This window comes from Actinomadura sp. NPDC048955, assembly GCF_040649435.1.
GTDB lineage: Bacteria > Actinomycetota > Actinomycetes > Streptosporangiales > Streptosporangiaceae > Spirillospora > Spirillospora luteofluorescens.
On the sequence record NZ_JBEZJI010000036.1, the window covers coordinates 1 to 56,406 of the forward strand.

General features: G+C 72.9%; 51 protein-coding genes (1 of these 51 only partly in view). 26 read left to right on the forward strand and 25 right to left on the reverse strand.

Features of this window, described 5'->3' with window-relative positions:
* Window positions 1-116: 116 nt before the first annotated feature.
* Complete coding sequence (locus tag AB0C84_RS28845; protein WP_361072537.1) at window positions 117-2,276, reverse strand: MMPL family transporter; 2,160 nt, start codon at window positions 2,274-2,276, stop codon at window positions 117-119.
* A 155-nt stretch (window positions 2,277-2,431) separates the two neighbouring features.
* Here AB0C84_RS28845 and AB0C84_RS28850 point away from each other — a divergent pair, with 155 nt between their 5' ends.
* The 3 genes from AB0C84_RS28850 (at window position 2,432) to AB0C84_RS28860 (ending at window position 5,651) form a co-directional block, all read left to right on the forward strand.
* On the forward strand, window positions 2,432-3,580 hold the full coding sequence (locus AB0C84_RS28850) for a cystathionine gamma-synthase (RefSeq protein ID WP_258941123.1): 1,149 nt from the start codon (window positions 2,432-2,434) through the stop codon (window positions 3,578-3,580).
* 185 nt (window positions 3,581-3,765) lie between these two features.
* Window positions 3,766-4,755 (forward strand): alpha/beta hydrolase, encoded by a 990-nt coding sequence (locus tag AB0C84_RS28855; RefSeq protein ID WP_361072540.1) that lies wholly within the window; start codon window positions 3,766-3,768, stop codon window positions 4,753-4,755.
* A 335-nt stretch (window positions 4,756-5,090) separates the two neighbouring features.
* The gene (locus AB0C84_RS28860; protein WP_361072543.1) at window positions 5,091-5,651 is read left to right on the forward strand and encodes a hypothetical protein; all 561 of its coding nucleotides are present in this window, start codon (window positions 5,091-5,093) and stop codon (window positions 5,649-5,651) included.
* Window positions 5,652-5,667: 16 nt separating this feature from the next.
* Here the strand turns inward: AB0C84_RS28860 and AB0C84_RS28865 are convergent, their stop codons facing one another.
* On the reverse strand, window positions 5,668-7,731 hold the full coding sequence (locus AB0C84_RS28865) for a hypothetical protein (protein WP_361072546.1): 2,064 nt from the start codon (window positions 7,729-7,731) through the stop codon (window positions 5,668-5,670).
* 37 nt (window positions 7,732-7,768) lie between these two features.
* On the reverse strand, window positions 7,769-9,160 hold the full coding sequence (locus AB0C84_RS28870; RefSeq protein ID WP_361072682.1) for a sigma 54-interacting transcriptional regulator: 1,392 nt from the start codon (window positions 9,158-9,160) through the stop codon (window positions 7,769-7,771).
* A gap of 215 nt (window positions 9,161-9,375) precedes the next feature.
* On the opposite strand from AB0C84_RS28870, the gene AB0C84_RS28875 reads away from it, so the two are divergent.
* From AB0C84_RS28875 to ilvA, 3 genes are read left to right on the forward strand one after another with little or no spacing between them, the layout of a single operon-like run.
* On the forward strand, window positions 9,376-10,554 hold the full coding sequence (locus AB0C84_RS28875) for an FIST N-terminal domain-containing protein (protein ID WP_179843978.1): 1,179 nt from the start codon (window positions 9,376-9,378) through the stop codon (window positions 10,552-10,554).
* A 5-nt stretch (window positions 10,555-10,559) separates the two neighbouring features.
* A complete protein-coding gene (locus AB0C84_RS28880) occupies window positions 10,560-11,495 on the forward strand; it encodes an ROK family protein (protein ID WP_361072685.1) in 936 nt (311 codons plus the stop codon).
* Between the two features lie 23 nt (window positions 11,496-11,518).
* Complete coding sequence (gene ilvA, locus AB0C84_RS28885; protein WP_361072549.1) at window positions 11,519-12,808, forward strand: threonine ammonia-lyase; 1,290 nt, start codon at window positions 11,519-11,521, stop codon at window positions 12,806-12,808.
* Between the two features lie 269 nt (window positions 12,809-13,077).
* Here ilvA and AB0C84_RS28890 read toward each other — a convergent pair whose 3' ends face one another.
* The 6 genes from AB0C84_RS28890 to hppD form a co-directional block, all read right to left on the reverse strand.
* Complete coding sequence (locus tag AB0C84_RS28890; RefSeq protein ID WP_361072552.1) at window positions 13,078-14,499, reverse strand: M1 family metallopeptidase; 1,422 nt, start codon at window positions 14,497-14,499, stop codon at window positions 13,078-13,080.
* Window positions 14,500-14,636: 137 nt separating this feature from the next.
* Window positions 14,637-16,112: a M1 family metallopeptidase gene (locus AB0C84_RS28895; RefSeq protein ID WP_361072555.1), complete on the reverse strand. Its 1,476-nt coding sequence runs from the start codon at window positions 16,110-16,112 to the stop codon at window positions 14,637-14,639.
* A gap of 103 nt (window positions 16,113-16,215) precedes the next feature.
* Window positions 16,216-17,829, reverse strand: coding sequence for a M1 family metallopeptidase (locus AB0C84_RS28900; protein ID WP_361072688.1), 1,614 nt, complete (start codon window positions 17,827-17,829; stop codon window positions 16,216-16,218).
* 81 nt (window positions 17,830-17,910) lie between these two features.
* Complete coding sequence (locus AB0C84_RS28905) at window positions 17,911-18,954, reverse strand: RDD family protein (protein WP_361072558.1); 1,044 nt, start codon at window positions 18,952-18,954, stop codon at window positions 17,911-17,913.
* Between the two features lie 97 nt (window positions 18,955-19,051).
* Window positions 19,052-19,846 (reverse strand): RDD family protein, encoded by a 795-nt coding sequence (locus AB0C84_RS28910; RefSeq protein ID WP_361072561.1) that lies wholly within the window; start codon window positions 19,844-19,846, stop codon window positions 19,052-19,054.
* A gap of 161 nt (window positions 19,847-20,007) precedes the next feature.
* The gene (gene hppD, locus AB0C84_RS28915) at window positions 20,008-21,099 is read right to left on the reverse strand and encodes a 4-hydroxyphenylpyruvate dioxygenase (protein WP_258941133.1); all 1,092 of its coding nucleotides are present in this window, start codon (window positions 21,097-21,099) and stop codon (window positions 20,008-20,010) included.
* A gap of 128 nt (window positions 21,100-21,227) precedes the next feature.
* Here hppD and AB0C84_RS28920 point away from each other — a divergent pair, with 128 nt between their 5' ends.
* Window positions 21,228-21,734 (forward strand): Lrp/AsnC family transcriptional regulator, encoded by a 507-nt coding sequence (locus tag AB0C84_RS28920; protein ID WP_361072564.1) that lies wholly within the window; start codon window positions 21,228-21,230, stop codon window positions 21,732-21,734.
* Window positions 21,735-21,805: 71 nt separating this feature from the next.
* Here AB0C84_RS28920 and greA read toward each other — a convergent pair whose 3' ends face one another.
* Window positions 21,806-22,306, reverse strand: coding sequence for a transcription elongation factor GreA (greA, locus tag AB0C84_RS28925; protein ID WP_179843970.1), 501 nt, complete (start codon window positions 22,304-22,306; stop codon window positions 21,806-21,808).
* A 209-nt stretch (window positions 22,307-22,515) separates the two neighbouring features.
* Window positions 22,516-22,899, reverse strand: a complete 384-nt coding sequence (locus tag AB0C84_RS28930; RefSeq protein ID WP_361072567.1) for a DUF4307 domain-containing protein — start codon at window positions 22,897-22,899, stop codon at window positions 22,516-22,518.
* A gap of 201 nt (window positions 22,900-23,100) precedes the next feature.
* Between AB0C84_RS28930 and mca the strand changes: the two genes are divergently transcribed.
* The 3 genes from mca to AB0C84_RS28945 are packed head-to-tail and all read left to right on the forward strand — an operon-like array spanning window position 23,101 to window position 24,818.
* Window positions 23,101-23,964, forward strand: coding sequence for a mycothiol conjugate amidase Mca (gene mca, locus AB0C84_RS28935; protein WP_179849354.1), 864 nt, complete (start codon window positions 23,101-23,103; stop codon window positions 23,962-23,964).
* Window positions 23,964-24,206, forward strand: coding sequence for a hypothetical protein (locus AB0C84_RS28940; protein WP_258941135.1), 243 nt, complete (start codon window positions 23,964-23,966; stop codon window positions 24,204-24,206). Before mca ends, AB0C84_RS28940 begins: the two co-directional genes overlap by 1 nt.
* Before the next feature lie 54 nt (window positions 24,207-24,260).
* Window positions 24,261-24,818, forward strand: a complete 558-nt coding sequence (locus AB0C84_RS28945; protein ID WP_258941136.1) for a tetratricopeptide repeat protein — start codon at window positions 24,261-24,263, stop codon at window positions 24,816-24,818.
* 22 nt (window positions 24,819-24,840) lie between these two features.
* On the opposite strand, the gene AB0C84_RS28950 is transcribed toward AB0C84_RS28945, so the two are convergent.
* Window positions 24,841-25,317 carry a pyridoxamine 5'-phosphate oxidase family protein gene (locus AB0C84_RS28950; RefSeq protein WP_361072571.1) on the reverse strand — a complete coding sequence of 159 codons (477 nt, stop codon included), beginning with the start codon at window positions 25,315-25,317 and terminating at the stop codon, window positions 24,841-24,843.
* A 79-nt stretch (window positions 25,318-25,396) separates the two neighbouring features.
* Between AB0C84_RS28950 and AB0C84_RS28955 the strand changes: the two genes are divergently transcribed.
* The 4 genes from AB0C84_RS28955 to AB0C84_RS28970 all read left to right on the forward strand — a co-directional run bounded on the left by AB0C84_RS28955 (window position 25,397) and on the right by AB0C84_RS28970 (window position 31,130).
* Window positions 25,397-26,332, forward strand: coding sequence for a ribonuclease Z (locus AB0C84_RS28955; protein WP_361072574.1), 936 nt, complete (start codon window positions 25,397-25,399; stop codon window positions 26,330-26,332).
* A gap of 24 nt (window positions 26,333-26,356) precedes the next feature.
* Window positions 26,357-27,730 carry an NAD(P)/FAD-dependent oxidoreductase gene (locus tag AB0C84_RS28960; protein ID WP_361072577.1) on the forward strand — a complete coding sequence of 458 codons (1,374 nt, stop codon included), beginning with the start codon at window positions 26,357-26,359 and terminating at the stop codon, window positions 27,728-27,730.
* A 31-nt stretch (window positions 27,731-27,761) separates the two neighbouring features.
* Window positions 27,762-29,747, forward strand: coding sequence for a thioredoxin domain-containing protein (locus AB0C84_RS28965; protein ID WP_361072580.1), 1,986 nt, complete (start codon window positions 27,762-27,764; stop codon window positions 29,745-29,747).
* 210 nt (window positions 29,748-29,957) lie between these two features.
* The gene (locus AB0C84_RS28970) at window positions 29,958-31,130 is read left to right on the forward strand and encodes a C40 family peptidase (RefSeq protein ID WP_361072583.1); all 1,173 of its coding nucleotides are present in this window, start codon (window positions 29,958-29,960) and stop codon (window positions 31,128-31,130) included.
* A gap of 22 nt (window positions 31,131-31,152) precedes the next feature.
* Here the strand turns inward: AB0C84_RS28970 and AB0C84_RS28975 are convergent, their stop codons facing one another.
* Complete coding sequence (locus AB0C84_RS28975) at window positions 31,153-31,794, reverse strand: TetR family transcriptional regulator (RefSeq protein WP_361072586.1); 642 nt, start codon at window positions 31,792-31,794, stop codon at window positions 31,153-31,155.
* Window positions 31,775-33,313 (reverse strand): MFS transporter, encoded by a 1,539-nt coding sequence (locus AB0C84_RS28980; RefSeq protein ID WP_361072589.1) that lies wholly within the window; start codon window positions 33,311-33,313, stop codon window positions 31,775-31,777. Before AB0C84_RS28980 ends, AB0C84_RS28975 begins: the two co-directional genes overlap by 20 nt.
* 116 nt (window positions 33,314-33,429) lie before the next feature.
* Between AB0C84_RS28980 and AB0C84_RS28985 the strand changes: the two genes are divergently transcribed.
* The 5 genes from AB0C84_RS28985 (at window position 33,430) to AB0C84_RS29005 (ending at window position 38,545) form a co-directional block, all read left to right on the forward strand.
* Window positions 33,430-33,951 (forward strand): hypothetical protein, encoded by a 522-nt coding sequence (locus AB0C84_RS28985; RefSeq protein WP_361072592.1) that lies wholly within the window; start codon window positions 33,430-33,432, stop codon window positions 33,949-33,951.
* A 116-nt stretch (window positions 33,952-34,067) separates the two neighbouring features.
* The gene (locus tag AB0C84_RS28990) at window positions 34,068-34,625 is read left to right on the forward strand and encodes a hypothetical protein (RefSeq protein ID WP_179843958.1); all 558 of its coding nucleotides are present in this window, start codon (window positions 34,068-34,070) and stop codon (window positions 34,623-34,625) included.
* A 92-nt stretch (window positions 34,626-34,717) separates the two neighbouring features.
* Window positions 34,718-35,605, forward strand: a complete 888-nt coding sequence (locus AB0C84_RS28995; RefSeq protein ID WP_361072594.1) for an isoprenyl transferase — start codon at window positions 34,718-34,720, stop codon at window positions 35,603-35,605.
* Window positions 35,606-35,809: 204 nt separating this feature from the next.
* The gene (locus AB0C84_RS29000; protein WP_179849353.1) at window positions 35,810-37,096 is read left to right on the forward strand and encodes a PhoH family protein; all 1,287 of its coding nucleotides are present in this window, start codon (window positions 35,810-35,812) and stop codon (window positions 37,094-37,096) included.
* Between the two features lie 507 nt (window positions 37,097-37,603).
* A complete protein-coding gene (locus AB0C84_RS29005; RefSeq protein WP_361072597.1) occupies window positions 37,604-38,545 on the forward strand; it encodes a lytic transglycosylase domain-containing protein in 942 nt (313 codons plus the stop codon).
* 75 nt (window positions 38,546-38,620) lie between these two features.
* On the opposite strand, the gene AB0C84_RS29010 is transcribed toward AB0C84_RS29005, so the two are convergent.
* From AB0C84_RS29010 to AB0C84_RS29025, 4 genes are all read right to left on the reverse strand, one after another.
* Window positions 38,621-40,021: a class II fumarate hydratase gene (locus AB0C84_RS29010; protein WP_361072600.1), complete on the reverse strand. Its 1,401-nt coding sequence runs from the start codon at window positions 40,019-40,021 to the stop codon at window positions 38,621-38,623.
* Window positions 40,022-40,119: 98 nt separating this feature from the next.
* Window positions 40,120-41,382 (reverse strand): serine/threonine-protein kinase, encoded by a 1,263-nt coding sequence (locus tag AB0C84_RS29015; RefSeq protein ID WP_179843955.1) that lies wholly within the window; start codon window positions 41,380-41,382, stop codon window positions 40,120-40,122.
* Between the two features lie 151 nt (window positions 41,383-41,533).
* Window positions 41,534-43,174, reverse strand: a complete 1,641-nt coding sequence (locus AB0C84_RS29020) for a fumarate hydratase (protein WP_258941147.1) — start codon at window positions 43,172-43,174, stop codon at window positions 41,534-41,536.
* A gap of 1 nt (window position 43,175) precedes the next feature.
* On the reverse strand, window positions 43,176-44,117 hold the full coding sequence (locus AB0C84_RS29025; protein ID WP_361072603.1) for a DMT family transporter: 942 nt from the start codon (window positions 44,115-44,117) through the stop codon (window positions 43,176-43,178).
* A gap of 113 nt (window positions 44,118-44,230) precedes the next feature.
* Here AB0C84_RS29025 and AB0C84_RS29030 point away from each other — a divergent pair, with 113 nt between their 5' ends.
* Window positions 44,231-45,652 (forward strand): PLP-dependent aminotransferase family protein, encoded by a 1,422-nt coding sequence (locus AB0C84_RS29030; protein WP_361072606.1) that lies wholly within the window; start codon window positions 44,231-44,233, stop codon window positions 45,650-45,652.
* A gap of 29 nt (window positions 45,653-45,681) precedes the next feature.
* The gene (locus AB0C84_RS29035) at window positions 45,682-45,915 is read left to right on the forward strand and encodes a hypothetical protein (protein ID WP_361072609.1); all 234 of its coding nucleotides are present in this window, start codon (window positions 45,682-45,684) and stop codon (window positions 45,913-45,915) included.
* A 280-nt stretch (window positions 45,916-46,195) separates the two neighbouring features.
* Here the strand turns inward: AB0C84_RS29035 and AB0C84_RS29040 are convergent, their stop codons facing one another.
* From AB0C84_RS29040 to AB0C84_RS29050, 3 genes are all read right to left on the reverse strand, one after another.
* Entirely contained in the window at window positions 46,196-47,461 is a 1,266-nt protein-coding gene (locus AB0C84_RS29040; RefSeq protein ID WP_361072612.1) for an MFS transporter, read from the reverse strand.
* 103 nt (window positions 47,462-47,564) lie between these two features.
* Complete coding sequence (locus AB0C84_RS29045) at window positions 47,565-48,377, reverse strand: ABC transporter permease (RefSeq protein ID WP_361072615.1); 813 nt, start codon at window positions 48,375-48,377, stop codon at window positions 47,565-47,567.
* Entirely contained in the window at window positions 48,374-49,327 is a 954-nt protein-coding gene (locus AB0C84_RS29050) for an ABC transporter ATP-binding protein (RefSeq protein ID WP_338740196.1), read from the reverse strand. Before AB0C84_RS29050 ends, AB0C84_RS29045 begins: the two co-directional genes overlap by 4 nt.
* Window positions 49,328-49,410: 83 nt before the next feature.
* Here AB0C84_RS29050 and AB0C84_RS29055 point away from each other — a divergent pair, with 83 nt between their 5' ends.
* Window positions 49,411-50,022 (forward strand): DUF1707 domain-containing protein, encoded by a 612-nt coding sequence (locus AB0C84_RS29055; protein WP_361072618.1) that lies wholly within the window; start codon window positions 49,411-49,413, stop codon window positions 50,020-50,022.
* A gap of 11 nt (window positions 50,023-50,033) precedes the next feature.
* On the opposite strand, the gene glpX is transcribed toward AB0C84_RS29055, so the two are convergent.
* Entirely contained in the window at window positions 50,034-51,068 is a 1,035-nt protein-coding gene (glpX, locus tag AB0C84_RS29060; RefSeq protein WP_338740200.1) for a class II fructose-bisphosphatase, read from the reverse strand.
* Window positions 51,069-51,286: 218 nt separating this feature from the next.
* On the opposite strand from glpX, the gene AB0C84_RS29065 reads away from it, so the two are divergent.
* Window positions 51,287-51,952 (forward strand): TetR/AcrR family transcriptional regulator, encoded by a 666-nt coding sequence (locus AB0C84_RS29065; RefSeq protein ID WP_179843946.1) that lies wholly within the window; start codon window positions 51,287-51,289, stop codon window positions 51,950-51,952.
* Between the two features lie 20 nt (window positions 51,953-51,972).
* The gene (locus AB0C84_RS29070; protein ID WP_361072621.1) at window positions 51,973-52,653 is read left to right on the forward strand and encodes a DUF4245 domain-containing protein; all 681 of its coding nucleotides are present in this window, start codon (window positions 51,973-51,975) and stop codon (window positions 52,651-52,653) included.
* 3 nt (window positions 52,654-52,656) lie between these two features.
* Here AB0C84_RS29070 and AB0C84_RS29075 read toward each other — a convergent pair whose 3' ends face one another.
* Window positions 52,657-52,893: an exodeoxyribonuclease VII small subunit gene (locus tag AB0C84_RS29075; RefSeq protein WP_179843944.1), complete on the reverse strand. Its 237-nt coding sequence runs from the start codon at window positions 52,891-52,893 to the stop codon at window positions 52,657-52,659.
* A 57-nt stretch (window positions 52,894-52,950) separates the two neighbouring features.
* A complete protein-coding gene (xseA, locus tag AB0C84_RS29080) occupies window positions 52,951-54,159 on the reverse strand; it encodes an exodeoxyribonuclease VII large subunit (RefSeq protein ID WP_338740204.1) in 1,209 nt (402 codons plus the stop codon).
* Window positions 54,160-54,305: 146 nt separating this feature from the next.
* Between xseA and AB0C84_RS29085 the strand changes: the two genes are divergently transcribed.
* Complete coding sequence (locus tag AB0C84_RS29085; protein ID WP_308206494.1) at window positions 54,306-54,731, forward strand: MarR family transcriptional regulator; 426 nt, start codon at window positions 54,306-54,308, stop codon at window positions 54,729-54,731.
* 16 nt (window positions 54,732-54,747) lie between these two features.
* Entirely contained in the window at window positions 54,748-55,971 is a 1,224-nt protein-coding gene (locus AB0C84_RS29090; protein ID WP_179843942.1) for an MFS transporter, read from the forward strand.
* 61 nt (window positions 55,972-56,032) lie between these two features.
* On the opposite strand, the gene AB0C84_RS29095 is transcribed toward AB0C84_RS29090, so the two are convergent.
* Window positions 56,033-56,406 carry the 3' end of a hypothetical protein gene (locus AB0C84_RS29095; RefSeq protein ID WP_361072626.1) on the reverse strand. Its footprint extends 511 nt past the window's final position, so only the last 374 of its 885 coding nucleotides appear in the window; its start codon lies beyond the right edge, outside the window; it ends in the stop codon at window positions 56,033-56,035.

Genomic DNA, 56,406 nt, shown 5'->3' on the forward strand with positions numbered 1-56,406 from the left:
CCCCTTTATGCACACTCTTTCCCTCCCCGACGCTCTTCCGATCTGTTGCGGGGCCCGGCCGGTGGGCGGCGTTATGGGCCGGCCCCCGCAACCCGACGTCTCGGGGGGCGCCGCGGCTAGCCGCGGTACCCGGACGGGGCGAAGTCCTCCCGCGTGTCGTTCGGCCGCGGCTGCTTCTTCGGCTCGTCGCCGTGGCCCGGCCACCAGGCCCGGTGGCCCAGCATCGCGGTGAGGCCCGGCACCAGGAAGGTGGACATCACGAAGGCCGACAGCGCGATGCCGATCGCCACCGAGAAGCCCATCTGCTGGAGCATCGAGACCGGCGCGAGCATCATCACCGAGAACGTGCCGGCCAGGATGAGGCCCGCCGCGGCGACCGTCGGGCCGCCGTGCTGGACGGCCAGGGCCGCAGCCTTCCGCGGCTCGTGGCCCTCCTTGGCCTCCTCGCGCAGCCGCGCCGTCATCAGGATGTTGTAGTCCGTCCCGATGGCCAGCACGAACAGGTAGAGGACGATCGGCAGCTGGAAGGTGACGCCGGCCTCGCCCATCGCGCCCTGGAAGACGTACACCGCGGAGCCGAGCGTGGCCGCGAAGCCGAGCAGGACGGCCACCACCAGGTACAGCGGCGCGACCACCGACCTCAGCAGCAGCGCCAGGATCAGCGCGATCAGCACCGCCGCCACCGGCAGGATCACCGACAGGTCGCGGTTGTTGACCGTGTTGATGTCGGAGAAGATCGCCGTCGGCCCGCCGACGTAGGCGCGGGTGCCCTCCGGCGCCGCCTTGTGCACGGCGGGCGTCAGGTCGTCCTTGACCAGGCTGATCGCCTTGTTGGACGCCGGGTTGAGCTTCAGCACCAGGTCGACCCGGGCCACGGTCTTGTCCTGGCCGGGGACGGGAGGCTGCACCTTGCCGACGCCCGGCGCGTTCTCGACGTCCTTGCTGAACGTCTGGAGCTGCTGCTGGCTGACCGGCTGCCCGTTCTGGCTCTTGATGAACACCTGGACCGGGGTGGTCAGACCGGGCGGGAAGCCCTTCTCCATGTCCTTGGTCGCCTGGGCGGACTCGGTGTCCTGCGGGAAGCCGGCCGCGAAGTCGTAGTCGGCCTTGAACCCGAGGGTGCCGAGCGCCAGCACGATCAGGACGAGCCCGGACGCCGCGGCGGCGAGGGCGGGGCGCTTGCCGACGCCCCGGCCGATGGCCGTGGAGAACCGGTCCTTCGGCTGCTTCTTCCACGCCTTGGACGGCCAGAAGACGGCGGTGCCGAGCAGCGAGACGAGCGCGGGGAACAGCGTCAGCGAGGTGATGCCCATCACGACGACGGCGATGGCCAGGGACGGGCCCCAGGCGCTGAAAACGCCGAACGTCGCGAGCAGCAGGACCAGGAACGTCACGGCGATGGCGGCGGCGGCGGACGAGATGACCTCGCCGACCCGCTCCACCGCGGTGATCATCGCGGTCTTCTTGTCGTCGCCCGCCCGCAGCCGCTCGCGGAACCGGAACATCAGGAACAGGTAGTAGTCGGCGCCGATGCCGAAGAGCACGATCAGGATGATGGTGCTGAGGCTGTCGTCGCCGGAGAACCCGAAGATCTTCGAGGCCGTGCCGATCAGGCCCATCGCGACCTGCATGGTCACGGTGATGACGACGATCGGCAGGATCGCCGCCAGCGGGGCCCGGAAGATCAGCAGGATCAGGCCGATGATCAGCACGAAGGTGGCGATGCCGACGATCTCGAAGGACTTGTTGAAGGAGTCCTCGTTGTCGACGAAGCCGGCGACGTCACCGCCGACCTTGGCCTCCATCCCGCTGTCCTTCAGCAGGGTGGGCAGGTCCTTGCGGATCTGCTTGACCGCCTCTCCCTGCTTCTTGCTGTCGTCCATCGAGGTGCCCTTCATCGGCACCATGATCACTTGGACGGCCTTGTTGGGGGCCACGGCCTGCGGGCCGGTGGCGAAGCCGAGGACGGTCGGCGGCTTCTTGGCGTTGAGGGACTTGGCGGCCTCGTTCACCTTCGCGGTGTCCTGCGCCGTCAGCGGCTGGCCGTTGGTCCGCTTCACCACGATCAGCGAGGAGGTGTCCTCCTGCTGCGGGAACGCCTTTTCGGCGATCTTGAGCGCCTGCACCGACTCGTACTTCGAGGGCAGGAAGTCGCCCTGGTCGGACTCGGTGGTGAGCTTGGGGGAGAGGGCGATGATGAGAACCGCGGCCACGAGCCAGGCCACGATCGTCCACCACGGGTGTCTCACGACGAAGCGCGCGAGCCGAGCGAACATGGGGCTTCCTTAAATTCACGGTCGTAGGGATACCTGTAAAACAGTAGAGACCGGACACCGTGCGGGGGTCACCCGCAGCGCCGAAATGCGGGGTGATACCTCCGGGGGAGCCTCTCCTCCTCTAGGAGGGGCGGGGAGTGGATAGCCTCGTACCCATGGACAACGAGGTTCAACGGGGGTTCGAGACCCTGGCCATCCACGCCGGGCAGGAGCCCGACCCGGCCACCGGCGCGGTCGTCCCGCCGATCTACCAGGTCTCGACGTACAAGCAGGACGGCATCGGGGGGCTGCGCGGCGGCTACGAGTACTCCCGATCGGCCAACCCGACGCGTACCGCGCTGGAGGTATGCCTGGCCGAGACGGAGGGCGGTGCGCGCGGGCTGGCGTTCGCCTCCGGGCTCGCCGCCGAGGACGCGCTGCTGCGCACGGTCTGCAGGCCCGGCTCCCATGTGATCGTCCCGAACGACGCCTACGGCGGCACGTACCGGCTGTTCGCGAAGGTCGCCCAGCCGTGGGGCGTCGAGTTCGACCCGGTGCCGCTCGGCGACATCGCCGCGGTGCGGGCGGCCGTGCGCCCCGACACGAAGATCATCTGGGTGGAGACGCCCACCAACCCGCTGCTCGGCATCGCCGACATCGCGGCCCTCGCCGCCGTCGCCCGGGACGCGGGGGCGCTGCTGGCCGTCGACAACACCTTCGCCTCCCCCTACCTCCAGCGGCCGCTGGAGCTCGGCGCGGACGTCGTCGTCCACTCCACCACCAAGTACATCGGCGGGCACTCCGACGTCGTCGGGGGCGCGCTCGTCGCCGCGGACGCCGAACTCGGGGAGCGGCTGGCGTTCCACCAGAACGCCATGGGCGCCGTCGCGGGCCCGTTCGACGCCTGGCTCACCCTCCGCGGGATCAAGACGCTCGGCGTGCGGATGGACCGGCACTGCGCCAACGCGGAGCGGGTCGTGGACCTGCTGACGCGGCACCCGTCCGTCCGGCAGGTCCTCTACCCGGGGCTGCCGGACCACCCGGGCCACGAGGTCGCCGCCAAGCAGATGAAGGCGTTCGGCGGCATGGTCTCGTTCCGGATGGAGTCGGAGGAGGCCGCCGTCCGGGTCTGCGAGCGCACGAAGCTGTTCACGCTCGGCGAGTCCCTCGGCGGCGTCGAGTCGCTGATCGAGCACCCGGGCCGGATGACGCACGCCTCGGCGGCCGGATCGCCGCTGGAAGTGCCCTCCGACCTGGTGCGACTGTCGGTCGGCATCGAGGACGCCGCCGACCTGATCCGTGACCTGGAGCAGGCGCTCACCTGAGAATCACCTGACCGTTCCCCACCGGACTTGATCAAAACATCTATACTCAGCGCGCCAGGTTCGTGAAGAAAGGGCCCGGGGTGCGCAAAGTACTGGTCTGTGGGGCGGCGTTCGCCGCGACGTGTGTCTCCGCCGTGACCGTTCCCGTGGGAGCCCACGCGAACGAGCCGGCTCCGTCGCCGAGCGTGTCCGTTCCGTCCGTCCCGTCCGAGCCGACGGAGGGGACCCCGTCCGGCGCGCCGGAGACCGGGGCCCCCGGCACCGGGTCGCCGGCGGCGCCGTCCGCGACGCCGACGGAGGGCGGCCCGGCCGGCACGGACGGGGAGCCGGAGGGCACCGTCACCGCGCAGGCGGTGATGGTGACGCCGCAGCTCCCGCGGTTCCGCACCTACGCCTACGGCAAGCTGCCCGCCCAGAAGATCGACGCCTACTGGCGCAAGCCGGGGCCGCGCGCCACGCCGCGCCCGGCCGTGCTGCTCCTGCACGGCGGCTACTGGCTGGAGGGCGACAAGGGCGGCGGCTGGAAGTACTTCGCGCGCCGGCTGACCGACCAGGGCTTCGTCGTCCTGTCGGCCAACTACCGGCTCGCGCCCAAGGCGCAGTGGCCCGCCCAGCGCGACGACGCCATGGCGGCCCTCGACTTCGTCAAGAAGCACGCCCAGGTCTGGAACGTCGACCCGAACCGCATCGCGGTCATGGGCTCGTCGGCCGGCGGGCACCTCGCGACGCAGCTCGGCACGCTCGGGGCGGGCACCCGCCAGGTCCGCGGCGTGATCGCGCTGTCGCCGCCGAACAACCCCTTCCTGGCCTTCCAGGACGGCGCGAAGCCGGGCGCCTCGTTCACCGAGCGCAAGCTGCGGCGGGCCGTGGTCGACCTCGTCCACTGCGTGCCCGGTGCGGCCGCCGCCCCGGACTGCTGGACGAAGCTGGACGACGCCAGCACCGTCACGCACGTCTCCGCCGACGACGCCCCGATGTTGCTGATGCACGCCACCGGCGACTTCGTCCCGGTCACGCAGAGCACCGGCCTGGCGAGCGCGCTGCGCGCCGCCGGGGTCCCGGCGACCGTCAAGACCATCGAGGGCGACATGCACGCCTCCGACATGCTGGGCGACGAGGGCGTCTACCCGACGATCCTGGCCTGGCTGAAGAAGCGCCTGAACCCTGGGGAGTAGGACCGGCTCAGCCGTTCCAGACCATCAGGACGAGGATCACCAGCCAGATCAGCGCGACGACGCCGGACATGGCCGCCAGCCGTGCCTATGGCGGCGGTCTCCTCCTTCGGGCCTGGCGGCCCTCCATCGTCGAGCACCGCGGGCGATCGCTGGCATCGCTCCGGCTCGCCTGGCGGCTCGCTGCGCGATCAGGTTCTCGCTTCGCTCGAACCTGCCTTCGGACGCGATCGCAACCATTGAGGTCGTCGCGTGGTTTCTGCGTCGGCTGAGGTCGCTCGGCGGGGTCGTCGCGTGGTTGCGGTGAGGGTCGGGGCGGTGCGGGCTAAGGTCGGCTCATGTCGACTTCGGACCGCATCCTGCTCCTTCTCCACATCGGGTTCGCGATCTTCACGCTGGGGCCGCTGACCGCGGCCACGATGTCCACCCCCCGCTACATCCGCAAGCGCAATGTCGTGGTGGTGCGTTACCTCCACCGGACCACCCAGATCTACGGGATCGGCACGCTGGGGATCTTCCTGATCGGGCTCGGGCTGGCCAAGGGCGATCTCGCCGAGGTGTGGCTGACGGTGTCGATGACGCTGTTCGTCGTCGCGCTGGTGCTGCTGCTGATCGTCGAGCGCGACCAGCGCAAGGCCGTGCATCTGCTGGAGGTCGCGGCGGCCGAGGCGGCCCCCGCGGCGGTCCCGGTCCGTCCCGCCGCGGCCAAGGAGGCCGAGGAGCCCGGGGAGGCCGGGGAGGCCGGGGGCGGCGCTACGGAGGCCGAGGCCCCCGCCGCAGGACCGGCGGCCGACACTGGCGAGATCGCCCAGGTGGAGCGGGGGCGGCTGGCCGCCATGTCCGGCGTCGTCGCGCTGATCTGGCTGGTGATCCTCGCCCTGATGGTCTGGAACGGCTGAGCCGGCCAGAAAGCAATTAAGTACGCCGCAGGCGTAGGTAGTCGCTGACGACGTACTCGCCTAGGCGGTCGGCGTCGGGGGCGAAGACGCGGCCGCCGTTGCGGCGTGCGACCTCTTCCACGAACGACACGAGCCGCCGGTCCTCGGCGAGCATGAAGAAGTTCATGCAGGCGCCGCGCCGGGTCATCTTGTCGACCTCGGCGAGGGTGAGGACGAGCGTGTCGGTGGACGGCGGGTAGTCGAACAGCGAGCGGCCGTCCGGGCGCAGGTGCGCGGTGGGCTCGCCGTCGGTGACGACGAGGACGATCGGCTCGAAGTCGGGGTGCCGGTCCAGGTGCCGTCCGGCGATCATCAGGGCGTGGTGCAGGTTGGTGCCCTGCACCATGTCCCAGTCGAGGCCCGCCATCTCCGTCGGGTGCAGCACCCGCGCGTAGTTGGAGAACCCGATGATCTGGATCGCGTCCTGCGGGAACTTGCTGGTCACGAGGGTGTGCAGGGCCAGCGTGGTCTGCTTGGCGGCGGCCCACGTCCCGCGCAGCACCATCGAGTAGGACAGGTCGACGAGCAGGCAGACGGCGGCGCCGGTGCGGCGCTCGGTCTCGTGCACCTCGAAGTCGTCCACGCTCAGCCGCACGCCGTCCGTGCGCCGGCCGCCGTTCCCGCCGACCGCCACGGCGTCGGTGGCGGGCGCGGACTCGGTGACCTTCGCGCCCGCGGGCGGGGGCACGAGGCCGGTGCCGCTGTCCGGGACGCCGCGCTCCATGGCGCTGCGCCGGATCGCGTTGCTCACCGTCCGGACCACGTCGAGGGGCTGCTCGTCGCCGAACCGCCATTCGCGGCTGGAGCCGGTCAGCTCGCCGGCCTGGCCCGCGTCCCGCTGGTCGTGGTCGCCCTGCCGCCCGGACGTCAGCTGGGAGAACACCCGGCGCAGCGCGGTCTCGCCGAGCCGCCGCACCGCCTTCGCCGTCAGCTCCAGCTTCCCGCGACGTCGCCGCAGGTAGCCCTGCCGCTCCAGTTCGGCCTCGATGCGGCGCAGCGCGGCGAGGTCGTCGACGGCCTGGCGGCCGAGGGCCCGCCGGACGGCGTTCTCGTCGATGTCGTCGAGCCGCGCGCCGGGGTAGTCCTGCCCGAGGGCCGCCTCCAGCTCGCTGAGGTCGGCCAGCTCCGCCAGCGCGGTCGTGGCGTCGCCCACGCCGAGCGGGTCGTCGCCGCTCATCTGCTCGGGCTGCCCCCAGCCGAGGTCGGGGCGGCGGGCCCGCAGCGCGTCGCCGAGCCGGGTCATCTCCATGGCGAGGCCCGCGTCCTGCATGGCCTGCTCCATGAGCCCGGCCAGTTCGGCGCGCTGCTCGGGGCTGAGCGAGGCGAGCAGCCGGTCCATCGCGGCGGCGCGGCGGGCCAGCGAGTCGACCAGCTCTTCGAGGTTCTGCGGATCGTCGGGGAACATGTCCCCGTACTCGCCCATGAACCGGTCGAAGTCCTCCTGGGTGTGCTCGCCGCGCGCGTCCCGCTCCAGCATCGCGTTGAGGTCGGCCATCATGTCCTTGACCCGCTGCATGGCGGCCGGGTCCTGGTTCTCCAGGGCCTGCTTCATGCCCTGGAACTGCGCGTCGAGGACCTCGCGGCGCAGCAGGTCCTTGAGCTGCTCGAAGGTGCGGCGGGCGGCGGCGGAGCGCCAGTCGTAGCCCGACAGCCGCCGGATCGCCTGCGAGGTGTCGGACGGCAGCGTGTCCAGCTCCGCCTCGCGCAGCCGCGCGTCGTCGCTCGGGTCGGGGAACAGCTCGGCCCGCTCCTGCCCGATCGCGGTGTCGAGCAGGGCGCGGGCCTGCTCCAGCGTCCCGTCGAGGCGGCCCCGGTCGCGCAGGGCGCGGCGCCGCTCCCGGACCTGGCGGAGCATGTCGTCGAGCCCCCGGCGACCCTCGGCGCCGGGCAAGCCGCGCCGCAGCAGCTCGCGGAGCGCGTCGTCCGGCCGGGTGCCGTCCAGCACCGAGTCGCCCACGGCGTCCAGCGCGTCGCGGACGTCGTAGGGCGGCGCGAGCGGGTCGGGCCCGTCCTCGTAGGCGCCGTAGCGGTATCGGCTCATCGGATCCCCTCGCGCGTGGAGGCCTCGGGACGTGGTGTCACGTCCGGTACGTCGCCGTCCCGTCGGACCGTCCCTCGGCGACGTCCTTGGAGAGCCGCCGGCTGAGGAACAGGCCCTCCAGGGCGAACTCGATCGCCGCCGCGGCCTGCCCGGGGGACTCCCCGCTCATGCCGAGCCTTTCCATGATCTTGGCGAGGCCGGGCACCTGGCCGGTGCGGCGCAGCAGCTCGCGCGCCGGCACCAGCTCGCCCGACTCGACGCTGTCCCCGGAGTCGAACTTGTCGAGCAGGCCGGTGAGGTCGGCGCCGCCCAGCGTCCGGCGGTAGGTCTCGGCGACCGCGCGGCGCAGCAGGTGCTCCAGCACCTCCTGCTCGCGGCCCTCCTCGCTGACCTCGAACTCCACCTTGCCCATCAGCGACGGCACGACGGCCGGCAGGTCGCAGACCCGCGCGACGGCGTGCTCCTCCCCGGTGAGCGCCGCGCGGCGCACCGCGCCCGCCGCGACGGTCTCGGCGCCCGCGAGCGCGAACCGCGCCGACACGCCCGACCGCGCGTCCACCGCCGTCGACTCGCGGACGAGCCGGGTGAACCGCCCGATGATTTCGACCAGGTGGTCGGGCACCTCGGCGGGCAGGCCCGCGAGGTCGGCGAAGTCGGCCTCCTGGCGGATCAGCGCGAGCTCCGCGTCCAGTTCGAGCGGGTAGTGGGTGCGGATCTCGGCGCCGAAGCGGTCCTTCAGCGGGGTGATGATCCGCCCCCGGTTGGTGTAGTCCTCGGGGTTGGCCGACGCGACGAGCAGCACGTCCAGCGGCAGCCGCAGCGCGTAGCCGCGGACCTGGACGTCGCGCTCCTCCAGGACGTTCAGCAGGGCCACCTGGATCCGCTCGGCGAGGTCGGGCAGCTCGTTGATGGAGAAGACCCCGCGGTTGGTGCGCGGGACGAGCCCGAAGTGCACGGTCTCCGGGTCGCCGAGCGTGCGGCCCTCCGCCACCTTGATCGGGTCGACGTCGCCGATCAGGTCGCCGACGCTGGTGTCGGGCGTGGCGAGCTTCTCCCCGTAGCGGTCGTCGCGGTGCTTCCACTCGACGGGCAGCTCGTCGCCCAGCTCGCCGGCGAGCCGGCGGCACCGCACGCAGACGGGGGCGTACGGGTGGTCGTTGATCTCGCAGCCGGCCACCACGGGCGTCCACTCGTCCAGCAGCCCGACGAGGGTGCGGATCAGCCGCGTCTTGCCCTGCCCGCGCTCGCCCAGCAGCACCAGGTCGTGCCCGGCGAGCAGGGCGCGTTCCAGGTGGGGCAGGACGGTGTCGTCGAACCCGAGGATGCCGGGGAAGCGCGGTTCGCCGGATCTCAGCCGGTCGAGCAGGTTGCGCCGGATCTCGGCCTTGACGGGAAGCCGCACGTGGCCGGTGGAGCGCAGCGCGCCCAGCGTTGATTCGCGGGGTGCGGATTCGCCGGAGGAGGACTCGCGTGGTGTGGATGAACGCACGCGACCGACACTACGTCGCCGGTCCGCGCGATCGCACCCCCGTCGGGGATTCGCCCGCCCCGTCCCGTCCTGCCGGGGTTTGGGTGGAACGGGCGCGGAGGGGGAGACTGGTGGTGTGAAGCGACCCGGCGAACGGAGTGAGGGAGGCGGCGCCGATGGCGCGATTCGGTGATGGCCTGGCCCTCGGACCCGATCTGTCCAGCGCCGCCACGACGGCGGTCGAGCAGGCGCTCGCACCGCTCAGCGCGGCGCCCGACCTGGTGTGCGTGTTCGTCACCGGCGACGACCCGGAGCAGATCGAGGAGGCCGCGCAGGCCGCGCAGCAGGCGGCCGGTCCCGCGCTGGTGCTGGGGTGCAGCGCGTCCGGTGTGATCGGGGCCGGGCGCGGGGTGGAGGAGCGCGGCGCGGTGAGCGCGTGGGCGGCGGTGCTGCCCGGCGCGCGGCTCGACGCGTTCCGGCTGGAGACGCTGAAGGGCGACGACCGGCTCATCGTGGTCGGCATGCCGGAGGCGCAGGACGACGACGTGGTGGGCGTGCTGCTGGCCGATCCGTACAGCTTCCCGGTGGACGCGTTCGTGGAGCGCTCGGACGAGGCCCTGCCCGGCCTGCCGCTGGTCGGCGGGCTGGCCGAGGGCAGCGGGCTCGGCGAGACGGGGCACGGCGAGGCGCGGCTGTTCGTCGGCGGCGAGGTGTACCGGGAGGGCGCGGTCGGCGTGGTGATCGGCGGGGCGGTCGCCGCCGCCACGGTCGTCAGCCAGGGCGCCCGCCCGATCGGCCCGGACATGGTGGTGACCAGGGCCGAGGAGAACGTCCTGTACGAGCTGGCGGGCGTGCCGGCGCTGGAGAAGCTGGAGCAGATCGTCCTCGGGTTGCCGGAGGAGGAGCAGGAGCTCGCCGGGCGCGGGCTGCTGATCGGCGTCGCGATGAACGAGTACGCCGACGTGCACGAGCACGGCGACTTCCTCGTCCGCGGCGTCGTGGGCGCCGACACCGACACCGGCGCCATCGCGATCGGCGACGTGGTGGACGTGGGGCGCACCGTCCGGTTCCAGGTGCGGGACGCGGGCGCCGCCGAGGAGGACCTCGCCGCGCTGCTGGAGCGGTTCGACCTCGCGCCGGTCGAGGGCGCGCTGCTGATCTCCTGCAACGGCCGCGGGCAGGCGATGTTCCCCGACTCCGACCACGACGCCAAGGTGCTGGACCGCGCCTTCGGCCCCGCCGGGGTGGGCGGGTTCTTCGCGGCGGGGGAGATCGGCCCGGTCGCGGGGCGCAACCACGTGCACGGCTTCACCGCCTCGATCCTCGCGTTCGGCCGGGCCGAGGAGGGCGTTTGAGCGCCGTGCTCGCGGTGGACATCGGCGGGACGAAGCTCGCCGCCGCGCTGGTCGAGCCCGACGGGCGCGTCACCGCCCAGGACCGGGCCCCCACCCCGAACGCGCCGGGGATGGACGGCGAGGAGCTGTGGCGGGCGCTGGAGGCGCTGCTCGCCAAGGTCGCCGCCGGGGCCGGGGACCCGCCCCTCGCGGGCGTCGGGGTGGGCTGCGGAGGGCCGATGACCTGGCCGGCGGCCGAGGTGTCCCCGCTGAACATCCCGGCGTGGCGGGGCTTCCCGCTGCGCGAGCGGCTGCGCGCCCGGTACCCGGGCCTGCCCGTCCGCATCCACAACGACGCGGTCTGCGTCGCGATCGGCGAGCACTGGCTCGGCGCGGGGCGCGGGCATGACAACGTCCTCGGCATGGTGGTGTCCACGGGCGTCGGCGGCGGGCTCATGCTCGGCGGGCGCCTGGTGAACGGCGCCAGCGGCAACGCCGGGCACATCGGGCACGTCATCGTCGAGCCCGGCGGGCCGCCCTGCGGATGCGGGGGCCGGGGCTGCCTGGAGGCGGTCGCGCGCGGCCCGGGGCTGGTGGCGTGGGCGCGGGAGCAGGGCTGGCGGCCCGGGGGCGCGGACGCCACCGGCGTGGAGCTGACCGAGGACGCCCGCCGCGGGGACCCGGTCGCGGGCGCGGCGATGCGCCGCGCGGGCCGCGCCCTCGGCATCGCGATCGCGTCCGCGACGCACCTGTGCGATCTGGAGGTCGCCGCGATCGGCGGCGGGCTGTCGCAGGCGGGGCGGCTGCTGTTCGACCCGCTGGAGGAGGCGTTCGGCGAGCACGCGCGGATGGAGTTCGCGCGGCGGCTGCGGATCGTCCCGGCCGAGCTCGGGCAGACCGCGGGCCTGGTCGGCGCCGCCGCCCTGGTGTACGCCCAAGATCGTTATTGGAGTGCCGGATAAGTCTGGCGTGCGAGGATGAACACATGAGCGAAGCGACCCGGGGGGTGTGGGGGGTCGTCCCCCCACGAGCGAGCGAGAGTGACGTTGGTCTGGCCTCGGTCGGTGTCGACGACGTTCGCGCCGCCCGGGAGCTGCTGGGCGGGGTGGCCGTCCCGACGCCGCTGATCCCCTCCCGGGTGCTGTCGGAGCAGATCGGCGGGCCCGTCCTGCTGAAGTGCGAGAACCTGCAGCGCACCGGCTCCTTCAAGATCCGGGGCGCGTACGTGCGGATCGCGCGGCTGAGCGAGCGGGAGCGGGCGGGCGGCGTGGTCGCGGCGAGCGCGGGCAACCACGCGCAGGGCGTCGCGCTCGCCGCCTCGATGCTCGGCTGCAAGGCCACCGTGTTCATGCCGGTCGGCGCCCCGCTGCCGAAGATCGCCGCGACCCGCGGCTACGGCGCCGAGGTCGTCTTCCCGGGGCCGACCGTGGACGACTGCCTCGTCGCCGCGCAGGAGTACGCCGACGAGTGCGGCGCGGTGTTCATCCACCCCTTCGACCATCCCGACGTCGTCACGGGGCAGGCCACGATCGGCCTGGAGGTCATGGAGCAGTGCCCGCAGGTGCGGACGCTCGTGTCGCCGGTGGGCGGCGGCGGGCTGCTGGCCGGGGTCGCGGCGGCGGTGAAGGGCCTGGCGAAGGAGACCGGCGGCGGGGACGTCAAGCTCGTCGGCGCGCAGGCCAAGCGGGCCGCGGCGTTCCCGCCCTCGCTCGCGGCGGGCAGGCCGACCCAGATCGGGATCGAGCGCACGATGGCGGACGGCATCGCGGTCGGCCGTCCGGGGGAACTGACCTACGCCATGTTCACCGAGCTGGTGGACGCCGTGGTCACCGTGACCGAGGAGTCGATCTCCCAGGCCCTGCTGCTGTGCCTCGAACGCGCCAAGCAGGTCGTCGAGCCCGCGGGTGCGGCGGGCGTCGCGGCGCTGCTGGAGCACGCCTACGCCGTCGAGCCGCCCGTCGTGGTGCTGCTGTCGGGCGGCAACATCGACCCGCTGCTGCTGTCGAAGGTGCTGCGGCACGGTCTCGCGGGCGCGGGACGGTACCTGGTGGTGCGCTGCCGTCTGAAGGACCGTCCTGGCGCCCTTGTGACCCTGCTGAGCGAGCTGGCCGAGATGGGCGTCAACGTCCTGGACGTCATGCACGAGCGCATGGCGGCCCGCCTGCACGTCGAGGAGGCCGAGGTGCTCATGCACCTGGAGACCCGCGGGGCCGACCACTCCGAGGACGTCATCGGCCGCCTCCGCGAGAAGGGCTACACCCTCACGCTGAGCTAGGGGGTGTTCTCTCAGTCCCGGCCCACGTAGCTCGCCTGGCGGCTGTGTTTCCACGTCCCGGCCCACTTCGCTCGCCTGGCGGCTCGCTACGCGACCTGGCCTGGGCGAACGCGGCATCGCTTCGCGATCTGCCCGGTTTCGCTCGCCTTCGGCTTCGCTTCACCGGGCAGGTCACGCGTTCGCGTGCGTGGGCGGGGCCAGTTCGAGACTGGCCCCACCCACGCGACCCGGCTCGGCGTGAGGGTGTGGCGTCGCCGTCGAGCGGGGTCCTACAGGGACGGCTTGCCCTCGGAGTAGAGCCAGGCCTTGGCCCAGGCGTCCAGGTCCTTGCGGGACAGGCGCTCGGCGAAGCGGACGAAGTCCTTCGTGGAGGCGTTGCCGTACCGGTAGGCCGCCGGCCACGCCTTCAGCAGCTGCGAGAACGCCCGCTCGCCGATCTTCGTGCGCAGCACGTGGACGGCCATCGCGCCGCGGTCGTAGACGAGACCGTCGAAGATGTGGTCACGGCCCGGGTCGGCGACCTTGCCCTTCCACAGGCCGTCGCTCGCGGGCGTGGCGTAGGTCTCGTCGAACTGCTTCTGGACGGACGGGCCGCCGTGCGCCGCCGCGTACAGCCACTCGGAGTACGACGCGAAGCCCTCGTTCAGCCAGATGTCGGCCCACTTCGCCGGGGAGACCGAGTCGCCGAACCACTGGTGGCCCAGCTCGTGCGCGAGCAGGCCGGTGCTCGGGATGCCGCCCGGACGGCGCCCGAGGTCGTACACGGGACGACCCTGCGTCTCCAGCGCGTAGCCGACGCCGGCCTTGACGACGATCCCGCCGGTCGAGGTGAACGGGTAGCGGCCGTAGAGCCCGTTCTGGAAGTCGGTGACCTCGGCGGTCTGGTCGTGGAACTTCTTCGCGTCCTCCGGCTTGATGGCCATCGCCCGGTCGGTGGCGGTCAGGTTGGGGATGCCCGCCTTCGTCCGTCCGGTGCGCACGTCGTACCGGCCGATCGCGATCATGGCGAGTTCGCTGGCCATCGGGTTGCGGACGTCCCAGCGCGTGGTCGTCCAGCCGCCCGCGGTCCGCTTGCCGCGCGGGTCGCCGCCCGCGAGCGTGGTGAGGCCGCTCGGGGCCGTCAGCGTGTAGGTGTAGGTCGCCTTGTCGGTCGGGTGGTCGTTGACCGGGTAGACGGTGGCCGCGCCGAACGGCTGGTTGAGCATCACCGCGCCGTCGGGCGTCGGCACCCAGCCGGACACGCCCAGCGCATCGTCGTTGATCGTCTGGGGGACGCCGGAGTACGCCACGGTCACCGTGAACGTGCGGCGGTCGCGGATCCCCTTGCGCGGGGTGATGACCAGCTCCTGGGCGCCCGTGCGCGTGTAGGACGCGGCGCGGCCGTCGACCTTCAGCGAAGAGATCTTCAGCGGGCCGAGGAAGTCCAGGTCGAACCGGGACAGGTTCTGCGTCGCCCGCGCCGTCACGCGGGTCACCGCCTGGATGCCCTTGGTCGCGGGATCGTATTTCAGGCCGATGTCGTAGTGGGCGACGTCGTAGCCGCCGTTGCCCATGTCGGGGAAGTAGGGGTCGCCCGCGCCGGGCGCCCCGGGGGTGAACCGCTCGGCGGCGCCCGCGGGCGCCGCGGTCACCGCGAGGCTCGCCGCGACGCCCAGCGTCACGGCCGCCAGCGCTCTGGGGGTTCTGCTCATCGACCTCGTCCTCGGTAGCCTCGGTGGACCGTCATGACCGCGCTCAAGACTTTCTCGTGAACGGGGTCCGCACAAGCGCGATTTGGTATCGAATCTGCCTGTCGGGTGAGGTTTTTATGGCTGGACCCGGCATCTGGTCACCAACTCCGCGGTTTGGTCTCCGAACGGAGCCACGACTGGAACAGTGCCGTGAGCCTTTGGCCCGACACCCGTTCGGCCAGCGCGATGAACTGCGGCGTCGTGGCGGTGGCGTGGCGGTGCTCGGCCGTCCAGGTCCGCAGGATCGTGAAGAACGCCTTGTCGCCGACCCGGTCGCGGAGCGCCTGGAGCGTCATCGCGCCGCGGACGTAGACGGAGAAGCCGAACATCTTCGCGGCGCCCGGCGCGCCCGGCGGCGGACTGAAGATCGGCGAGCTCGCGGGCAGCGCGTAGTACCGCTTGAAGATCTTCTCCGCCGAGTCCCTGCCGGTGCGCTCGCGCCACAGCCATTCGGCGTAGGTCGCGAAGCCCTCGTTCAGCCAGATGTCGCTCCAGTCGCGCAGCCCGACGCTGTCACCGAACCACTGGTGGGCCATCTCGTGGACGACGAACCCCTCGTCCGGCGCGAAGCCGCCGTAGACGGGGCGTTCCTGGGTCTCCAGGGCGTAGCCGAGCTTCGGGTCGTCGACGATGCCGCCCGCCGTCGCGAACGGGTACGGGCCGAAGAGCGGCGCCGCCCACCTCATCACCTTGACGGTGGTGCTCTCCAGCCCCTTGGCCGCCGACCGGAACGCCGGGTCCACGGCCGTGATCACCGGGACGCCGTCCACCTCGGTCCGCCGCACCTGGAACCGTCCGATGGCGACCGTGGCCAGGTAGCTCGCCATCGGCGCGTCCTCGGCCCACTCGTAGGTGGCGGTCGCGCCGCCGGTGCGGACGGGGCCGGGACGCCCGTTCGCCACGACCCGCAGGTCCTTCGGGACGGTGATGTGGAACGCGTACGTGGCCTTGTCGCGGGGATGGTCGTTCACCGGCAGCCAGGTCGACGCGCCGTCCGGCTCTGAGGCGACGACCGCGCCGTCCTTGCTCGGCACCCACCCGTAGGAGCCGAACGTCTTGTCCCCGACCGGCACCGGCCTGCCCGCGTACCGGACGGCGACCCGGAACGCGCGCCCGGCGCGGATCGGGCCGGCCGGCGTGACCACCAGCTCGCGGCCGGCGCGACGGTGGCGCGCCTCCCGGCCTTCCACGGTGACGGCGGTGATCTCCGGGCCGCGGAAGTCGAGGTCGAACGCGGACAGGTCCTGGGTGGCGGTCGCCGTGACCGTCACCGTCGCGTCGACCGCTCCCGTCCTGACGCCCGCGTAGGCCAGCGCCACGTCGTAGTGGGAGACGTCGTAGCCCCCGTTGCCCGCGTCCCCGAAGTAGGGGTCGCCCAGGCCCGCCGCTCCCGGGGAGGGCGTGCCGCACCCGTCCGGCGGCGGCACGGCGGGCGGCAAGGGCTGTGGACAAGGTGCGGCCGCCCGCCGCTCCGCCGCGGCGCCCGGATCCTCGGACGCGGACGCGGCGCCGGGCGACCCGACCAGGATCGCGGCGGCCAAGGCCGCGCTCATCCGCCGAGAAGGCCCGTTCATCAGGCCGATGATGGCGGCGCGCCCGCCCCGCCGGGCCGGTGACCGGCCGGGCTTTCCCGTTTCCTGGCCGAACCTTCACTCGCCGCAGACCGGGGTCACCCGGTCACTTGGACGGGCGGCCCTTCTTGAAGAGCCAGTCGTCGAAGAACGCGTCCAGCTTCTTGCCCGACACCCGGTTCGCCGTCTGGATGAACTGCTTCGTCGTCCCGGAGGAGTGCCGGTGCTCCCTGGTCCAGGTCTGGAGGATCTTGTAGAAGACGTCCTCGCCGACCCGTGCGCGCAGCGCGACCAGCGTCATGCCGCCCCGGTCGTACACCGACCGGCCGAACATCTGCTTGCGCCCGGGGTCGCCGGGCGGGACGTCCCACAGCTCCCCGCCGCCGATGCCGCTGTAGGCCTCGTCGAAGTGCTCCTGCACCGTCCGGCCGCCGGTCTTCTCGTCCCACAGCCACTCGGCGTAGGTCGCGAAGCCCTCGTTCAGCCAGATGTCCTGCCAGCGCGACAGGCTGACGCTGTCGCCGAACCACTGGTGCGCCAGCTCGTGCGCGACGATGGTCGGCTGGAGCCCGAACGCCCCGTACACCGGCCGCGTCTGCGTCTCCAGCGCGAAGCCGACGTCGGCGTTGTCGATCAGCCCGCCGGTCGAGGAGAACGGGTACGGGCCGAACAGCTTCGACCACTCGTCGATGACCCGGCCGTTCAGCTGGTGGAACTGGTCGATGTTCACGCCGGAGGTGCTCGCGTCCACGGCGGTGATGTTGGGGACGCCGCCGGCCGTCCGGCCCGTCCGCACCGCGAACCGGCCGACGTCGACGGTCGCCAGGTAGGTGGCCATCGGGTCCTTGACCCGCCACTTCGAGGTCGTCGTGGCGCCCGCCCCGGCGCGGTGGGCGACCGGCACGACCCCCGGGCCGTCCGTCGGGCCGTCGGTCGGCTCAGTGGGCGGGGTGTCGGTGGGCGGCCCGCCGGGCAGGCCGGGCGGCGTTCCGGGCGTCGCGCCGCCGGAGTCCTGCGGCGGCGAGTCCGGCTCGCCGTTGGCGATCGCCGTCAGCCCCTGCGGGACCGTGATCTCGAAGTCGAAGGTGGCCTTGTCGCTCGGATGGTCGTTGCTCGGGAACCAGGTGTGCGCACCGCTCGGCTGGCACGCCACGAACACGCCGTCGGACGTGCGGATCCAGCCGTACCGGCCGAGCACCGGGTCCGACACCGGGCGCGGCGTCCCCGAGTAGGCGATCACGGTGGTGAAGGTGCTGCCCTTCTCCAGGGGCTTGGCGGGCGTCACCTCCAGCTCGCCGCCGCCGCGCTGCTGCCGCGCGGCCGCGCCGTCCACCTTGATGGAGGACACGTCCAGGCCGGTCAGGTCGAGGTTGAACCGGGCGAGCCGCGCCGTCGCCTTCGCGGTGATCGTCGCGACGCCGTCGAGCTGCTTCGGGCCGTCCGGCGTGATGGTGAGCTTCAGCCCGTAGTGCTGGACGTCGTAGCCGCCGTTGCCGTTGCCCGGCACGTAGTCGTCGCCCGCGGTCGTCGGGCCCGCCGGGCCGTTCACCACCGGCCCCTTGGGCGGGCCGGAAGCGCCCGGGTCGTCGAACGGGGTCTGACAGGCTGCGGTCAGCGACCCCGCGACGGCGAGGGCGGCCAGCCCCGGGACGCCGCGGAACGCGACGCCGCGGACGGCCCTTGAGCCGTTACGACGGGGGCTGGGGGAGTTTCCGGCCATATGCACGCCGTCCAGCCTGCCCGGACGAGGCCCCGCCCGGCAACTCGAACGGCTCCGGAAGGCCCGCCGGCGCGGGCGATCTCAGCGATGGGCGTAGGGATTGGGCCGGTACGGGTCGGCCTTGACGACGACCGTCTGCGCCACCTTGCAGTGCAGCGCCTGCTTGCGCTGGTCCCAGAGGATCCACGCGACGTCGATGAGGCCGATGCATCCGCAGATGCCCCCGAGCACGCTGTAGAACGCGGAGCGCCCCGCAGCCTGGCCGGTCGTGATCGCCTGCCCGTCGTCGGCCCGGACGACCCGCGTCCGCACCAGCATCTTGCCGAGCGTCTGGCCCCACTTGGCGTGCATCAGCCAGAAGTAGAAGAACGCCAGCACGACGCTGATCGCGTTCGTCCCCACCCGGGCGCCGTCGTACATGGAGGTGCCCGGCTCCGGGTTCACGACGTTGTTCCAGTTGACGAACGGGATCGAGATCAGGCCCGTCACGATGCCGATGATGACGAGGTCGACGATGCCCCCGCCCAGCCGCGCCCAGCGGCTCGCCAGCTCCCCGGAGGGGTGCGCGTACCCGCCCGCCCCGTAGCCCGGCTGCTGCTGCCCGTACCCCGGCTGGGCCCCGTACGGCTGCTGCTGCCACTGCCCCTGCTCACCGTACGGCTGCTGGCCGTAGGGCTGTTGCCCGCCGGGGGGCTGCTGCCCCCATTGCTGCCCGCCCCACTGCTGCTCTCCATAGGGCTGCTGTTCCTCGTAGGCCTGCCGGCCGTACTGCTCCCCACCACCGGGCGGCTGCTGGCCTTCACGCGGAGGCTGCTCGCCGTACCGGGGCTGTTCGCCGTACGGAGGTTGTTCGCCATACGGCGGCTGTTCGCCGTGCCGGGGTTGCTGGCCGTACGGAGGCTGTTCGCCGGACGGAGGTTGCTCGCCGTATCGGGGTTGCTCGCCGTAGGGAGGTTGTTCGCCGTACGGGGGCTGCTGCCCCTGCGGCTGTTCCCCGTACGGCTGCGGGCCGCCGTACGGGGGGCCGCCGTAGGGGCCCGGCCGGTGGGGGCGCTCCTGCTCCTCGTGCGGCCGGTCGTCGTCCGGCTCTCGCCCGGACGCGGGGTCGTGCGGCGGTTGCGTCATGCCGTGAGGGTCGCCGCGTCACCGCGGGCCAACCCTGCCGCGCCCGGGTGGAGCCGGAATGTTTACCCCCGCATGGCCCGGCCGTTGCCGGAGCCGTTCAGGACCCGGACCGCTCGCGGGCGTAGGGGTTCGGCGTCCACGGCGTCGCCTTCACCACCACCGTCCCGGCCACCTTGTCGTGCAGGGCCTGGCGCTTCTCGTCCCACAGGATCCAGGCGTTGTCGAGCAGGCCGACGAGCCCGAGTATCCCCGCGGCGGGCGTGACCAGGTTCAGCGCGCCCGTCGTCACGCTGATGGCGTAGACGAAGGCCTGCCTGCCGAGCGCCTGCCCCCAGCTCACCGCGGACAGGTCGGCCGCCCGCACCAGCCGGATGCCGAACGCCTTCTTGCCGAGCGTCTGGCCCCACCGGGCGTGCAGGACGGTGAAGTACACGAAGCCCAGCAGGAACGCGATCGCGTACCCGGTGACGAGGCGCGGGATGTTGTAGAGGTCCAGCGGGTTGGTCATCGGCTCCCCGGACTCGACCATGTCCTGGATCCGGTCCCAGCGGATCGAGAACAGGACCGCCGGTGTCGCCGCGAGGCCGACGACGAAGCTGTCGAGGATTCCGGCGCCGAGCCGCGCGCCCCGTCCGGCGAACACGTCCTGCGGGCCGTGCCGGCCGGGGTGGTGGTGGCCGGGAGGACCGTAGCCCGGGACGGGCGGCGCCTGCGGCGGCGGAGCGCCGGGGTGGCCGTAGCCGGCGGCGGGGACGGCCTGGGGCGGAGGCCCGCCGTAGGAGCCCTGGTACGGCGGCGGGCGTTCGGGCGTGGCGGGGGCCTCGCCCGGCGGCCGGTCCGGCGGCTGCCAGCCGCTGTCCGGCTTGGGGGTGTCCTGGGGTGGTTCGCTCATGGCCCCACAGTGTGCCCGGTGCGGGCGGCGCGCGGTCGCCCGGGCGACGACCGACCCCGGACGCGTGCGCGTCCGGGGCCGGGTCCCCCGAGTCCGTGACACCGCGGCGTCGAGGCTCGCCGCGGTGTCACGGATGTCGCGGTGTCACAGGTGTCGCGGTGTCACAGGTTGCCGCGGCGCTCCTGCTCCCGCTCGATCGCCTCGAACAGGGCCTTGAAGTTGCCCTTGCCGAAGCCGAGCGAGCCGTGCCGCTCGATCAGTTCGAAGAACACGGTCGGACGGTCCTGGACGGGCTTGGTGAAGATCTGCAGCAGGTAGCCGTCCTCGTCCCGGTCGACCAGGATCCGGCGCTTCTGCAGCTCCTCGATCGGGACCCGCACCTGGCCGATGCGCTCGCGCAGTTCGGGGTCCTCGTAGTAGGAGTCGGGGCTCTCCAGGAACTCCACGCCCGCGGCGCGCATCCGGTCGACCGACGCCAGGATGTCGTTCGTGGCGAGCGCGATGTGCTGGACGCCCGGCCCGCCGTAGAACTCCAGGTACTCGTCGATCTGCGACTTGCGCTTGCTCTCCGCGGGCTCGTTCAGGGGGAACTTCACCTTGCGGGTGCCGTCCGCGACGACCTTGGACATCAGCGCCGAGTACTCGGTCGCGATGTCGTCGCCGACGAACTCCGCCATGTCGGTGAAGCCCATGACACGGTGATAGAAGTCAGCCCATTCGTCCATGCGCTCGACGTTGCCCACGCAGTGGTCGATGGCCTGGAAGAACCGCTTGCCCACCGGCTCCACCATGGGCTCGGCGGGCTCGAACCCCGGCAGGTAGGGGCCGGTGTAGTTGGAGCGGTCGACCAGCGTGTGCCGGGTGTCGCCGTAGGTGGCGATCGCCGCGACCGTCACCTTGCCGTACCCGTCCTCCAGGACGTGCGGCTCCTCCAGCCCGGTGGCGCCCTTCGCGAGCGCGTGCCGGTAGGCGTGCTCGACGTCGGGCACCTCGATCGCGAGGTCCACCACGCCGTCGCCGTGCTCGGCGATGTGCCGCCCGATCTCGGTGCCCGCCTTCACCGGGCCGCGGAACACGAACCGGGCGCCGCCCGACTCCAGCACGTGCACCGCCTCGTCCGGGCTGCCGTTCTCCGGGCCCCGGTAGGCGACCCTGCGCATCCCGAACGCGGTCGAGTAGTAGTGGGCGGCCTGTTTGGCGTTGCCGACGGCGAAGACGACGGCGTCCATACCCTTGACCGGAAACTCATCCATGCCACCCAATCTCGACATGTGCCTGCAAGGTGCGCAAGAGCGGCTTGAAGTACTGGTCAATCTGTACAGTGCACCTACGATCCGACCGGTCGCTCTGTACATGGTGACCACGACCACAGGAGGGTGCCGTGCCGATCGACGAACTGGACGGCCGGCTGATCGAGCTGTTCGCCGCCGAACCCCGGGTCGGCGTCCTGGAGGCGTCCCGGCGGCTCGGGGTGGCCCGCGGCACCGTGCAGGCGCGGCTGGACCGGCTCGCGCGGGACGGCGTCATCGCCGGCCACGGCCCGGAGATCGACCCGGCCGCGCTCGGCTACGGGGTGACGGCCTTCGTCACGCTGCAGCTGCGGCAGGCGGGCGGCCACGATCCGGTGGCGGCCCGGCTCGCCCAGGTGCCCGAGGTGATCGAGGCCCACACCATCACCGGCCCCGGCGACATGCTGTGCCGCATCGTCGCCCGCAGCAACACCGACCTCCAGCGCGTGATCGACGTCATCGTGGACGTCGCCGGCGTGGAGCGCGCCTCCTCGGTGATCTCCCTCGCCAACCAGATCCCGTACCGCACGCTCCCGCTCGTCCGCGCGGTGTCCGGCCCCGCCGGGGACGGACCGCCCCGCGGGCGTCCGCTCAGGTAGGGGCGCACAAGCAACGACCGCCGGGCGGTGTCCGCCCGGCGGTCTTCACCTCCGCAGTGTCGAAGCGGCGGCTACGCGCCGCCGTAGGGGGTGGCGTCGAGTACCTCAACGGTCATCGAGCGGCCGTTGGGGAGGTTGTAGGTGGCCTTCTCGCCGACCTTCTTGCCGTCGATGGCCGCACCGAGCGGCGACTTCGGGGAGTAGACGTCGATGGGGGCGCCGACCTCCTCGCGGGAGGCGAGCAGGAACGTCACCTCCTCGTCGTCGCCCTCGAACGAGACCGTGACGGTCATGCCGGGCCCGACGACGCCCTCCGTGCGCGGGGCCTCGCCGACGCGTGCGTTCTCCAGGATGCCCTGGAGCTGGAGGATCCGGCCCTCGATCTTGCCCTGCTCCTCCTTGGCCGCGTGGTAGCCGCCGTTCTCGCGCAGGTCGCCCTCCTCCCGCGCCGCCTCGATCTTCTGAGCGATCTCGATGCGGCCCGGGCCCGACAGGTGGTCCAGCTCAGCCTTGAGCCGGTCGTACGCCTCCTGGGTGAGCCAGGTGACGTTGTCAGCGCGGGTCTCGGTCACGGGTACTCCTCATCCACATGGTGCGATCTCACCCGCCCCCGCGGGCGGGCGTCACATCGACATGAAGTGCGGCTGGGTGAAACCTCTAGCCTATCCGGTGTGTGCGGGTAAAGGTTCCCTGAACACGGCGTCCGCAATCCGCCAAACCGTGTCTCGTCACTCACCGGGCGTATCGGTCGGCCGGTGGCGGCGTCCCCGGGACGGGGCCGTCAGACCTTGCGGCAGTCGCGGATCCTGGCCCCGGTGGCCCGGCGGGGCGTCTGCAGCGTCTCCGCCCCCTTCACGCTGGACGTTCCGGGAGGGACGGAGACCTCCTTCTGGGCGAGCACCGCGAAGTCGGTGTCGTAGGCGTCCACCGTGCAGCGCACGTCGTCGCCCTTCCCCTTGGCCACCGTGTAGTTGATCTCGACCGACGTGTCGGTGATGTCGTAGGTGACGGTCTGCGGGACGATCCCGGGCGTCTGCCCCGTGTGCGCGGCGAGGATGCCGAAGCCGGCCGCCATCACCGCCGCGAGGAGGCCGACGGCCACCAGGCCGAGACGGCTCCGCCGGGACTCGGCCGGAGCCGCTGCTTTCGACGTGCTCGTCGTCATGGCGGGAATCCTCGTGCGGGGTTCTGGTGTTGTCAGGGACAATTCATTCTCGTCTGTCATGGCGCGTGCCTCGAACCGGGGTCCGCTCAACAGTCCGGAGAGGGAGACCCCCAAGTGTCCGAGGTCATCGACGGTACGTCCGGCGTCTTCGACGGCGCGGCGCTCGAACGGCCGTGCGGCGGCGACGAGCCCCTGCGTCTCATGGCGGTGCACGCGCACCCCGACGACGAATCCAGCAAGGGCGCGGCCACGATGGCGCGCTACGTGGCCGACGGCGTCGAGGTCCTCGTCGTCACCTGCACCGGCGGCGAGCGCGGCGACATCCTGAACCCCGCGATGGACCGCCCCGAGGTCAAGGCCGACATAGGCAAGGTCCGCGAGGCGGAGATGGCACGGGCCCGCGAGATCCTCGGCGTCGGCCAGCGCTGGCTCGGGTTCGTCGACTCCGGCTTCCCCGAGGGCGACCCGCTGCCGCCGCTGCCGGAGGGCTGCTTCGCGCTGGAGCCGCTGGAGACCGCGACCGAGCCGCTGGTGCGCGCGGTCCGCGAGTTCCGCCCGCACGTGATGCTCACCTACGACGAGAAGGGCGGCTACCCCCACCCCGACCACGTGAAGTGCCACGAGGTGTCGGTGGAGGCGTTCGAGGCCGCGGGCGACCCTGAGCGCTACCCGGGCACGGGCGACCCCTGGCAGCCGCTGAAGCTCTACTACCACATGACGTTCAGCAAGGAGCGCATCCTCGCCCTGCACTCCGCCATGGAGAAGGCCGGCCTGGAGTCGCCCTACGGCGACTGGCTGAAGCGCTTCGAGGAGGAGGGCGACGCGCGCGCGAAGTGGGAGGTCACCACCCGGGTCCCCTGCGCCGACCACTTCGAGACCAGGGACCAGGCCCTGCTCGCCCACGCCACCCAGATCGACCCGAACGGGTTCTGGTTCGTCGTCCCGCTGGACGTCCAGCGCGAGGCATGGCCGACCGAGGACTACCATTTGGCCAGGTCCCTGGTCGACACGGAACTGCCGGAGGACGACCTGTTCGCCGGCATCCGGGAGAAGGTGTGTCTGTGATGCCTGCCGTCTACGCCATGCCGCTGAACGACGACACGGTCAGCCCCGGCGTCCTCGGCTTCGTGGTGTTCCTCCTCCTGCTGGCCGCGACGGTCTTCCTGATCCGGTCGATGGGCAAGCAGATGAAGAAGATCCAGGCGCCCCGCGAGGCGGACCTGAGGCAGCAGGAGTGGGAGCGCGCCGAGGCGGCCAAGGCGGCCAAGGCCGGCACGGCGGCCAAGCCCTCCGACGACGACGCCTGACCCCCGCCGGGCCCTCCCGGTTGGAGGCCGCCGCGTCCGGGGAGGACCCTCGACGTGCGCGCGAACTCCGACGACGCCGACCGCGATCTCCCGCCCGCGGCGGTCCGCCACGCCCTCGACCGGCATCTCGCCGGCGCGGCCACCGGTGAGGTGGAGGCGGAGGGGCTGGCCCTGCTGGAGCGGGAGCGCTGGGCGGAGGCGGCCGAGACGCTGGGGGAGGCCCTGCGCCTCGCCGAGCGGGGCGGCGACCCCCACGCGGTGCTGGTGGCGCGCCACGACCTCGCCCGGGCGCTGATCGGCGGCGGCGACCTCGACCGGGCGATCGGGCTGCTCGGCCCGCTGCCGGACGAGTTCGCCGCCCTGCCGGAGCCGGACGAGCCGTGCCGGGCCCGCGCGCTGGAGAGCCTCGGCGAGGCCTACCTGCGCGCGCGCCGTCCCGTCGCGGCCGTCAACTTCTTCGGCCAGGCCCTGGAGATCCTGCGCGGGCTGGACGAGGTCGGCGGGCAGGCCGCGATGTTCGTCCACATCGCCGACGCCGCCCGCCTCCGCGGCGACGGCGCGGCCGAGCGCGCCGCCCTGGACCGCGCCAGGGAGCTGACCCGCCCGGCCTGACCCGCCCGGCCCGGTGCGGGGCCTACACCTTGCCGTGGTCCCAGCTGACGACCCGGTCGGGCTCCATGACGATGAGGACGCGCTTGGCCAGCGCCTGCTCGATGCCCTCGGCGATCACCGGGTCGACCGGCTCGCCCATCTCCGGGACGGGCAGGCCCGCCATGCGCGAGCCGACGACCATGCCGACCTTGGAGCGCGGCTCGGGGTCCTCGATGACCAGGCCGCGCCCGTACAGGGCGACGCCGCGCAGCTCGTTGTACTCGACGCCGTCCTCGACGAGGCACGTCATGGTCGGGTCCCGGCGCAGATTGATCACCTTCTGCGAGGACTTGTACGTGGTGAAGGCGATCTTGCCCTCGTACAGCGTGTAGAACATCGTCACCAGGTGGGGCTCGCCGTCCTTGCCGACGGTCGCGACCTGCACCTTGAAGTTGGCGGCCAGGTAGTCCGCCACCTCCTCCGGCGTCATCTTGATCTTGTCGCGCTTGCTACCGGCCAACGGGCCCTCCCAAGGTCGTCTGCATCGCGCACAGAATAACCAAGCGCTTGCACGGCCCTGCGACCGGCACCATGGGGGGATGTCCGTTCGCGATCTCACCGTCCTCGGCTCCGCCAGCGCGGTGCCCACCAGGTCCCGCAACCACAACGGCTACCTGCTGCGCTGGGACGGGCACGGCGTCCTGTTCGACCCGGGGGAGGGGACGCAGCGGCAGATGACGCACGCGGGGCTCTCCGCGAACGACGTGACCTGGATCTGCGTGACGCACTTCCACGGCGACCACTGCCTCGGCGTGCCGGGGATCGTCCAGCGCATCGCCCGCGACGGCGTCGCGCACCCCGTGGACGCGGCGTTCCCGGCGAGCGGCCGGGCCTACTGGGAGCGGCTGCGGCACGCGGCCGCGTTCCGCGACACCGACGTCGTCCGCGAGCGGCCCGTGTCCGGCGAGCGGATGGCGCTCTACACCGGAGACGCCCCGTTCAGCCTGGTCGCGCGGCGGCTGTCCCATCCCGTGGAGGCGTACGGGTACCGGCTGGAGGAACCGGACGGCGTGACGATGCTGCCGGACGAGCTCGCCGCCCGCGGCGTCCAAGGGCCGCTGATCCGCCGCCTCCAGGAGGACGGCCAGGTCCTGACGCCCGCCGGACGCACCGTCTCGCTGGCCGAGTGCAGCGTGACCCGTCCCGGGCAGAAGCTCGCGTTCGTCATGGACACCCGGCTCTGCGACGGCGTCCGCGAACTGGCCGCGGGGGTGGACATGCTCGTCATCGAGTCCACCTTCCTGGGCGAGGACGCCGCCCTGGCCGCCGAGTACGGGCACCTCACCGCCGCCCAGGCGGGCGCGGTGGCCGCGGAGGCGGGCGTGCGGCGGCTCGTCCTCACCCACTTCTCCGAGCGCTATCCCGCCGCCGACGAGCACCGCTTCGCGGACGAGGCGTCCGCCGCGTTCGGCGGCGACATCACCCTCGTCCACGATCTGGACCGGATCCCGCTGCCGTCGCGCCGTCTGACCTGAGGGCAGGTGGGCAGGACCCAGGGCATGGCTGACGAAGTCGATGTCGTGGTGATCGGTCTCGGGCCCGGGGGAGAGGACGCCGCGGGAAGGCTCGCCGAGGCCGGCCTGTCGGTCGTCGGGGTGGAGTCGCGGCTGGTCGGCGGGGAGTGCCCCTACTACGCCTGCGTCCCCACCAAGATGATGGTGCGCGCCGCCGGGCTGCTCGCCGAGGCCGGCCGCGTCCCCGGGATGGCGGGCGAGGCGTCCGCCGTGCCCGACTGGGGGGTGGTGGCCGCCCGGATCCGCGACGAGGCGACCGACGGGTGGGACGACAGGGCCGCCGCCGACCGCCTCACCGGCAAGGGCGTGCGGCTGGTGCGCGGACGGGGCCGCATCACCGGCCCCCGCGAGGTGACCGTGGACGGTCAGGTCTTCAGCGCCCGGCGCGGCATCGTGCTCAACACGGGCACCTCGCCCACGGCTCCGCCCATCGACGGCCTCGCCGACACTCCGTACTGGACGAACCGCGAAGCCGTCCAGGCCATGGAGGCCCCCGAGTCGCTCCTCGTCCTCGGCGGCGGGGTGGTCGGCGTCGAGATGGCGCAGGTCTTCTCCCGCTTCGGCAGCCGCGTCACCGTCGTCGAGGCGGCCGACCGCCTGCTCGTCAACGACGAGCCGGAGGCCGGCGCGCTGCTGCGCGAGGTGTTCGAGCGCGAGGGCATCGGCGTGCGCACCGGCGTGAACGTCACCGGCGTCACCCACGACGGGGCCGAGTTCACGATGCGGCTCGGAGGCGAGACGCTCGTCGCCGACCGCCTCCTCGTCGCGACCGGCCGCCGTCCCAACCTCCGGGGCCTCGGCCTCGGCGCCGTCGGCCTCGACGAGAACGCCCGCCGGATCTCCGTGGACGGCCACCTGCGCGCCGCCGACGGCGTGTGGGCGATCGGCGACATCACCGGCATGGGCGCGTTCACGCACGTCTCCATGTACCAGTCGGCCGTCGCCGTCCGGGACGTCCTCGGCGAGGAGGGGCCGCCCGCCGCCTACCGCGCGGTGCCGCGCGTCACCTTCACCGACCCCGAGATCGCGTCCGTGGGGCTGACCGAGGCCCAGGCCCGTGACCAGAACCTCCCGGTCCGCACGGCCGTCGCGCCGATCCCCGAGTCGACCCGCGGCTGGATCCACAAGGCCGGCAACGACGGCTTCGTCAAGCTCGTCGAGGACGTCGAGTGGGGGACCCTGGTCGGCGCCACCGCCGCCGGTCCGTCCGGCGGGGAGGTGCTCGGCTTCCTGGCCGTGGCCGTCCACACCGAGACCCCCACCGCCGCCCTCCGCGAGATGATCTACGCGTATCCCACCTTCCACCGCGCCATCGAGTCGGCCCTGGCCGGTCTCGCCGCGCGGGCGCGGGGGGAGTGAGGCGGCGGCCGGATCGGGCAGGATCGGGGGCATGAACCGGCTCAAGGACGCGACCAGCCCGTACCTGCTCCAGCACGCCGGCAACCCGGTGGAGTGGTGGGAGTGGACCGGGGAGGCGTTCGCCGAGGCGCGGCGGCGCGACGTCCCCGTCCTGCTCTCCGTCGGATACGCCGCCTGCCACTGGTGCCACGTGATGGCGCACGAGTCCTTCGAGGACGGCGAGACGGCGGGGGCCATGAACGAGCTGTTCGTGAACATCAAGGTCGACCGGGAGGAGCGCCCGGACATCGACGCCGTCTACATGGAGGCGACCCAGGCCATGACGGGCCAGGGCGGCTGGCCGATGACGGTGTTCATGACGCCGGAGGGGCATCCGTTCTACTGCGGGACCTATTTCCCGCGGGCGCAGTTCCGCGCGCTGCTGCAGGCCGTCCACAAGGCGTGGACGGAGCAGCGCGACGACGTCGCCCAGCAGGGGCAGCAGGTCGTCGAGGCCCTGACCTCGCGCGGGTCCGGCCTCGCGGGGGCGGAGGCGCCCGGCGACGAGGTGCTCGCGCACGCGGTGAAGGTGCTCGCGGGCTCCTACGACAAGGTGCGCGGCGGGTTCGGCGGCGCCCCCAAGTTCCCGCCGTCGATGGCGCTGGAGTTCCTGCTGCGCCACCACGCTCGCACGGGTGACGGGGAGTCGCTGGAGATGGCGTCCCGCACGCTGGAGGCGATGGCCCGCGGCGGAATGTACGACCAGCTCGGCGGCGGGTTCGCGCGGTACTCGGTGGACGAGCGGTGGATCGTCCCGCACTTCGAGAAGATGCTCTACGACAACGCTCTGCTGGCCCGCGTTTACGCGCACTGGTGGCGGCTGACGGGTTCGCCGTTCGCGCGCCGTATCGCGCTGGAGACGTGCGACTGGATGCTGCGTGACCTGCGCACCGACCAGAACGGTCTCGCCTCTGCGCTGGACGCCGACAGTGAGGGCGTAGAGGGCAGGTATTACGTGTGGACGCCCGAGCAGCTGCGCGAGGTGCTCGGGGAGGAGGACGGCGCGTTCGCGGAGGCGCTGTTCGAGGTGACGGGGACGTTCGAGCAGGGCGCCTCCGTCCTCCAGCTTCTGAGCGACCCCGATGACGCCGAGCGGTACGAGCGTGTGCGCACCGCCCTGCTGGGGGCCCGCGCGCAGCGGGTCCCGCCGGCGCGGGACGACAAGGTGGTGGCGGCGTGGAACGGGCTCGCCGTCGCGGCGCTGGCCGAGTGCGGCGCGCTGTTCGACCGGCCGGATCTGGTCCGGGCGGCCGAGGAGGTCGCGCGGCTGCTGGAGGAGGTCCATCTGCGGGACGGCCGGCTGGCGCGCACGTCCAAGGACGGGACGGCCGGCGCGAACGCCGGTGTCCTGGAGGACTACGCCGACGTGGCCGAGGGGCTGCTCGTCCTGCACGCGGTCACCGGCGACCCGCGCCAGGTGCGGCTGGCGGGCGAGTTGCTGAACACCGTCCTCGAACGGTTCGGCGACGGGGAGGGCGGCTTCTACGACACGGCCGACGACGCCGAGCGCCTCTTCCGGCGCCCGCAGGACCCGACCGACAACGCGACGCCGTCGGGGCAGTTCGCGGCGGCGGGGGCGCTGCTGTCGTTCGCCGCGCTGACGGGGTCCGACTGGCACCGGCAGGCGGCGGAGGACGCGCTGGCCCCCGCCGCGGCGCTCGCCGGCAAGCACGCGCGGTTCGCGGGCTGGGGCCTCGCGGTGGCCGAGGCCCGCGCGGCGGGCCCGGTCGAGATCGCGGTGATCGGCGATCCGGACGACGAGCGCACCCGCGCGCTGCACCGGACGGCCCTCATGGCGGTCGCCCCGGGCGCGGTGGTGAGCGCCGGCCCGCCGGACGCCGAGGGCGTGCCGCTGCTGGAGGGGCGGGGCCTGGTGGAGGGGGAGCCCGCCGCGTACGTCTGCCGTGGGTTCGTCTGCCGGCTGCCCGTCACGACCCAGGCCGAGCTGAACCGCGAACTACGTGGGCAATTGGACTGACGATCCACTTTGTGGCAGCGTGACCTTGATCTCAGATGTCCGGGCTGTTACTACTGAGTAACAGGGACGCTCCTGACCCAACGGGGTGGAGCGGACGAGGGTGTCACAGGGCGCCCCGGGTATCTGGACGATGGCCGACGATGTGAGTCATAGTCGTGTCCGGTGCCCGGTCAGGAGCCGGCGCAGGGCGACCATCGAGGGAGCGTGGCAGTGGGCAAGCCGAACCGCCGGATGCTACCGACGATCATCGGCGTCTCCGTGCTGACGACGCTCGCCGCCAACACCGCCGTCCTCGTCGCGCGCGACGACGGCCCCGCGAAGGCGCCGCCCGGCGAGCAGCGGGCCAGGTTCGTGGCCGCGTCCGGCAGCACCGGCCTGTCGCCCACGGCGGTCGCGCCGCTCGGCAAGCGGCTCACCCCGCACGTCCTCGTGGCGGCGCCGACCACGCTTCCGGCCGGGTTCGTCCAGAAGGTCCGCGAGGCCAAGGGCGTGAAGGGCGTCGAGGTCGTCGACGCCGTGCAGGGCATGGTCGCGGGCAAGCGCGTCGGGCTGATGGGCGTCGACCCGTCCACGTTCCGCAACTACACGCCGAAGCCGACCGCCAAGTCGGACGCGCTCTGGCGCAACGTGGCCTCCGGCGACGTCGCCATCTCGTTCACGATGGGCAGCGACGGCGGCGTCGAACTCGGCAGCCAGGTGCCCGTCGGAGGGAAGCAGCACCAGTCGCAGCTGCGGGTGGGCGCGTACGCGACGATGGGCGTCAGCGACGTCGACGCGGTCGTCTCGCACGCCACCGCGCAGGCCCTCGGGCTGCCGACCGGCAACGCGATGCTGGTCAGCGTCCCCCAGACCGCGCCGAAGACGTTCATCAAGAAGCTGCGCAAGGCGCTGCCGAAGGGCGCCAAGGCCGTCGCGGTCAACCCCGAGATCGACTTCCCGAAGTCCGCGAACGTGCCGACGGCGAACGGCCAGGTCATGACGGCCGGCCAGGTCCGGACCGTGATCAAGGCGGCCTACACGCGGCTCGGCTGGCCGTACGTGTGGGGCGGCGAGTCGGAGGCCGAGGGCGGCTACGACTGCTCCGGCCTGATGCAGTACGCGTTCGCCAGGGCGGGCATCCGGCTCCCGCGCGTCGCCGCCGACCAGGCCCGCGCGGGCTGGGTCGTCCCCTACAGCAAGGCCGAGCCGGGCGACATGCTCATCTGGGCCAACGACCCGACCGCGCCCGGCTACATCTCGCACATCGCCCTCTACCTGGGCCAGGGCAAGATGCTGGCGGCTCCGCGCACGGGCACCGTGGTGCAGGTCCAGAACGTCTACACCCGCAACATGCGCGGCGCCGTCCGCGTCAGCCCCAAGATCGCCGCCGCGGCGGCGCGCTGACCCGCCCGGGCAGGGCGCCGGTTCACAGCGGGCAGCCGCGGCCCAGGAACTCCAAGTTGCGGTCGACGATCTCGGGAAGCTCCTCGGTCGTCGCGCGTCCGTCCACCCACTGGTACATCGCCGCCTGGAGCACGCCCAGGACGGCCCAGGTGAACGTCTGCACGTCCGGGTCGCCGGCCTCCCGCCCGGTCCGGTGCCCGACGACCTCGGTCAGCATGGCGTGCGTGCCCTCGCGCAGCGACTCGAACGTGCGGGCGCGCAGCGCCGGGACCTGAGCGGTGAGTCGCAGCCGGGCGTTGACCAGATCCAGGTCGGTCTCGTACATCAGCGGGAGCATCTCGCGGAGCGTGGCCCGCAGCGCCTCGATGGGCGGCATCCCGGCCGGCTGGCCCCGCATGACCTCCGCCATGATCGGGTCGTACTCGTCGGTGACGACCACGTCCTCCTTGGTGGGGAAGTAGCGGAAGAACGTGCTCGGCGAGATCTCGGCCGCCGCCGCGATCTGCTCCACGGTCGTCTCGTCGTACCCCTGCTCGCCGAACAGCCGGAGGGCGTGGTCCTGGATCGTCCGGCGGGTCCGCAGTTTCTTGCGCTCCCGCAGCGGGAGCCGGGCGAGCCGGTCCTCCAGCCGGTCGATGGCGTGCTCACGGGACGACGTGCTCATGGTCCGATTCTCGTGCATCGGCGGCGGGGGCCGCACCCTCCCGCGCCCGCCCGGGCTGGAAGATCCACAGGAGCAGGGCGGCCGCGGCCGCGGCGGCGCCGCAGGCGGCGAACACCGCGTCCATGCCGTGGACGTAGGCGCCCCGGGCCGAGGCGAGCAGGCCGGCGTCGCCCAGCCGCGCGGCGGCGGCGACGGCGCCGCCGATGGAGTCGCGCGCCGCGCCCGCCGCCTCGGGCGGCAGCCCGCCGGTGGGCACGCGGTCCCGGTAGAGCGCCGACAGCAGGCTGCCGAGCCCCGCGACGCCGAGCGTCCCGGCCGTCTGGCGCAGCGTCTGGACGAGGCCAGAGCCGCGTCCCGCCTGGGCGGCCGGCAGGGCGGCGAGGACCGCGTCCATCGCCGGGACGATGGTCAGGCCGCAGCCGAGGCCGAGGACGAGCAGCCACGGGACGGTGGCGGAGTAGCCGTCGCCCGCCGTGGTGAGCGCCCCCCACCCGAAGCCGGCGGCGAGCACGAGCAGCCCGGTGACGAGGATCGGCTTGTGCCCGGCGCGGTGCGCGACCCGGTCGGTGACGATCCCGCCGGCGAGCAGGCCGAGCAGCATCGGCGTCAGCCGCAGGCCCGTGCCGAACACGTCGTTGCCCTGGACGGCCTCCAGGTACTGCGGCAGGACGAACAGCGCCCCGGCCATCACCAGGTTCGCGGTGACGGCGGCGACCACCGCCCACGCGAACCCGGGGTCGCGGAAGAGCGCCATGTCCATCATGGGCGCGGCGGCGCGCCGCTCCCACAGGACGAACCCGGCCAGCAGGACGGCCGCGAGCGCGAACGACACCAGCACCACCGCGTCGCCCCAGCCCCGCACCGGGGCCTCGATGACCCCGTACACGAGCGCGACGACGCCGGCCATCGACAGCAGCGATCCGGCCCCGTCCACCCGGGGCGCGGACGGGTCCCGCGTCTCGGGCAGCAGCAGCGCCACCGCGACGCCGCCGACGAGCACGACCGGCACGTTGACCAGGAAGACCGACCCCCACCAGAAGTTCTCCAGCAGCCAGCCGCCGAGCAGCGGGCCGAGCGGCAGGCCGAGCGCCATCGCCGACGACCAGACCGCGACGGCGCGGGTGCGCTCCTCGGGCGGGAAGATCGCGGGGAGCATCGACATCGACAGCGGCGTCACCACCGCCGCGCCGAGCCCCATGAACGCGCGGGCGGCGACGACGCCGCCGGGGCCGTCCGCGAACGCCCCGGCGAGCGAGGCGGCGCCGAAGACCGCGAGGCCCGCCACCAGCAGCCGCTTGCGGCCGAACCGGTCGCCGAGCAGCCCGGCCGGGAGCAGCAGCGCCCCGAACACCAGCAGGTAGGAGTCCACGATCCACTGCAGCGCGCTGGTGCTCGCGTGCAGCTCCTCCGACAGCGTGGTCAGCGCCACGTTGAGGATCGTCATGTCGAAGCCGAGCGCCAGCATGCTCAGCGCCAGCGCGCCCAGCCCGAACCAGCGCCGCCGGTGACCCACCGTCATGACTGCCACCTCCAAATGAGTGTTTCTATAAAATGACAGTAACTCTCAAATGGAGGTGGTTGTCAATCGAGGCGAGGGCTGGCGCATCGCCCGGGCTACGTTGTAATTTTGATTACATGAATACGAGCGAAGCGGCGGAGCAGCTGCGCGGCTGGTTCACCGGACGTCTCCCCGAGGACTGGTTCGAGGGCGCGCCCGAGGTCGTCGTCGACCGCGAGGAGGTCGCGGTCGTCGGCACGCTGCCCGTCCCGGCCGCCGCGGCCGAGGCGTCCGGCGCCGAGCGCGCGGGCGTCGTCGCCGGGCACGTCCAGCGCTTCCGCGACGAGACCCGCGACCGGCGGATCTCCATCGCCCGGGAGGCCGAGCAGCGCTTCGGCCGCAAGGTGTCCTGGGGGGTGGAGTGCGATGGCGTGCGGGAGATGTTCACGACCCTGTCGGTGCCGGTCATGACGCGGCTGCGGCAGCCCGAGCGCCGCGTCCTGGACACGCTCGTCGACGCCGGGGTCGCCCGCAGCCGCAGCGACGCGCTCGCCTGGTGCGTCCGGCTCGTCGGCAAGAACACCGACGAGTGGCTGTCGGAGCTGCGCAGCGCCCTGCAGCACGTCGAGCGCGCCCGCGCCGCCGGCCCGCAGGCCTGAACCGGCCGGCCCGCGGCAACCATTACCCGATCGCGATGATCACTGGGTGTGATCATGGTGGCGACCTCCCCTACTGTGCCTGGAGGCGGGCCGGACGCGGGCGGGAGGTGCACGGGATGCTGGGGCTGCGCTGCCTGGACGGGTCCGACCTCGCGGTGGTCCCGATCGCCTCGCTCGACCGCGGCGGCACCCCGTTCGAGGTCACGCTCGAACTGTGGCGCGACGGCGACTCGTTCGGGGCGGTGGGGGAGCGGTGCGGCTACTTCCTGGCCGGTCTCGCCGCCCGGGTCGCCGCCGCGCGCGCCGACGGGTCCCCGCAGTCGGCGCGCTGGCCCGACCCCGACGACCGCTTCCCCGATCCCGCCCCCGGCGACACCGCCCGCGAACCCGAGCTGTTCGCCTTCCGGTACCGCGACCGCGGCGACGTGCTCAGCACCGGCGAGCTGCGCTGCTCCCTGCGCACGTCCTCGATGTGGGTCGGCCGCCAGCAGTCCGCGGCGGGACGGTGGCGGGTCGCGCGGCGCGCCGTGATCGAGGCGTGGGGGGCGAGCGGGCGCGGCGTCCGCGCCGTCCTCACCTCGGCCGAACTGGCGCGATTTCTCGCCGATCTGCTGGCCGAGGCGGACCGGGCCAGAGCAGGCCATCCGCCCCGTCTGGCGCGCCCCGCGCGTTAGTCTGGCGTCACGGGGACGGTGGGAGAAGTGTCGCCGTCGGGCCATAATTGAGCGACTTTCCGCCAGGGTCGGTCGCTCGAAGGGAAGCCCATATGGGGGTTCGGCGTACGGGAGAGCCGCGCACCAGGATGCCGCGCGGCGCGCGGAGGGACGGCGTGCGCCGGCGTCCCGCCGAGGGCGGGCGGCTCATCTCCGCCCTCCGCCGCAGCGGCCCGTACGCGGCCGTCCGCGACGCCGTCTACCGGATGTACGAGCGGCGCGTCGAGGCCGAGCTGCCCACCGACGTCACCCCCCGGCACGTCGGCGTGATCCTGGACGGCAACCGGCGTTGGGCCAGGTCGATGGGGTTGGCCGACGTCAACTCCGGGCACCAGCGCGGCGCCCAGAAGATCTCCGAGCTGCTCCAGTGGAGCGCCGAGGCGGGGGTCGAGCACGTCACGCTGTGGCTGCTGTCGACCGACAACCTCAACCGGCCCGCCGACCAGCTCGAACCGCTGCTGGCGATCATCGAGAACACCGTCCGCAAGCTCGCCGCCGACGGCTGGCACGTCAAGCCCGTCGGCGCCCTCGACCTGCTGCCCGATAAGACGGCCCGCGTCCTGAAAGATGCCGGAGAGGCCACATCGAGCGCACCCGGCCTGATTGTGAACGTCGCGGTTGGGTATGGAGGTAGGCGTGAGATCGCTGATGCGGTGCGCTCACTGCTCATCGAGCAGGCGAGTCGTGGCACCAGCATCGAGGAACTCGCCGAGATCCTCGACGTGGAGCACATCGCGGAGCATCTCTACACGCGCGGCCAGCCGGATCCGGACCTGGTCATCCGCACCTCGGGGGAGCAGCGTCTCTCCGGCTTCATGCTCTGGCAGAGCGCCCACTCGGAATTCTACTTCTGCGAAGTCCATTGGCCGGACTTCCGCAAGGTCGACTTCCTGCGGGCCATCCGCTCCTACGCCGCGCGGCACCGGCGCTACGGTACCTGACCGTCCCCTGCGGACCACCGCCCCTGCGCGGGCGGACCTGCGCGCCACCGGCAGTTCCCCCATATCCAGGGAGATCGAGTGGCCACAACCTCCGCGCGCCGTCCCGGCCCGTCCGGGATCCCTTCCGGGGCCTCCGTCCCGGAGACCTCCGGGGACCTCGGGGGCGCCGTCCCCGGCAGGGAACCGGACCGGCGCACGTACGTCCTGGACACCAGCGTCCTGCTCGCCGATCCGGGGGCGATGACCCGGTTCGCCGAGCACGAGGTCGTACTCCCCGTCGTCGTCATCACGGAACTGGAGGCCAAGCGGCACCACCCGGAGCTCGGCTACTTCGCCCGCCAGGCCCTGCGCACGCTGGACGACCTGCGCCTGCGGCACGGGCGGCTGGACGAGCCCGTCTCGGTCGAGGGGGCGCTCGGCGACCAGGGCGGAACGCTCCGCGTCGAGCTGAACCACGCCGACCCGAGCGTCCTGCCGGACGGGTTCCGGCTCGGCGACAACGACACCCGGATCCTGTCGGTGGCCGCGTGGCTGGCCCGCGAGGGACGCGACGTCGTGCTGGTCTCCAAGGACCTGCCGATGCGGGTGAAGGCGTCCGCGGTGGGGCTCGCCGCCGAGGAGTACCGCGCGGAGCTGGCCGTCGTGGAGTCCGGCTGGACCGGGATGCGCGAGCTGGAGGTCACCGCCGGGGCCGTCGAGGAGCTGTACGAGGCGGGGACCACCGACCTGGAGGAGGCGCGGGACCTGCCCTGCCACACGGGGCTGCGGCTGCTGTCGGAGCGCGGTTCGGCCCTCGGCCGCGTCCAGCCCGACAAGTCGGTTCGGCTGGTGCGCGGCGACCGTGAGGTGTTCGGGCTGCGCGGCCGGTCCGCGGAGCAGCGGATCGCGCTGGACCTGCTGATGGACGAGGAGGTCGGCATCGTCTCGCTCGGCGGGCGGGCCGGCACCGGCAAGTCGGCGCTCGCCCTCTGCGCGGGGCTGGAGGCCGTGCTGGAGCGGCGGCAGCACCGCAAGGTCGTGGTGTTCCGCCCCCTGTACGCGGTCGGCGGCCAGGAGCTCGGCTACCTGCCGGGTTCGGAGAACGAGAAGATGTCGCCGTGGGCGCAGGCGGTCTACGACACCCTCTCGGCGGTGACGACGCCGGAGGTCGTCGACGAGGTCGTGGACCGTGACATGTTGGAGGTCCTGCCGCTCACGCACATCCGGGGCCGGTCGCTGCACGACGCGTTCGTGATCGTGGACGAGGCGCAGTCGCTGGAGCGCGGCGTGCTGCTCACCGTCCTGTCGCGGATCGGCGCCGGGTCGCGGGTCGTGCTGACCCACGACGTGGCGCAGCGCGACAACCTGCGCGTCGGCAGGCACGACGGCGTCGCGGCCGTGGTGGAGCGCCTGAAGGGCCACCCGCTGTTCGCGCACGTGACGCTGACCAGGTCGGAGCGCTCGCCGATCGCGGCGCTGGTGACCGACATGCTCGGCGACGTCGGGGTCTGACCGGGACGTCGGGAGGGCCCCGGCGGACCGTGACGGCCGCCGGGGCCCTCGCGTCTCAGAACGCCGTTCATTTTCCTACGGAGGGTGATCGTTAAACCTCGGAGTGTAGATATGTGGCGAAGGTCACATTTTCTGCCGCGCGAGTGGAGACCCGCAGGTCCGTCCGGGTTTTCGGCAGGGGTCCGGCCGGGTTGACAATCGTCCCATCGGCCGCATTCGTCTCGTTTTGGTTGCGGAGGAGCCCTCGGGCTGGGGCATTGTGTCTCCCCGTAAGCACCCCCAGTGCGGTGCCGGCCCGGAGCGCGCCCCCTCATGACGCGCGCGACGTGCGAGGCGCCGTCCCGGGTTCGAGGCCGCCGGACGACCGGCGGCGGCCGGACCGGGGTGGAAACAGTTCGTGCGCGTGTCCATGCGCGTGCGACCGTCGGAAGGACCGCCTTGTTCGGAGACCGTCCCGGGTCCCCTAGGCGAGACGATCGACAGAGCTTCGACCCCCGCCAGGCGTCGATGGCCGCGGCCGACCCGGCGCAGACGCCCGCCCCCTCCGCGGAGGGGCCCGAGGCGCCGCACGAGGACGATGTGCGCGTGGCCGGCACCGGCCCCCGCGCGGGCGCCCCCGCGGGGGACACGCTCGGGCTCCAGGCCCTCCAGGAGCCGCTGCGCACCGGCGTCTCCACCGGCGGACACGGCGACGAGATCTCCTCCGGGCCCGGCGGGCCCCGCCGCGCCGGCCGCAAGGGCGGCTCCGGCGGCCGCAAGGACGGCTCCGGCGGCCGCAAGGACGGTTCCGGCGGTCGCAACGGCGTGCGGATCGCGGTGGTCGCCGCGGGCGCCGCCGTCCTGCTCGGCGGCGGCGCGGTCGCCGCGTTCGCGCTGACCGGCGGCTCCGGCGACGAGGGCACGCAGACCGTCAAGCCGACCAAGCAGCTCGCCGACGCCGCCGCGCCGCCGAAGATCGACCCGAAGGTGCTGGAGCAGCAGCGCAAGAAGCTGGCGCTCGACCGCGCCTCCCGCGCGACGCGCCAGGACGGCGGCAAGAAGGGCCCCTCGCTGCTTCCCAAGGGCAAGCCGATCCCGACCAAGACGCCGGAGAAGAAGACCGGCGGAGGCGGTACCGGCGGACCCACCGGCGACCCGGTCCCCGCCGGCGAGGCGCAGGCGATCGCCAAGCGGCTGATGCCGAGCTACGGGTTCAGCGGCAGCGGCCAGTTCGGCTGCCTGGTGAACCTGTGGAACAAGGAGAGCCACTGGAACGTCCACGCGGCCAACCCCTCCTCGGGCGCGTACGGCATTCCGCAGGCCCTCCCCGGCGACAAGATGGGCAGCGCCGGTCCCGACTGGCGGAACAACGCCACCACCCAGATCAAGTGGGGGCTCGGCTACATCAAGAACCGCTACGGCACGCCGTGCGGCGCGTGGTCGCACTCGCAGTCCGTCGGCTGGTACTGATCCGGCCCGGCGCGTCCCGGACGCCCTGCGGGGCGCCTGGGACGCGCAGGACGTCCGGGAGGGGCGCCGCCCGCCTCAGCGGCGGGCCGCGCCGGTCATCCCCAGCACGTCGAGCGCCTCGTCCAGCTGCTCGACGGTGAGCCTTCCCTCCTCGACGTGGCCCCGCTCCAGCACGACCTCGCGGATCGTGCGGCGCTCCCGCAGCGCCTGCTTGGCGACCTTCGCGGCCTCCTCGTACCCGAGGTAGCGGTTCAGCGGCGTCACGATCGACGGTGAGGACTCGGCGTACTCGCGCATCCGCTCCACGTCGGCCTCGACGCCGTCCACGCAGCGGTCGGCCAGCAGCCGGGACGCGTTCGCCAGCAGGGTGATCGACTCCAGCACGTTGCGGGCCAGCATCGGCAGCATCACGTTCAGCTCGAAGCTGCCGGACGCGCCCCCGAACGCGACCGCCGCGTCGTTCCCGATGACCTGCGCGGCGACCTGCGCCACCGCCTCGGGGATCACCGGGTTCACCTTCCCGGGCATGATCGACGAGCCCGGCTGCAGGTCGGGCAGCCGGATCTCGGCGAGCCCGGCGCGCGGCCCCGACCCCATCCAGCGCAGATCGTTGGCGATCTTGGTGAGGCTCACCGCGACCGTGCGCAGCGCGCCGCTGGCCTCCACCAGGCCGTCCCGCGCGCCCTGCGCCTCGAAGTGGTCGCGGGCCTCGGTGAGCGGCAGCCCGGTGGCCCGCGCGATCTCGGCGATGACGCGGGCCGCGAAGCCCTCCGGGGTGTTGATCCCGGTGCCGACCGCGGTACCGCCGAGCGGCAGCTCCGCCAGCCGCGGCAGGACGGCCTCCAGCCGCTCCGCGCCGTGCCGGGCCTGCGCGGCGTACCCGCCGAACTCCTGCCCGAGCGTCACCGGCGTCGCGTCCATCAGGTGGGTGCGGCCGGACTTGACGACGGTCGCGAACTCCTCCGCCTTGCGGGCGAGCGCGGCCTCCAGATGCCGCAGCGCGGGGATCAGATCGTTCACGACGGCCCCGGTCGCCGCGATGTGGATGGACGAGGGGAACACGTCGTTGGACGACTGTGAGGCGTTCACGTGGTCGTTGGGATGGACGGGGCGGCCGAGCCGCTCCTGCGCCAGCGTCGCCACGACCTCGTTGGCGTTCATGTTGGACGACGTCCCCGACCCGGTCTGGAACACGTCGATCGGGAACTGGTCGTCCCACCGCCCGGCGGCGACCTCGCGGGCGGCCTCGGCGACGGCGCGGGCGAGGTCCTCGTCGAGGACTCCCAGCTCGGCGTTGACGACCGCCGCGGCGGCCTTGATCTGGCCGAGTGCGGCGATGTGGGAGGCCTCCAGCGTCCGGCCCGAGATCGGGAAGTTCTCCACGGCGCGCTGCGTCTGGGCCCGCCACTTGGCCGCGGCCGGCACCCGGACCTCGCCCATCGAGTCGTGCTCGACCCGGAACCCCTGCTCGCCCATGGAACGCCTCCCACTCGACTCCGGCGGCCGCCGTCGTCCGCTGCCGCCTGAAAGGGCAGCCCCGTCAGTGGGTCACGCATTCCCGCGTGAGGCGCGGATCACTCCTTGTTCAGCGTGTAGTTCTGCCGCTCGCCCGGCTTGCCCGCGGGCTTCTGCCGTCCGTTCACCCAGACGTCGCAGGCGGACGCGTCGTAGACGACCGCGTTGATGCGCGGCTGGTCGTACCGGCGCGCCTCGCCCATGCTCAGCGTCTCGTCGCTGAGCACGGTCATCGCGGCCCCCGGCACCGACACGAAGATCTTGCAGGAGTCGGTGCGGGCCCGGACGACCAGCGTGCTGGTCGCGGCGCCGGGCGGCGCGGCGGCCTGGGTGGCGCTCGCCGGGCCGGACGCGGTGGCGGTGGGGGAGGGGCCGGGGCTCTCCCGCATCATGCCGACGATGAGGGCGGTGGCGCCGATGCCGCAGGAGGCGACGGTCGCGCCGATGAGCCCGATCACGACCATCAGCCGGTAGCGGGGGGTCGGCGCGCGGCGCCCCGAGCGCGGCCCCGCCAGGGCCCGTTCGAGCCGGTCGACCGCGCGGGCGTGGCTGAGCCGCCGGGTCGGGTTCTTCTCCAGCAGCCCGGTGATGACGGGCGCGAGCACGCCGGCGTTCTGCGGGGCGGGGGTCGACTCGTTGGCCAGCGCCGACAGCGTCGCCATGACGTTCTCGCGCTCGAACGGCGGGCGGCCCTCCAGCGCCGCGTACAGCGTCGCGCCGAGCGACCACAGGTCGGACCGCGGGGTCGCCTTCTCCCCGGCGGCGACCTCGGGCGCCACGTACGCGGGCGACCCCATGAAGTGGCCCGTCTTGGTGAGGCTCGCCGACTCCGAGGAGAACGCGAGCCCGAAGTCGGTGAGGACGACGCGGTCGCCGTCAAGCAGCACGTTGCTCGGCTTCAGGTCGCGGTGCACGATCCCGGCCTTGTGCGCGGTGTTGAGGGCGTCCAGCAGGGCGCGGCCGATGTGCGCGACCCGCTCGGGCGGCAGCGGCCCCGAGCGCTCGATGAGCTGTTCGAGGCTGGGCGCCTCGATCATCTCCATCACGATCCAGGGCCGGCCCTGCTCGATGACCACGTCGTAGACCTCGACGATGGAGTGCGTGCGCAGCTGCGCGGGCGCGCGCGCCTCCCGGAGGGTACGGCGGTAGAAGACCACCCGGTCGTCCTCGGCGAGGTTGTCGGGGAGCCGCAGTTCCTTGATCGCGACGGCGCGGTCGAGGAGCTCGTCGTGCCCCCGCCACACGGTGCCGTTGGCACCCTGACCGATCTCCGAGACCAGCCGGTAGCGCGTCGCTAGCACGAGGCGCTCTGACTGTGACATGGCGGAAAAGATACCGGAGTAGCCAGCCGGTCATCGGGGAGACTTCAGCACCAACGCGAATTTTGGCCCAATACTGTGACCTACCGACAAGAAACCCTCGGGGACCGCCGTCCCGCGGGCCTGCGCGGGGTCCGCGGGACGCCCCCGGACGTCAGCGCCTGCCGATGCCGAGCACGGGTCCGGTGGTGTCGGCGAAGAAGTCCTCGCCCTTGTCGTCCACCACGATGAACGCCGGGAAGTCCTCGACCTCGATCTTCCAGACGGCCTCCATGCCGAGCTCCTGGTACTCCAGGACCTCGACCTTCTTGATGCAGTCCTGCGCGAGCCGCGCCGCGGGGCCGCCGATCGAGCCCAGGTAGAAGCCGCCGTGCTCCTTGCAGGCGTCGGTGACCTGCTTGGACCGGTTGCCCTTGGCCAGCATGACGAGGGAGCCGCCCGCGGCCTGGAACTGCTCGACGTAGGAGTCCATCCGGCCGGCCGTGGTCGGCCCGAACGAGCCCGACGCGTAGCCCTCGGGCGTCTTGGCCGGGCCCGCGTAGTAGACGGCGTGGTCGCGCAGGTACGCCGGCATCGGCTCGCCCGCGTCCAGCCGCTCCTTGATCTTGGCGTGCGCGATGTCGCGGGCCACGACGAGCGGGCCCGTGAGCGACAGCCGCGTCCTGACCGGGTAGCGGGTCAGCTCCGCGCGGATCTCGGCCATCGGGCGGTTCAGGTCGATCGAGACGACGTCGTCGTCCAGGTGCTCGTCGGTGGTGTCGGGCAGGTACCGGGCGGGGTCGGTCTCCAGCCGCTCCAGGAACACGCCCTCCGCGGTGATCTTGGCGAGGGCCTGCCGGTCGGCGCTGCACGACACCGCGATCGCGACCGGGCAGGACGCGCCGTGCCGCGGCAGCCGGATCACCCGCACGTCGTGGCAGAAGTACTTGCCGCCGAACTGCGCCCCGATCCCGAGCCTCTGCGTGAGCTCGAAGACCTGGAGCTCCAGCTCCAGGTCGCGGAACCCGTGCCCGAGCGGCGAACCCTCGGCCGGCAGCGCGTCCAGGTAGTGGGCGGAGGCGTACTTGGCGGTCTTCAGCGCGTACTCGGCGGACGTGCCGCCCACGACGATCGCCAGGTGGTACGGCGGGCACGCGGCCGTGCCGAGCGAGCGGATCTTCTCCTCCAGGAAGGACATCATCCGCTTGGGGTTCAGGACGGCCTTGGTCTCCTGGTAGAGGAAGGACTTGTTGGCGCTGCCGCCGCCCTTGGCCATGAACAGGAACTTGTAGGCGTCGCCGGGGGTCGCGTACAGCTCGATCTGCGCGGGCAGGTTGGAGCCGGTGTTCTTCTCGTCCCACATCGTCACCGGCGCCATCTGCGAGTAGCGCAGGTTCAGCTTCGTGTAGGCGTCGTACACCCCGCGCGAGATGTGACGCTCGTCGTCGCCGTCCGTCAGGACGTGCTGGCCCCGCTTGCCCATGACGATCGCGGTGCCGGTGTCCTGGCACATCGGCAGGACGCCGCCGGACGCGATGCCCGCGTTCTTCAGCAGGTCCAGCGCGACGAACCGGTCGTTCGGGGACGCCTCGGGGTCGTCCAGGATCCGGCGGAGCTGCGCCAGGTGCGCCGGACGCAGCAGGTGGGCGATGTCGCGCATCGCGGTCTCGGTGAGCAGCCGCAGAGCCTCCGGCTCGACCTGCAGGAACGTCCGCCCGTTCGCCTCGAACGTGGAGACCCCGCCGGAGGTCAGGAGCCGGTAGTCGGTCTCGTCCGGGCCGAGCGGGAGCAGGTCGGTGAAGGAGAACTCAGGCATCTCAGGCAGATCCTCGCGCGATTCCGATGGGGGCCGTCTCACAGGTTACGGGCTCGGCGGGCGCGGGCCCACGGGGGGCGACCCGGGCGCGCAGGCCCACCACGACGCCCGCGGCGACCAGGGCGGCGCCCGCCAGATCGGCCGGCTCCGGCCGGTCGATGCCGAGCGCGACGGTCGTGACCACCGCGCTGACCGGGATCAGGCCCGCGCACAGCCCGGCGCGATCGGCCCCGAGCCGCCCGATGGCGTCGTACCAGAGCAGGAACGCGATCGTGGTGACGACGATCGACAGGTAGGCGAAGCCGGCCAGCTCGCCGGGCGTCGGGACGCGCAGCAGCGCCGCGCCGTCCGTGACGAGGCCGGCCGCCAGGAGCATCGGGACGGCCAGCGCGGCGGAGTAGGCCGAGACCCGCAGCGGCCCGAGGCGCGGCAGCAGCGGCACGGCCAGCAGCGAGAAGCCCACCTCCCCGGCGAGGGCGCCGAGCGAGAGCAGCAGCCCGCGGCCGCTCCCGCTGCCGAGCCCGTTCGCGAGTGCCGCCCCCGCCGCGACCACGCAGGCCGCCGCGATGATCGCCGGGGCGGGGCGGCGCCCGTCCAGCAGCGGCCCGACCACCGCCAGCACGATCGGGACGGTCGCGATCACCGTGCCGATGGTGGCGGGGCTCGTGTCCCGGGTGGCCAGCACGATGCAGACGTTGAACGCGACCAGCCCGGTCGCCGCCAGCGCCGTCAGCAGCAGCCAGTCCCGTGCGGAGGGCCGGCGCGCGGGCCCTCCGGCCAGGCGGGCCACGACCAGCAGGACCAGCGCGGCCGCGGCGTACCGGGCGGCCTGACCGCCGAAGACGGGATAGCCGGAGATGGTCGCCGAGACGGCGGTCAGCGTGCCGACGAGGGACATCGCGGCCCCGGCGCCCGCTATGCCGCGCTTCTGGGAGGTGTTCATGGACCGAACGCTAGGGCGCGCTTGGTCCACCGGACAGAGCCAATCAATCCATCTGAATCTGGACCAATACCCTCTCCGTGACGTCCACACCGCCCCTTGACGCTGAGAGTCATGTGACCGACCTTCATCTTTCCCTCGACCGGTCCGCCGGGCGGCTGGCCGCGCAGATCGCCGCGGGCTTCCGCGCGGCGGTGCGCTCCGGCCGGCTGACCGCCGGGACCCGGCTGCCGTCGAGCCGCGACCTGGCCCGTGACCTGGACGTCTCCCGCGGTGTCGTCGTCACCGCCTACGAGCAGCTCACCGCCGAGGGCTTCCTGATCGCGCGGCGCGGCGACGGCACCCGCATCGCGCCGCTGGCCCGTCCCGACGAGGGGAGCGGGCCGCCGCCGTCCCGCCCGCGGCCCCGGCCGGCCGAGCACCCGGCGGAACCGGTGCTCCTGTACGACCTGACCCCGGGGCAGCCCGACCTCTCGGCGTTCCCCCGCGAGCGCTGGATCTCCGCCGCCCGCGCGGCGCTGCGCACCCTGCCGCACGACGCGCTCGGCTACCCCGACCCGGCCGGCGTCCCGGACCTGCGCGCCGAGCTCGCGTCCTACCTCGGCCGGGTGCGCGCCGCACACGCCGACCCGGGCCGGATCGTGATCATGAACGGGGTGGCGCAGGGCCTGTCGGGCCTGCTGGGCCAGCTGCGCGCCGACGGTCACACCGCGCTCGCCGTCGAGGACCCCACCAGCGTCCGGCAGCTGCCGATGCTGGCCGCCGCCGGGGTCCGCCTCGTCCGCGTCCCCGTGGACGAGGAGGGCGTGGACGTCGCGGCGCTCGCCCGCACCCAGGCCCGCGCCGTGCTCGTCACGCCCGCGCACCAGTACCCGACCGGCGTCGTGCTGTCCCCCGCGCGGCGCGCCGCGCTGATCGCCTGGGCGCGCGACGTGGACGGGGTGATCCTGGAGGACGACTACGACGCCGAGTTCCGCTACGACCGCGACCCCGTCGGCTGCCTCCAGGGCGTCGACCCCGACCGCGTCGTCCTCCTCGGCTCGGTCAGCAAGTCGCTCGCCCCGGCCCTGCGCCTCGGCTGGGCCCTCGCGCCGTCGTTCCTCGCCGAGGGCCTGCGGGAGCACCGCACCAACACCGACCTCGGCGCGCCCGTCCTGGAGCAGTACGCGCTGACCGAGTTCCTGCGCGGCGGGGGCTACGACCGGCACCTGCGCACCATGCGGAGGCGGTACCGGGCCCGGCGGGACGCCCTCGCCGGCGCGCTCGCCGAGAACCTGCCCGGCGCCAGGGTTCACGGCGTCTCAGCGGGCATCCACCTCTACGTGGAGCTGCCGGGCGGATGCGACGAGGACGAGGTCGTGGAGCGGGCCGCGCGAGCCGGGGTGTCGGTCGCGGGCGCCCGCGCCATGTGGTCGCCGCGCCGTGCCGAGGAGGCGCCCCCCGCGCTCGTCCTGGGCTACGCGGGCCTCTCGGAGCCCCGCCTGGTCAAAGCCGCGCAACTGCTGGGTCACGCGGTTGCCCATGGTGATGGAGGGTAAGAACAGCATCCCCGGTGTAGGAGGAATGCATGAGTCTGGAAGAGGCCGCGCGGCAGTTGAAGATGGCCGGCCATGACGCGCAGGTGGCCTTCGACTGTGTCGGTCTGGGCGACCTCGAACGGGCGCAGGAGCACGCCGTGACGCTCCGGGCCGCGGCCGACGCCGCCGAAGTGGCGCTCAGCCAAGCCCTGAAGGACATGTCGCCCGAGGAGGCCCAGACCGAAGGCGAACGCGCCATCACGGCCCTGGCCGAAGACGTCTGACGGGGCACCCCCTGGGTGGGCATGGTGCGGGTCGGGTGGCTGGAAGGCGCTCTAGGCGCCTGGAGGTCGCCCGGCTCGTCGAGCCGGGTGACCGGAGCGACACGTCAGGAATCCGCGCGGGCGCGGGAACCGGCACTGTGGCGTGAGGATCGCCTGGCTCGCGACGGGGGTTCCAGGGGGTCGCCCCCTGGGTGGGCATGGTGCGGGTCGGGTGGCTGGAAGGCGCTCTAGGCGCCTGGAGGTCGCCCGGCCCGTTGAGCCGGGTGACCGCAGGGACACGTCAGGAATCCGCGCGGGCGCGGGAACCGGCACTGTGGCGTGAGGATCGCCCGGCTCGCGACGGGGGTTCCAGGGGGTCGCCCCCCTGGGAGGACACCGCGAATCCCTTCGCGGTGGCGAAGACGACCAGAATCAGGACCGACGGGACGATGAAGGCGATGCGCAGGCCGTGGTCGGTGCTGAGCGGGGCGATGGCCCCGACCACGGCGGCGCCGAGGACGAACCCGACGTAGTTGAAGATGTTGACCCGGGAGACGGCGACGCCGAGGCCGGTCGGGTCGACGCGTCCGGCGGCGGAGAAGGACACCGGGGCGATCACGCTCAGGCCGAGTCCGGCGAGCGCGAACGCGGCGATGGCGAAGGGCGCGCTGGGTGCGGCGACCACGCCCGCCATGCCGAGGATGCCGACCAGCCCGCCGATCCGCACCACCGTGACGGGGCCCGAGCGGCGGACGGCGAGGTCGGCGACGGCGCGGCTGACGACCATGGTGATCTGGTAGGCGACGTAGCCGAGCGGGGCGACCCAGTCGCTCGCCGACAGCTCGTCGTCCAGGTACTTGGCTCCGTAGCTGGAGATCGCCGAGTCGGCCAGGTAGGCGACGGCCATCGCGGCGCCCACGATCAGGATCGGACGCCACGGGACGCTGCGCCCGGCCGCCTTGAGTTCGGCGGCGGTCGGCCCGTCCCCCTCCTCCACGCGGCGGTAGAGGCGGCCGCCGGTGGCGAGCGAGGCGGCGACGCCGACGGCGGCGGCGAGGGCGAAGCCGGTGAACAGCGACAGGTCCAGCTTGTTGGTGAGGGACGCCCACAGGCCGCCGAGGATCCCCGCGATGCTCCACACCGCGTAGAACCCGGTGATCAGGCTGATCCCGTAGCGGCGCTCGACGGCGATCGCCTGGGCGTTCATCGACGCGTCCACCGCGCCGACGAACAGGCCGAAGGCGGCGACGGCCAGGTAGAGGGCGAGGTCGTTGTCGCCGGTGAGGCCGATCAGGGCGATCGTGACCGCCACGGCGGGCTGGGAGACGCGCAGCACCGGGCCGCTGCCGAGCCGCTGGAACAGCGCGCCGGAGGCGACGCTCCCGACGCCCGCGACCAGCGGCACCATGAGCAGGACCAGCGACAGCGTCGCGTCGCTGAGGTGGTGCGCCTCCTGCATCTTCGGTACCTGCGTCACCAGCGAGGCGAAGCAGAGCCCCTGGACGGCGAACGCCGTGTACGCGGCGAACCGGGCCCGGCGGTCCCGTGCGGTGGTGCCCTCGCTCATGCGCCCGACCTCTCTGGCTGCGCACCCTAGGCGGACGCAATGTGAAGAAGATTCGCGTCAGCGTAGGGACAGCGTACGCCCCAGGTCAATGGGCGAGGGAGCGTCAGTCGATGAGGCGCTTGCGCATCCCCCGGACCGCGATGATCCACATCAGCGCGGCGAAGAGCACCAGCGCGCCGAGGTGCCCGAGATCGGCGAGCGGGCGCAGGCCGAACACCGCGTCCCGGACCAGCTGCACGCAGTGGTACAGCGGGTTGAGGTGCGACACCTTCTGCGCCCAGCCGGGCAGCGCGTCGATGGGGAAGAACGTCCCGGCGATCAGGAACAGCGGCGTCACCACGCCGGTGATCACGTAGTCGAACGAGTTGATCGACGGCACCACCGAGGACGTCCACATGCCGAACAGCCCGAAGCCGAGCGCGGTGAAGAACGTCACGAACGGCACCAGCAGCATCCCGGGGGACGGGTCGAGGCCGAAGAACAGCGCCACGACGAGCGGGGTGCACGAGTACACCGCCGACTTGGCCGCGATCCACAGCGCCTCGGCCGTCACCAGCTCGTGCACGTCCACGGGCGCGGCGAGCATCGCGTCGTAGGTGTGCTGGAACACGCGCCTGATGTAGCCGTTGAACATCCCCGGGAACACCGAGGTGAACAGCGCCGCCGTCCCGACGACGCCGGTCGCCACGAAGTCCAGGTACCGGTAGTCGCCGATCACCGCGACCATCGAGCCGAACCCGTAGCCGAAGGCCAGCAGGAAGAACGTAGGCTCCACCATCGAGGCGAACGACTGCGACTTCCAGTACCGCTTGTAGAGGGCCAGCTCGTGCCGCCAGATCCCGCGGACCGGGGCGGTCTCGAACCGCCGCAGCCGCGGCGCCCGCTCCGCCCGCGCCCCTTCCGCCTGGGCGGTCATTCCACGCGCTCCCCGGTCAGTACCACGAACACGTCCTCGAGGTTGGAGGCGCGGCGGACGCCGTCCGGGCCGAGCTCGTCCTCCACCGAGGGCGCGATGGTCTCGGCCTTCAGCACCGACACCGACGGCCCGGTGCGGCGGGTCGGCAGCCCGGCCGCCCGCGCGACCCGCTCCACCTCCGTCAGCCGGTCCGGCGGCCCGTAGTGCTCGACGACCCGCTCGCCCGCGTACTCGGCGACCAGCGCCGACGGCGTGCCCCGCGCGATGACCCTGCCGTGCGACATCAGCGCGCACTCGTCGGCGAGGCGCTCGGCCTCCTCGATGTAGTGCGTCGACATCAGCACGGTCGTGCCGCCGGCGCGCAGCCCGTCGATCAGCCCCCACAGCTCGGCCCGCACCTGCGGGTCGAGGCCCACGGTCGGCTCGTCCAGCAGGACGAGCGCGGGCCGGTGCACCAGCCCCCGGGCGATCAGCAGCCGGCGCCGCATGCCGCCGGACAGGTCGTCCACCCTGGTCAGCTGGCGCCCGGTGAGATGCGCGATCGCCAGCGCGTCGTCCACCGCCGCGCGCCGCGCCCTGCGCGGCACCCGGTACAGGTGCGCGAACACCTCCAGGTTCTCGCGCGCGGTCAGCTCCTCGTCGAGGTTGTCCTGCTGCGGGACGACGCCCATCGCCGCCCGCGCGCGCTTGGACTCCCGGGGGACGTCGAAGCCGAGCACGCGGATCGTGCCCTCGTCGGCGATCGCCTGCGCGGTCAGCATCTTCATCGTCGTCGACTTGCCGGCGCCGTTCGGGCCGAGCAGCCCGAGGCAGACCCCGGACGGGACCTCCAGGTCGAGCCCGTTCACGGCGGTGAAGTCGCCGAACCGCTTCACGACGCCGCGAAGGCTGATCGCCGCCGTGCCGGTGCCCTCGCGGGCAGCCGCGATCTGGGCACGATGCAAGGTCATACCTCTCACACTAGGTATAGGAGGGACGAATCCCCACCCGTTTTCCCGTGGGGCCGTCCCCGCCGGGGGATACCCTCTCCTGTGTGGACGTCCCCCATCGCCCGGCGACCGAGAAGGTCACCAACGTGCGCGACCTGCGCGCGTCCGACGCCGACCGGGAACGCGTCGCTTCCGTCCTTGGCGAGGCCCTCGCGGACGGGCGGCTCACCATGGAGGAGCACTCCGAGCGCGTCTCCCGCGTCTACGCCGCCCGCACCCTGGGCGAGCTGACGGGGCTCACCGGCGACCTCAGCCCCGAGGAGGCGCAGCCCATCCTCGTGGACGACCGCCCGGTCTCGGTCTTCTTCGGCCGCACCCGCCGCGACGGGCGCTGGGTCGTCCCGGTGAAGCTCCCGCTCCTGGCCCTGTTCGGGACGGTCGAGCTGGACCTGCGCGAGGCCGTCCTGCAGCGCCGCCACATCGTGGTCGACTCGCTGGTGCTCGGCGGCCGGATCCGGCTCCTGGTCCCCGAGGGCGTCCGCGTGGACGTCACGGGCCGCACCATCCTCAGCACCCGCGACCTGCGGGCCCGCCCCGCGGCCGAGGGGCCGACCATCGAGGTGGGCGGCACGATGATCTTCGGCTCGGTGCGGGCGCGGGCTCCGCGGCTCCCGCTGCGCAGCCGCGTCCGCAACCGCCTCGGCCGCCGCCGGTAGCGCCGCGCCCCCTACACCGCCGTGTCGAAGTTGATCGCGCTGTAGGCGCGCAGCTTGCTCAGCTGGTGCTCGCTGGAGATCGTCCGGATGGTGCCGCTGCGCGACCGCATGACCAGCGAGTGCGTGACCGCCGTGCCCTTGCTGTAGCGGACGCCGTCCACCAGTTCCCCGTCGGTGATGCCGGTCGCGGCGAAGAACACGTCGTCGGAGGTCACCAGGTCGTCGGTGGTGAGCACCCGGCCCAGCTCGTGGCCCGCGTCGGTGGCCTTGCGCCGCTCCTCGTCGTCCTGCGGCCACAGCCGGCCCTGGATCACCCCGCCGAGCGCCTTGATCGCGCACGCGGCGATGATGCCCTCCGGGGTGCCGCCGATGCCGAGCAGCAGGTCCACGCCGGTGCCCGGCCGGCACGCCATGATCGCGCCGGCCACGTCGCCGTCCAGGATGAACTTGATCCGCGCCCCGGCCTCCCGGACCTCCTTGACGATGCCCTCGTGCCGCGGCCGGTCCAGGATGCAGACCGTCACGTCGTGCGGCGAGGACCCCTTGGCTCGGGCGATCGCGCGGATGTTGTCGGCGATCGGGCGCTCGATGTCGACGGCGCCCGCCGCCTCCGGGCCGGTCACCAGCTTCTCCATGTAGAACACCGCCGACGGGTCGAACATCGACCCGCGCGGCGCCACCGACAGGACCGCGATCGCGTTGTTCATGCCGAGCGCGGTCAGCCGGGTGCCGTCCACCGGGTCCACGGCGACGTCGCACTCGGCGCCGGAGCCGTCCCCGACCTCCTCGCCGTTGTACAGCATCGGCGCGTTGTCCTTCTCGCCCTCGCCGATCACGACGACGCCCCGCATGGACACCGTGTTGATCAGCTGGCGCATCGCGTTCACGGCGGCCCCGTCGGCGCCGTTCTTGTCCCCCCGGCCGACCCAGCGGGCCGCGGCCATCGCGGCGGCCTCGGTCACCCGGACCAGCTCCATCGCGAGGTTGCGGTCCGGCGCCGACGGCTCGGTGGCGAGGGGGGAGGAAACGGTGGTCTCATCGGACATGGCGGGGCAGCCCCTTCGGTCGGTGGTGCCTCGGATTCTCCGTGGATCGGATGGCAGGCCACAAATTGGACCAGACCAGCCGGGCCGCGGGCCATCCGGGCACGGGGTCGAACAGGTGTCCTGGCGCGGGCGGATCGAGCACGGTGCGGAGCCGTGAAACCACGGCGGCACGGACAAGGGATCGTTTCCCCCTGGGAGAGGGCGTAATCTCAGGCGTCATGAGCAGCGACATCGACGTCCCGTCCGGCGGGGTGACTCAGAACGGGGGCGCGCGGCCCGCCGACGGCCCCGCGCGGACCTCCGATCGCGGGGCCGCCACCCGCGGCGCCCTGCTGGCCGCCGCCAGGGACGTCTTCTGCGAGTCCGGCTTCGCCCAGGCCGCGGTGACCGACATCGTCGCCAAGGCCGGCGCCAGCGTGGGCAGCCTCTACCACCACTTCAACGGCAAGGCGGACCTGTACCTGACGCTGTTCGAGGACTTCCAGGGACGCCAGCAGGAGCGCACCCGCGAAGCGATCAACGCGGTCCGGGAGGCCGGCGAGAAGGACCCGATGCGGCAGTTCATCGCCGGTGCGGGCGCCTACCTCAACGGCTGCCTGGACGAGCGGGACGTCGCCCGGCTGTTCATCTCCGGCGACGGGCCCCCCGGGTTCGACCGGGTCATGCGCCAGCGCCTGAACAAGTGGGCCCGCCGCAACGCCGCCCTGTTCCACACCGCCGACGGCGGCGTGGACGAGGCCCTGGTCACGGTGCTGACGGGCGCGATGGCGGGCGCGGTGTCGGAGATCTCGCTGCTGGACGACGAGGACGCCGCCCGCCGGCTCGCCGACAAGATCATGGTCATCGTCGGCACGATCCGCAACCCCGGTACGGAGCAGCGCTGAGGGTGGGGGATCCTGGAGGGGTGACCGACGAGACCCCATCCTCCGCCACCGGCACCGAGGCCGCCCCGGCCGTGCCCGACGCGCCCGCGGGACGCCCCGTGGTCGAGGTGAGCCCCGGCGTGTACAAGCGGCTGACCACCGGCCTCGGCGGCTTCACCATGGCGATGGGCGCCTGCCTGCTGATCGTGCTGGCGGTCTACGTCGTCTCGCCGCGCAGCGACAAGGAGGTCCTGCCGACGGTCGACTACGGTTCGCAGCTGTGGGCGATGCGCAACGACGCGCCCTACACCGTCCACGCGCCCGAGGGGCTGCCCGCCACCTGGCGTCCCAACAGCTCGCGCGTGAACGGCCTGGGCTCCGGCGGCAAGGACCCGGTCGCCTGGCACCTGGGGTTCGTGACGCCCAGCGACGAGTACGCGGCGCTGGAGCAGAGCAACGAGAAGGCGTCGCAGTACGTCCCGCGCATGGCCAACAGCAGCCAGCCGGTCGGGACGCAGGAGGTCAACGGCGCCACCTGGACCAAGTACCACCGCAAGGACAAGAAGGCCAACACCCTCGCCCGGACGCTTCCGAACGGGGTCAGCCTCGTCGTCACCGGCACCGCGTCCTACGCGGAGCTGGCGGTCCTGGCCGGGTCGCTCAAGGAGCAGGCGAAGACCGGGGGCCCGACACCGGCGACGGCGGCCACGCCGGCCTCCTGAGCGTCAGAACGGGGCGGCGGCGTCCCCGTCGTCCGGCCGGTCGAGGGCCGCGGCCAGCCGGGCGCGGGCGCCCTCCAGCCACTCCTCGCAGACCGCGGCGAGCCTCTCGCCCCGCTCCCACAGGCCGAGCGACTCCTCCAGCGTCAGGCCGCCGGCCTCCAGCCTCTTCACGACCTCGGCCAGCTCGTCGCGCGCCTGCTCGTACGACGGCTTCTCGGCCGTCCCCTTGTCGTCCGCCACCGGCCCACCCTCTCATCCCCCGGACGACCGCCCGTCCCCCGGGCGGCGCCGCACGGTTCATTCCCGGCCGGTCACGCTCACGCCGAGCCGCCCGTCGGCGAGCCGCACGTGCAGGCGCTCGCCGTCCTTGACCGACGCCGACTCCCGCACCACCGACGCGTCCTCCCGCTGGACGATCGCGTATCCGCGCTCCAGCGTCGCGGCGGGGGAGAGGGCGAGCAGCCGGGCGCGGGTGTGCCCGAGTTCGTCCCCGGCCCGGTCGAGCGCCGCCGACAGGCACCGCCGCCCCCGGTCGCGGAGCGCCGCGACCTGCTCGGACTGCCGCTCGATCTCCCGCACCGGGTCGGCCAGCGCGGGCCGCGAGCGCACCGACCGCAGCCACGCCAGCTCCCGCTCCACCGCCCCGGACAGGCACCGCCGCCCCCGGTCGCGCAGCTGCCGGACGAGCTGGAGCTGCTCGCGCACGTCCGGCACGGCCTTCTTCGCGGCGTCGGTCGGGGTGGAGGCCCGGACGTCGGCGACCAGGTCCAGGAGCGGGCTGTCCTGCTCGTGCCCGATCGCGCTGACGACCGGGGTGCGGGCGGCGTGGACCGCGCGGACCAGGGCCTCGTCGGAGAACGGCAGCAGGTCCTCCATCGCGCCGCCGCCGCGCGCGATGATGATCACATCGATCTCGGGATCGGCGTCCAGCGCGCGCAGCGCCTCCATCACCTCGCCGACCGCGTACGAGCCCTGCACGGCGGTGTTCTCCACCCGGAACGCCACCGCGGGCCAGCGCCGCCGCGCGTTCTGCAGGACGTCGTGCTCGGCGTCGGAGTCGCGCCCGCAGATCAGCCCGATCCGGCCGGGCAGGAAGGGCAGCGGGCGCTTGCGCTCGGGCCGGAACAGCCCCTCGGACGCCAGCACGCGCTTGAGCCGCTCCAGCCGGGCCAGCAGCTCGCCGACGCCGACCGGCCTGATCTCCAGCACGCTGAGCGAGAACGTCCCGCGGTTGATCCAGAAGTCGGGCTTGGCGTGCACGACGACGCGGGCGCCGTCGGTGACGGCCGGCCCGGCGGCCTCGAACACCGCGCGCGGGCCGACGACCCGCACCGACATGTTCGCCACCGGGTCGCGGAGCGTCATGTAGACCGTGCCGCCGCGGGCGTTGAGGTCGGTGATCTGACCCTCCACCCAGATGCGGCCGAGCCTGCCGATCCACCCGCTCACCGCCTGCAGGACGGTGCGCACCGGAACCGGTGATTCGGCCGTGGTCTCCATAGCCATGCAGGCAGCCTACGGCGCACCCCGCCCCACCGGCCCCCGCGTCGCCCGCACCGGCAGAATCCGGTGTGACCGAAGAGACACGTCCCGGGCCACTGAAGATTAGTCAAGCTAACTTAGACTGACTAAGTAATGTCGAGGAGAACGCCGTGACCGCATCCGAACGCGAGCTCGCCGAGCAGCTCAACCGGCGCCTGCGCCACGTGGTGCTGATGCTCCGGCAGGTCAGCGCCGACCAGCCGATCACCAGCCAGCAGCTGTCCGTGCTCGGCTCCCTGGAGCACGGGCCGCGGCGGATGACGGAGCTGGCCGCCGAGCACGGCGTACGGCTGCCGACCATGACGGCGCAGATCAACCGGCTGGAGCGCGACGGGCTCGTCGCGCGCGGCCGGAGCGGCTCCGACGCCCGCGTCGTCACCGCCCGGCTCACCGGGCCCGGACGCGACCGGCTGGCCGCCGGGCGCGAGCGCCGGATCGGCTTCCTCGCCGAGCGGTTCGCGGAGCTCACGGACGAGGAGCGCGCGGCGGTCGCCGCGGCACTGCCCGCCCTCGACAAGCTCTTCGGCGCACCCTGAACACACGGAGGTACTCATGCACGCGAAGCCCTCGGCGACCCCGAAGGGCGGCGGCATCCTCAGGCAGCCGACGTCGGTGTGGGCGACCGCCTTCGCCGCGGTCGTCGCCTTCATGGGCATCGGTCTCGTCGACCCGATCCTGCCCGCGATCGCGAAGAACCTGGACGCCTCGCCGAGCCAGGTGTCCCTGCTGTTCACCAGCTACTTCCTGATCACCGCGGTGGCGATGCTGGTCACCGGCTGGGTGTCCAGCCGGATCGGCGGGAAGAGGACGCTGCTGATCGGCCTGGCGCTCGTCGTGGCGTTCGCCGCCCTCGCCGGGACGTCCGGGACCGTCGGGCAGCTCGTCGGCTTCCGCGCGGGCTGGGGCCTCGGCAACGCCCTGTTCGTCGCCACGGCTCTTGCGGTGATCGTGGGCGCTGCCTCGGGCGGGGCGGAGTCGGCGATCATTCTGTACGAGGCGGCGCTCGGCATCGGCATCTCGCTCGGGCCGCTAGCCGGCGCCCTGCTCGGCGACATGAACTGGCGGTTCCCCTTCTTCGGCACCGCCGCGCTCATGGCGGTCGGCTTCCTGCTGATCGGCACCCTGCTCAAGCCCACGCCGAAGCCCGCCGAGAAGACCCGGCTGAGCGCGCCCATCCGGGCCCTGGCACACGGCGGCCTGTCCACCACCGCGTTCACCGCGCTGTTCTACAACTACGCGTTCTTCACCATCCTGGCCTTCACCCCGTTCGTCCTCGGGATGAGCGCGCACGGCATCGGCCTGGTGTTCTTCGGCTGGGGCGTGATGGTCGCGCTGGCGTCGGTGTTCGGCGCCCCCATGCTGCAGCGGCGCATCGGGACCGTCCGGGTCATGTACCTGGCGCTGGCGCTGCTGATCGTGTTCCAGTTCGGGCTCGCCTTCCTCGGGCACGGCGGGATCATCGCCTGCACCGTCCTGTCCGGCATCCCGATCGGGCTGAACAACACCGCGTTCACCGAGGCCGCCATGGAGGTCTCCGACAGCCCGCGGCCCGTCGCGTCCGCCGGGTACAACTTCGTCCGGTGGATGGGCGGGGCCCTCGCCCCGTTCATCGCGACGAAGCTCGCGGAGGAGGTCGACGCGAAGCTGCCCTACGTCGTCGGCGCCGCATGCTGCGCCGTCGCGATCGGCATCCTCGCGGTGCGCCGCCGGCACCTGGCGCCGCTGGAGCGGGTCGACGTCGACCACGCCTTCCAGGACGCCCCGGCGGCGGCCTGACGACCCCCGGAACGGAAGAAGCCCCCGGACGCTCCGGGGGCTCCCTTCCTGCTCGTACCGCTCAGCTGAGGCCGTTGAGCTTGGCGATGCGGCGCTCGTACATGCGGATGACGTCCTCACGGCCGGCGTGCTTGCGCTCGTACTCGCGCAGGAGCTTCACCTGGTCGGCGGACAGGCCGCGAAGGCGCGCGCGCAGCTGCGGCAGCGTGGCGCTGTCGTAGTCGGGCACCGGGAGATCCTCGGCGATGTGCGCGGCCTCCGCCTGCGCGGCGGGCTTGGCCTCCGGCTTCGGCTCGAACGCGGCCTCGTCCGCCTTCTTCTCCGCGGCCTTGCCCTTCGGAGCCTCGGCCGGCTTGGGCTTCGGCTTGGCGGGCTCGGCGGCCTTCGGCTTGGGCTTGGCGGGCTCGGCGGCCTTCGGGCTCGGCGCGGGCTCCG

Bases quoted from the DNA above. Each gene is read 5' to 3' on its own strand.
- AB0C84_RS28875 (WP_179843978.1), top strand. From the start codon at position 9,376: ATGGCGCGATTCGGTGATGGCCTGGCCCTCGGACCCGATCTGTCCAGC.
- AB0C84_RS28865 (WP_361072546.1), bottom strand. From the start codon at position 7,731: ATGAGCCGATACCGCTACGGCGCCTACGAGGACGGGCCCGACCCGCTC.
- AB0C84_RS28940 (WP_258941135.1), top strand. From the start codon at position 23,964: ATGCCTGCCGTCTACGCCATGCCGCTGAACGACGACACGGTCAGCCCC.
- AB0C84_RS29035 (WP_361072609.1), top strand. From the start codon at position 45,682: ATGAGTCTGGAAGAGGCCGCGCGGCAGTTGAAGATGGCCGGCCATGAC.
- hppD (WP_258941133.1), bottom strand. From the start codon at position 21,099: ATGGATGAGTTTCCGGTCAAGGGTATGGACGCCGTCGTCTTCGCCGTC.
- AB0C84_RS28965 (WP_361072580.1), top strand. From the start codon at position 27,762: ATGAACCGGCTCAAGGACGCGACCAGCCCGTACCTGCTCCAGCACGCC.
- ilvA (WP_361072549.1), top strand. From the start codon at position 11,519: ATGAGCGAAGCGACCCGGGGGGTGTGGGGGGTCGTCCCCCCACGAGCG.
- AB0C84_RS29050 (WP_338740196.1), bottom strand. From the start codon at position 49,327: ATGACCTTGCATCGTGCCCAGATCGCGGCTGCCCGCGAGGGCACCGGC.
- AB0C84_RS28890 (WP_361072552.1), bottom strand. From the start codon at position 14,499: ATGAGCAGAACCCCCAGAGCGCTGGCGGCCGTGACGCTGGGCGTCGCG.
- AB0C84_RS29005 (WP_361072597.1), top strand. From the start codon at position 37,604: ATGGCCGCGGCCGACCCGGCGCAGACGCCCGCCCCCTCCGCGGAGGGG.
- AB0C84_RS28860 (WP_361072543.1), top strand. From the start codon at position 5,091: ATGTCGACTTCGGACCGCATCCTGCTCCTTCTCCACATCGGGTTCGCG.
- AB0C84_RS29065 (WP_179843946.1), top strand. From the start codon at position 51,287: ATGAGCAGCGACATCGACGTCCCGTCCGGCGGGGTGACTCAGAACGGG.
- AB0C84_RS28980 (WP_361072589.1), bottom strand. From the start codon at position 33,313: ATGACGGTGGGTCACCGGCGGCGCTGGTTCGGGCTGGGCGCGCTGGCG.
- AB0C84_RS28905 (WP_361072558.1), bottom strand. From the start codon at position 18,954: ATGACGCAACCGCCGCACGACCCCGCGTCCGGGCGAGAGCCGGACGAC.
- mca (WP_179849354.1), top strand. From the start codon at position 23,101: ATGGCGGTGCACGCGCACCCCGACGACGAATCCAGCAAGGGCGCGGCC.
- AB0C84_RS29020 (WP_258941147.1), bottom strand. From the start codon at position 43,174: ATGCCTGAGTTCTCCTTCACCGACCTGCTCCCGCTCGGCCCGGACGAG.
- AB0C84_RS29025 (WP_361072603.1), bottom strand. From the start codon at position 44,117: ATGAACACCTCCCAGAAGCGCGGCATAGCGGGCGCCGGGGCCGCGATG.
- AB0C84_RS28975 (WP_361072586.1), bottom strand. From the start codon at position 31,794: ATGAGCACGTCGTCCCGTGAGCACGCCATCGACCGGCTGGAGGACCGG.
- AB0C84_RS28930 (WP_361072567.1), bottom strand. From the start codon at position 22,899: ATGACGACGAGCACGTCGAAAGCAGCGGCTCCGGCCGAGTCCCGGCGG.
- AB0C84_RS29015 (WP_179843955.1), bottom strand. From the start codon at position 41,382: ATGTCACAGTCAGAGCGCCTCGTGCTAGCGACGCGCTACCGGCTGGTC.
- xseA (WP_338740204.1), bottom strand. From the start codon at position 54,159: ATGGCTATGGAGACCACGGCCGAATCACCGGTTCCGGTGCGCACCGTC.
- AB0C84_RS28850 (WP_258941123.1), top strand. From the start codon at position 2,432: ATGGACAACGAGGTTCAACGGGGGTTCGAGACCCTGGCCATCCACGCC.
- AB0C84_RS28990 (WP_179843958.1), top strand. From the start codon at position 34,068: ATGCTGGGGCTGCGCTGCCTGGACGGGTCCGACCTCGCGGTGGTCCCG.
- AB0C84_RS28995 (WP_361072594.1), top strand. From the start codon at position 34,718: ATGGGGGTTCGGCGTACGGGAGAGCCGCGCACCAGGATGCCGCGCGGC.
- AB0C84_RS28960 (WP_361072577.1), top strand. From the start codon at position 26,357: ATGGCTGACGAAGTCGATGTCGTGGTGATCGGTCTCGGGCCCGGGGGA.
- AB0C84_RS29010 (WP_361072600.1), bottom strand. From the start codon at position 40,021: ATGGGCGAGCAGGGGTTCCGGGTCGAGCACGACTCGATGGGCGAGGTC.
- AB0C84_RS28900 (WP_361072688.1), bottom strand. From the start codon at position 17,829: ATGGCCGGAAACTCCCCCAGCCCCCGTCGTAACGGCTCAAGGGCCGTC.
- AB0C84_RS28895 (WP_361072555.1), bottom strand. From the start codon at position 16,112: ATGAACGGGCCTTCTCGGCGGATGAGCGCGGCCTTGGCCGCCGCGATC.
- AB0C84_RS28910 (WP_361072561.1), bottom strand. From the start codon at position 19,846: ATGAGCGAACCACCCCAGGACACCCCCAAGCCGGACAGCGGCTGGCAG.
- AB0C84_RS29045 (WP_361072615.1), bottom strand. From the start codon at position 48,377: ATGACCGCCCAGGCGGAAGGGGCGCGGGCGGAGCGGGCGCCGCGGCTG.
- AB0C84_RS29040 (WP_361072612.1), bottom strand. From the start codon at position 47,461: ATGAGCGAGGGCACCACCGCACGGGACCGCCGGGCCCGGTTCGCCGCG.
- AB0C84_RS29090 (WP_179843942.1), top strand. From the start codon at position 54,748: ATGCACGCGAAGCCCTCGGCGACCCCGAAGGGCGGCGGCATCCTCAGG.
- glpX (WP_338740200.1), bottom strand. From the start codon at position 51,068: ATGTCCGATGAGACCACCGTTTCCTCCCCCCTCGCCACCGAGCCGTCG.
- AB0C84_RS28985 (WP_361072592.1), top strand. From the start codon at position 33,430: ATGAATACGAGCGAAGCGGCGGAGCAGCTGCGCGGCTGGTTCACCGGA.
- AB0C84_RS28845 (WP_361072537.1), bottom strand. From the start codon at position 2,276: ATGTTCGCTCGGCTCGCGCGCTTCGTCGTGAGACACCCGTGGTGGACG.
- AB0C84_RS28955 (WP_361072574.1), top strand. From the start codon at position 25,397: ATGTCCGTTCGCGATCTCACCGTCCTCGGCTCCGCCAGCGCGGTGCCC.